At 61.0% G+C, this 57671-nt stretch carries 38 protein-coding genes (2 of these 38 running past the window's edge); 19 read left to right on the top strand and 19 right to left on the bottom strand.

Going from position 1 to position 57671, the window contains the following annotated elements; genetic code table 11:
• A protein-coding gene (locus ACEN2T_RS22040) for a serine/threonine-protein kinase (RefSeq protein WP_339481668.1) crosses the window boundary here: on the top strand, positions 1 to 736 show its 3' portion. It extends 107 nt beyond the left edge of the window; the window shows 736 of its 843 coding nt (coding positions 108-843); its start codon lies beyond the left edge, outside the window; the stop codon is at positions 734 to 736.
• 8 nt (positions 737 to 744) lie between these two features.
• Here the strand turns inward: ACEN2T_RS22040 and ACEN2T_RS22035 are convergent, their stop codons facing one another.
• Positions 745 to 1074, bottom strand: coding sequence for a DUF6388 family protein (locus tag ACEN2T_RS22035; RefSeq protein ID WP_032886512.1), 330 nt, complete (start codon positions 1072 to 1074; stop codon positions 745 to 747).
• Between the two features lie 286 nt (positions 1075 to 1360).
• On the opposite strand from ACEN2T_RS22035, the gene ACEN2T_RS22030 reads away from it, so the two are divergent.
• A complete protein-coding gene (locus ACEN2T_RS22030) occupies positions 1361 to 3436 on the top strand; it encodes a PTS sugar transporter subunit IIC/EAL domain-containing protein (RefSeq protein ID WP_442117534.1) in 2076 nt (691 codons plus the stop codon).
• Here ACEN2T_RS22030 and ACEN2T_RS22025 read toward each other — a convergent pair.
• From ACEN2T_RS22025 to ACEN2T_RS22015, 3 genes are read right to left on the bottom strand one after another with little or no spacing between them, the layout of a single operon-like run.
• Positions 3433 to 4266, bottom strand: coding sequence for a metal-dependent hydrolase (locus ACEN2T_RS22025; protein WP_099602284.1), 834 nt, complete (start codon positions 4264 to 4266; stop codon positions 3433 to 3435). The genes ACEN2T_RS22030 and ACEN2T_RS22025 overlap by 4 nt on opposite strands.
• A gap of 15 nt (positions 4267 to 4281) precedes the next feature.
• Positions 4282 to 5172, bottom strand: coding sequence for an SDR family NAD(P)-dependent oxidoreductase (locus tag ACEN2T_RS22020; RefSeq protein ID WP_032886509.1), 891 nt, complete (start codon positions 5170 to 5172; stop codon positions 4282 to 4284).
• A complete protein-coding gene (locus ACEN2T_RS22015) occupies positions 5169 to 6707 on the bottom strand; it encodes a flavin-containing monooxygenase (RefSeq protein ID WP_442117533.1) in 1539 nt (512 codons plus the stop codon). The genes ACEN2T_RS22020 and ACEN2T_RS22015 overlap by 4 nt, the downstream gene beginning before the upstream one ends.
• 276 nt (positions 6708 to 6983) lie before the next feature.
• Here ACEN2T_RS22015 and ACEN2T_RS22010 point away from each other — a divergent pair, with 276 nt between their 5' ends.
• The 11 genes from ACEN2T_RS22010 to ACEN2T_RS21960 all read left to right on the top strand — a co-directional run bounded on the left by ACEN2T_RS22010 (position 6984) and on the right by ACEN2T_RS21960 (position 21292).
• Entirely contained in the window at positions 6984 to 7973 is a 990-nt protein-coding gene (locus ACEN2T_RS22010; protein WP_442117532.1) for an alpha/beta fold hydrolase, read from the top strand.
• 294 nt (positions 7974 to 8267) lie between these two features.
• A complete protein-coding gene (locus tag ACEN2T_RS22005) occupies positions 8268 to 9548 on the top strand; it encodes an alkane 1-monooxygenase (protein WP_095184567.1) in 1281 nt (426 codons plus the stop codon).
• Between the two features lie 113 nt (positions 9549 to 9661).
• Positions 9662 to 10156, top strand: coding sequence for an alkane oxidation protein activator PraA (gene praA, locus ACEN2T_RS22000; protein WP_032886505.1), 495 nt, complete (start codon positions 9662 to 9664; stop codon positions 10154 to 10156).
• A gap of 133 nt (positions 10157 to 10289) precedes the next feature.
• Entirely contained in the window at positions 10290 to 10793 is a 504-nt protein-coding gene (praB, locus tag ACEN2T_RS21995) for an alkane oxidation protein activator PraB (protein WP_081797686.1), read from the top strand.
• 222 nt (positions 10794 to 11015) lie between these two features.
• Positions 11016 to 11519, top strand: a complete 504-nt coding sequence (praB, locus tag ACEN2T_RS21990; RefSeq protein WP_277419709.1) for an alkane oxidation protein activator PraB — start codon at positions 11016 to 11018, stop codon at positions 11517 to 11519.
• Between the two features lie 127 nt (positions 11520 to 11646).
• Entirely contained in the window at positions 11647 to 13062 is a 1416-nt protein-coding gene (locus tag ACEN2T_RS21985; RefSeq protein WP_099602287.1) for an outer membrane protein transport protein, read from the top strand.
• Positions 13063 to 13350: 288 nt separating this feature from the next.
• Positions 13351 to 15876, top strand: a complete 2526-nt coding sequence (locus ACEN2T_RS21980) for an acyl-CoA dehydrogenase (RefSeq protein WP_122756541.1) — start codon at positions 13351 to 13353, stop codon at positions 15874 to 15876.
• 148 nt (positions 15877 to 16024) lie between these two features.
• On the top strand, positions 16025 to 17368 hold the full coding sequence (locus tag ACEN2T_RS21975; RefSeq protein WP_095184571.1) for a 3-oxoacyl-ACP reductase: 1344 nt from the start codon (positions 16025 to 16027) through the stop codon (positions 17366 to 17368).
• Positions 17369 to 17371: 3 nt separating this feature from the next.
• Positions 17372 to 18262, top strand: coding sequence for a MaoC/PaaZ C-terminal domain-containing protein (locus ACEN2T_RS21970; protein WP_032886501.1), 891 nt, complete (start codon positions 17372 to 17374; stop codon positions 18260 to 18262).
• A complete protein-coding gene (locus ACEN2T_RS21965) occupies positions 18259 to 19557 on the top strand; it encodes an acetyl-CoA C-acetyltransferase (RefSeq protein ID WP_032886499.1) in 1299 nt (432 codons plus the stop codon). Before ACEN2T_RS21970 ends, ACEN2T_RS21965 begins: the two co-directional genes overlap by 4 nt.
• A 31-nt stretch (positions 19558 to 19588) precedes the next feature.
• Complete coding sequence (locus ACEN2T_RS21960) at positions 19589 to 21292, top strand: AMP-binding protein (protein WP_099602292.1); 1704 nt, start codon at positions 19589 to 19591, stop codon at positions 21290 to 21292.
• A gap of 117 nt (positions 21293 to 21409) precedes the next feature.
• Here the strand turns inward: ACEN2T_RS21960 and ACEN2T_RS21955 are convergent, their stop codons facing one another.
• Entirely contained in the window at positions 21410 to 22525 is a 1116-nt protein-coding gene (locus ACEN2T_RS21955; protein ID WP_442117531.1) for a Gfo/Idh/MocA family protein, read from the bottom strand.
• Positions 22526 to 22832: 307 nt separating this feature from the next.
• Here ACEN2T_RS21955 and ACEN2T_RS21950 point away from each other — a divergent pair, with 307 nt between their 5' ends.
• Positions 22833 to 23873 carry a WD40/YVTN/BNR-like repeat-containing protein gene (locus ACEN2T_RS21950; RefSeq protein ID WP_181640667.1) on the top strand — a complete coding sequence of 347 codons (1041 nt, stop codon included), beginning with the start codon at positions 22833 to 22835 and terminating at the stop codon, positions 23871 to 23873.
• A gap of 15 nt (positions 23874 to 23888) precedes the next feature.
• Positions 23889 to 26264 carry an efflux RND transporter permease subunit gene (locus ACEN2T_RS21945; protein ID WP_032886494.1) on the top strand — a complete coding sequence of 792 codons (2376 nt, stop codon included), beginning with the start codon at positions 23889 to 23891 and terminating at the stop codon, positions 26262 to 26264.
• Positions 26265 to 26314: 50 nt separating this feature from the next.
• Here the strand turns inward: ACEN2T_RS21945 and ACEN2T_RS21940 are convergent, their stop codons facing one another.
• Positions 26315 to 31207: a hypothetical protein gene (locus ACEN2T_RS21940; protein WP_442117530.1), complete on the bottom strand. Its 4893-nt coding sequence runs from the start codon at positions 31205 to 31207 to the stop codon at positions 26315 to 26317.
• Positions 31208 to 31321: 114 nt separating this feature from the next.
• Positions 31322 to 35941: a hypothetical protein gene (locus ACEN2T_RS21935; RefSeq protein WP_442117529.1), complete on the bottom strand. Its 4620-nt coding sequence runs from the start codon at positions 35939 to 35941 to the stop codon at positions 31322 to 31324.
• Between the two features lie 208 nt (positions 35942 to 36149).
• Here ACEN2T_RS21935 and ACEN2T_RS21930 point away from each other — a divergent pair, with 208 nt between their 5' ends.
• The 3 genes from ACEN2T_RS21930 (at position 36150) to ACEN2T_RS21920 (ending at position 37938) form a co-directional block, all read left to right on the top strand.
• The gene (locus ACEN2T_RS21930) at positions 36150 to 36440 is read left to right on the top strand and encodes a DUF5629 family protein (protein WP_442117528.1); all 291 of its coding nucleotides are present in this window, start codon (positions 36150 to 36152) and stop codon (positions 36438 to 36440) included.
• Positions 36427 to 37602, top strand: coding sequence for a lactonase family protein (locus ACEN2T_RS21925; RefSeq protein WP_032887222.1), 1176 nt, complete (start codon positions 36427 to 36429; stop codon positions 37600 to 37602). Before ACEN2T_RS21930 ends, ACEN2T_RS21925 begins: the two co-directional genes overlap by 14 nt.
• A 156-nt stretch (positions 37603 to 37758) precedes the next feature.
• Positions 37759 to 37938: a hypothetical protein gene (locus ACEN2T_RS21920; protein ID WP_442117527.1), complete on the top strand. Its 180-nt coding sequence runs from the start codon at positions 37759 to 37761 to the stop codon at positions 37936 to 37938.
• Between the two features lie 33 nt (positions 37939 to 37971).
• Here ACEN2T_RS21920 and ACEN2T_RS21915 read toward each other — a convergent pair whose 3' ends face one another.
• The 12 genes from ACEN2T_RS21915 to ACEN2T_RS21860 all read right to left on the bottom strand — a co-directional run bounded on the left by ACEN2T_RS21915 (position 37972) and on the right by ACEN2T_RS21860 (position 54417).
• Positions 37972 to 38565, bottom strand: a complete 594-nt coding sequence (locus tag ACEN2T_RS21915) for a glutathione S-transferase (protein WP_442117526.1) — start codon at positions 38563 to 38565, stop codon at positions 37972 to 37974.
• A complete protein-coding gene (locus tag ACEN2T_RS21910) occupies positions 38562 to 42200 on the bottom strand; it encodes an AAA family ATPase (protein WP_442117525.1) in 3639 nt (1212 codons plus the stop codon). Before ACEN2T_RS21910 ends, ACEN2T_RS21915 begins: the two co-directional genes overlap by 4 nt.
• A complete protein-coding gene (locus ACEN2T_RS21905; protein ID WP_032887216.1) occupies positions 42197 to 43438 on the bottom strand; it encodes an exonuclease SbcCD subunit D C-terminal domain-containing protein in 1242 nt (413 codons plus the stop codon). Before ACEN2T_RS21905 ends, ACEN2T_RS21910 begins: the two co-directional genes overlap by 4 nt.
• 167 nt (positions 43439 to 43605) lie before the next feature.
• Positions 43606 to 44142 carry a hypothetical protein gene (locus tag ACEN2T_RS21900; RefSeq protein ID WP_032887214.1) on the bottom strand — a complete coding sequence of 179 codons (537 nt, stop codon included), beginning with the start codon at positions 44140 to 44142 and terminating at the stop codon, positions 43606 to 43608.
• A 181-nt stretch (positions 44143 to 44323) separates the two neighbouring features.
• Positions 44324 to 45964: a BatD family protein gene (locus ACEN2T_RS21895; RefSeq protein ID WP_032887212.1), complete on the bottom strand. Its 1641-nt coding sequence runs from the start codon at positions 45962 to 45964 to the stop codon at positions 44324 to 44326.
• The gene (locus ACEN2T_RS21890; protein ID WP_032887211.1) at positions 45961 to 47700 is read right to left on the bottom strand and encodes a tetratricopeptide repeat protein; all 1740 of its coding nucleotides are present in this window, start codon (positions 47698 to 47700) and stop codon (positions 45961 to 45963) included. Before ACEN2T_RS21890 ends, ACEN2T_RS21895 begins: the two co-directional genes overlap by 4 nt.
• Positions 47697 to 48785, bottom strand: coding sequence for a vWA domain-containing protein (locus tag ACEN2T_RS21885; protein ID WP_032887209.1), 1089 nt, complete (start codon positions 48783 to 48785; stop codon positions 47697 to 47699). The genes ACEN2T_RS21890 and ACEN2T_RS21885 overlap by 4 nt, the downstream gene beginning before the upstream one ends.
• The gene (locus tag ACEN2T_RS21880; protein ID WP_442117524.1) at positions 48778 to 49272 is read right to left on the bottom strand and encodes a DUF4381 domain-containing protein; all 495 of its coding nucleotides are present in this window, start codon (positions 49270 to 49272) and stop codon (positions 48778 to 48780) included. The genes ACEN2T_RS21885 and ACEN2T_RS21880 overlap by 8 nt, the downstream gene beginning before the upstream one ends.
• Positions 49269 to 50201: a DUF58 domain-containing protein gene (locus ACEN2T_RS21875; protein WP_442117523.1), complete on the bottom strand. Its 933-nt coding sequence runs from the start codon at positions 50199 to 50201 to the stop codon at positions 49269 to 49271. The genes ACEN2T_RS21880 and ACEN2T_RS21875 overlap by 4 nt, the downstream gene beginning before the upstream one ends.
• A gap of 5 nt (positions 50202 to 50206) precedes the next feature.
• A complete protein-coding gene (locus ACEN2T_RS21870; protein WP_017739127.1) occupies positions 50207 to 51166 on the bottom strand; it encodes an AAA family ATPase in 960 nt (319 codons plus the stop codon).
• Between the two features lie 186 nt (positions 51167 to 51352).
• Positions 51353 to 53926 (bottom strand): S8 family serine peptidase, encoded by a 2574-nt coding sequence (locus tag ACEN2T_RS21865; protein WP_442117522.1) that lies wholly within the window; start codon positions 53924 to 53926, stop codon positions 51353 to 51355.
• 137 nt (positions 53927 to 54063) lie between these two features.
• Positions 54064 to 54417, bottom strand: a complete 354-nt coding sequence (locus tag ACEN2T_RS21860) for a hypothetical protein (protein ID WP_032887204.1) — start codon at positions 54415 to 54417, stop codon at positions 54064 to 54066.
• A gap of 501 nt (positions 54418 to 54918) precedes the next feature.
• Between ACEN2T_RS21860 and ACEN2T_RS21855 the strand changes: the two genes are divergently transcribed.
• A protein-coding gene (locus tag ACEN2T_RS21855; RefSeq protein WP_032887202.1) for an NAD-glutamate dehydrogenase crosses the window boundary here: on the top strand, positions 54919 to 57671 show its 5' portion. It continues 2116 nt past the right edge of the window; the window shows 2753 of its 4869 coding nt (coding positions 1-2753); the start codon lies at positions 54919 to 54921; the stop codon falls past the right edge of the window.

Genomic DNA, 57671 nt, shown 5'->3' with positions numbered 1-57671 from the left:
GCACGAGGCGTTCGGCGAGCCCAACGCATGGGTGGCGCTGAAGCTGCTGGGCGATACGCTCGCCGAATCCCCCGACGGCCATGTATTGCTGTACAGCGAGTTCGCCCTGACCCGAAGCCTGCGCCACGATCATGTGGTCAGAACGTTTTCCTTCGAGGTTGACACCCCGCGCCAGGTTGCATTCTTCACCATGGAGTTGCTCACCGGTATGACCCTGGACCGGCTGCTCAAGGAGTGCCCTGATGGATTGCCATGGAGGGAGCTGAAACCCATCGCAATGCAACTCTTGGATGCGCTGGCGTATGCCCACCAGCAGGGCGTTCTGCATGGCGACGTGAAGCCCGCCAATATCATGGTGGGCGAGCAGGGTGTGCAGTTGTTTGATTTTGGTTTGGGGCATGGCGAGGCACAGCAGGCCGCAGGTTTGCCTGGCTTGAGTCGCAGCCGCTTAAACGCCTGGACGCCGGCGTATGCGGCACCGGAATTGATGGCGGGCGGGCGCCTGTCTCCCAGGGCCGATCTGTATGGCGCGGCCTGTGTGATCTATGAACTCGCCCAGGGAAACCGCCCCGGCAAGGGGCAGTTGAATAAGCCATTGCCGAGGCCACGACAACTGCCCCGCCAGTGCTGGTCCGCGTTGCGTTCTGCGTTGGAGGTGGACCCTGAACGACGCACCCTTTCGGCCGAAGAATTGTGCGAAGCGATAAATGGACGGCGACGCCACTGGTTGTTTTAGTGGGCGTATCAGCCGTTCAAATCGTGCAGTTGGCAGTATTCGACCCAACTCAGTCCGGCCATCTGCGCCACTTCCTTGTGCACTTCCAGGCGCAGGGCCTCGAAGTCCTCGGAGGAGTCGGTGGTCAGTTTGAGCGTCAACTCCCATGCAAAGAGACCCTGGCGTTCGGCTTCTGCCTCAAACGCTTCATGCAGCCGTTCGGCGCGGTACTGTGCCAGGGTTTCGCCCTTGGCCTGGGCGGCCAGCGGGTTCAGGGTGTTCAGTTCTGCGGCCACATCGGGGTGTTCGTTCAAGAATCGGTCCAGCGCGAGCTGGTGGTTATCGCCAGGTGGTGACAAGGGTGTGCTCCAAATCAGATGGAATCAGGCTTCAGTTTTTGGCCCGAGACGAGCCATATGCGCATTAAGCGCAGACAACAGGTATTGAAGCAGATTCCAGGATTGGCCCAGGTCACAACATTCAACAATTGAAAAAAAAACCGGCGTTGCCTGCTATTCATTGCTGAAATTTCCGCCCTGAACATGGCAAAAGGCTTTCGCTCCCGGTGTCAGGACGTGTAGCGTTAGCCCCGGTATTTTGGGCACTGCCTTCCATGGGCAGAGGGCGATGGGCAGAGGGTGGGTCATGGCGCAAACGCTGTTCAAACTGTTCTTCACCCAGCGTCTGGCTGCCTTGGCCAGTACCGAGTCGTTGCGTGCGATCCGCGAAGGGCTGCTGTGGATCCTGCCGTGCCTGCTGGTGTCAGCGGGTTTTCTGATCCTGTCCGAATGTGCGCGGGTACTGGGGTTCGATCCGCAAGTGGTAGCGCTCCTCGCAGGGTTGCACAACCAGATCAGTTCAGTGATTCCGCTGCTGGTGGCGGCTTCCATCGGTTACATGCTGGCGATCCAGTACCGCCTGCCGCAGCTACCGGTGGCGTTTCTGTGCCTGGCCCATGTAGTGGTCGCGACCTTTATCCTGCGCGAATACCCCCGCGCGTCTGCCACGTTCGTCCTGTTTATCGCCATTGCCTCACCGCTGCTGAATGTGCCGGCCATGGCCTGGCTGTACCGCTACCGCTGGACCCGCCTGGTCAATGAAGACCTGGTAGGGCACAACCTGCGGGGTACGATCAATATGGTGGTGCCCGGTGCCATCACCGCTCTGGCGCTGGTGGTGGCGCTGTCTTTGTTGCTGCAGATTCCTTACGTGGCGCAGTTGCAGGGGCCCCAGGTGATTGAAGCCCTGGAGTCGCCCTATGGCAGCGGTTTGTTTGTCACGTTGATGAACTCGCTGTTGTGGTTTTTCGGGATCCACGGCGTGTACGCCATGCAACCGCTGTTCGACGTACTGGATCAGGCGGTGGTGCTCAACGGCGCCGCGCTGGCAGCAGGTGAGCCGATCAAATATGTACTCAACAGCGGCCTATTGGGCAGTTTTGCCTTTATCGGCGGCTCGGGCGGTGCATTGTGCTTGCTGGTGGCAATCCTGCTGTTTTCCAAGAGTCAGTCGATGCGCCTGCTGGCCGTGGCGAGCTTGCCGCTCTCGCTGTTCAACGTCAGTGAAGTCCTGCTGTTCGGCCTGCCGATCATCCTCAACCCACGCCTGTTCATTCCGTTTCTGGTAGTCCCTGCCCTGAACGCAATGGTGGCGTTGACCGTGGTGGAGTTGGGGTGGGTATCTCCCGCGGTGGCCAGCGTGCCGTTCACTTCCCCGGTATTGCTCAATGCCTACCTGAGCACCCACGGCGATCTGGCCGCAGTCGCGCTGCAAGTAACGCTATTGGCCCTGGGCACCCTGGTGTACGCGCCGTATGTACGTGCAATCCATCGCCAGGCCGCTGAAGGTGGCACGGTGTACCTGAAATCCCTCGACATGACCTTCCGAGGCCTCGAAGAGAAAGGCCGGCTGCGCGAGCTGGACCCGGTGCTGGCGTCCCACAGGACCTTCGCGCGCCAAGCCAATGAACTGAGCCACATCCAGCAGATCAGCGACTACGAGTTCTACCTTGAATTCCAGCCGCAGGTCTCGACACGCACCGGCCTGTGTACTGGCTGCGAAGCGCTGATGCGCGCCCGCGATGCCAAGGGCACCGTGCACTCGCCGTGGGAATTCCTGCAATGGTTGGCGCAGGCGCGGCTGATGCCGGACGTGGATGTGTGGGTGGCGTCCCAGGCGATTCGTCAGTATCAGAAGTGGCAAAAGCTCGGTTTTGCGCTGCCCATGACCATCAACATTTCCAGCGCGACCCTGACCGACGCGGCCTATGGCGAACGCCTCGTGGAAATCCTCGCTCAGGCCCATGGCCAGGTGTCGGTGGAAATCACCGAAGACGCGCTGATCAGCGACATCCCGGCCACGCGCCAGACCATCCGCAAATTGCAGGACATCGGCGCCAAGGTCTATATCGATGACTTCGGCACCGGGTTTTCGGCCCTGAGCTATCTGCACCAATTCCCGGTGGACTTCATCAAAATCGATCGCAGTTTCGTGGTGGCCCAACACGATCCCAAAGGCGCCCAAGTGCTGACCGGCATGCTGCGTTTCTGCGAAGCGCTGAACCTGGGCGTGGTGGTGGAGGGTGTGGAGACCGCCGAGCAGTTGGCCTTCCTGAACACCGGCCCTGAGTTGATTATCCAGGGCTGGTATTTCAGCAAGGCACTGCCGGGCGATCAGTTGGAAGGCTTTGTGCGCGAGCGTGAAGCCTTGGCGCAAGCCTAGTAGCCGCGCTGAGTCTGTTCGATGTCTTCGATCAGGCTGTCGATGCCCTCCAGGCGCGCCCGGTTATCGTGGTCCCATGGATGAAAGCCGGGTTTGAAGTAGTGCAGCCAAGGCCGCAGCATCCGTGGGAAAACTCCCTTGGGCCCATACAGAAACTTCAGCATGCGCCAGAAGCCTTTGAGGTGCCCGCCGGCCTTACGGTCTGCGATCAAGAGGCGTACGTGGAAATCCAGTACGACCAGCCAGAAGAACACCGTGGTGGTCAGCATGGCGCCGGTGCGCAGCAGATAGCGCTTGGGGCCGGGCTTGATCACCGTATTCCACACGTCGAAGGCCACAGCCTTGTGTTCGGTTTCCTCCAGAGCGTGCCAGTACCACATCTGCTGGTAGCCCTTGAGTGAGTCGCCAAAGCGGGACGGATCACTGAGCAGGATTTCCGCAAGCATCGCTGTGTAGTGCTCAAGGGCAATGGTGATTGCCAGGTTGAAGGCGGGCGGAAAGTGTTTTTTCTGCAGGTCCAGGACGAACTTGAGACGACGGTCCAGGGTGTGTGCCGGCAGCCCTGCCGCTTGCATCAGGTCGTTGTAGGCCACGTGTTCACGGCTGTGCATCGCCTCCTGACCGATAAAGCCCTGGATCTCTTTTTTCAGCGCAGGGTCCTCCACGCGCTGGCGGTAGTGGCGCACGCTGTCCATGAAAAACAGCTCGCCCTGGGGAAACAGCAGGGACAGGGCATTGAAAAAATGCGTGATGAACGGGCCCTGTTCGTGCCAGTTGGTGATGCGCTCGGCGGGCAGGACAAAACGGACGTCGCGGCGGATAGGCAGCATAGTGCGTGCTCCTGTTCAGAGACGGGGTTCGTCATTGGTTTCAAATACTGGCCTGCGTTGCTTGGGCGCCATGCGTTTGCTGGCGAACACCACCAACGCTTGATAGGCCGCGGGCAGGCAACGGGCGAGCAGGTCGAGGAAATACGCATCGCGGCCGATCAGCACGCGGCGTTTGTTTTTGCGGATGCCTTGGAGGATCACTTTGGCGGCCTGGTCGGCATCGGTGATGAAGAGTTTTTCGAAATCGGCGCGGGCTTGCTGTTCGCTGTGGATCAAGAAGCCGGTCATGTTCGCGTCGATGCGGCTGCTGCGGCAGATGTCGGTCCGAATGCCACCGGGGTGAACGCAGGTGGCCGATACGCCGCAGCGTTGCAGATCCAGTTCCTGGCGCAGTGCTTCGGTGAAGCCGCGCACGGCGAATTTAGTGGCGTTGTAGCCGCTCATTCCCGGTTGGGCAAACAGGCCAAACACGCTGGAGGTGTTGATTACATGACCTTCGCCGCTGGCTTTGAGATAGGGCAGGAACGCCTTGGTGCCGTGGACTACTCCCCAGAAGTTGATGCCGACAATCCATTCCAGGTCGGCATAGTCCACGCCCTCCACGGTGCTGGAGAGGGCCACCCCGGCATTGTTGAACACCAGGTTGACCTGGCCGTGCTCAGCCATGCAACGCGCGGCCCATTCTTCCATGGCCTGGCGATCGGACACGTCCAGCACCTGGGTGGTGATCATCACGGGTGACAGGGTGGAGGTCTTGATCAGCGTCAGGGTTTGCTCCAGGCCTGAGGCGTTTTTGTCCGCCAGCGCCAGATGGCAACCTTCCCGCGCGAGTGCCAGAGCCAACGCGCGACCCATGCCGGATGCCGCGCCAGTGATGGCCGCCACGCGACCGTTGAATGACTTCATGACAGGCTGCCTTCTGCGGTGGAATGGGCGGCCGCCGCGCGACGGGCGAGCGTATTGAGCGGTAACCGATCGACTTCATAGTCCTTGAGCGCAAACTGTCGCGTGACCTGCTTGAAGCGCCACGTGGAGCCGGGCCACAGGGTGGTGTTTTTGCCGGTGCGCGGGTCGAGGTACCAGCTCTGGCAACCGCCGGTGTTCCAGATGGTGCGCTTGAGTTGGTCCTGCAGTTGGCGGTTGTACGCTTGTTCTACCGCCGGCTTGACGTCCACTGTGGCGATGCGCTGGCGCTGCATCTGCTTGAGTGCGTCGAGGATGTAGGTCACCTGCGCCTCGATCATCAGGATCATCGAGTTATGCCCCAGACCGGTATTGGGCCCGACGATCAAAAACAGGTTGGGATAACCCGGTACCGTCGTACCCTTGTAGGCATGGGCGCCGTCGTGCCAGGCGTCCATCAGGTCCACACCGTCGCGCCCGATGATGCAGTCGCGGGGCACGGGGTCGGTAGCTTGGAAGCCGGTGCCGAAGATCAGGCAATCGGCCGGGTGCTTGATGCCGTCGGCGGTGATCACGCCGTCTGCTTCTATGCGCAGCACGCGGTCGGTGACCACCTCGACATTGCTGCGCGACAGCGCCGGGTAGTAGTCATTGGAGATCAGCACGCGCTTGCAGCCGATGGTGTAGTCCGGCGTCAGGGTCTTGCGCAGGGACGGGCGGGCCACTTGCTTGTGCAGATGGCGTTGGGCGATTTTCTGCACCATCTTCATCAGCCTCGGGTGCAGGGCAAAGCCCACTACGCGACCTTCCAGCGCCCAGTAAAAGGCGCCGCGCACCAGGCGCTGGGTAAAAGGCAGGTGCTTGAACAGCCAGCGTTCGACGGGCGAAATTGCCCGGTCAGGCTTGGGCATGATCCACGGTGGCGTGCGCTGGAACAGGTCCAGGTGGGCCACCTGCGGCGCAATCTGCGGCACGAACTGGATGGCACTGGCGCCGGTGCCGATCACCGCCACGCGTTTGCCTTTCAAGGAATAGTCATGGTCCCACTGCTGGGAGTGGAAGCGCTTGCCCTTGAAGTTCTCCAGGCCTGGAATCTCCGGCAGCGCCGGGCGCGACAGGCCGCCCATACCCGATACCAGCACCCGTGCGCTCACGTGCCGGCCATCGCTGAAGCTCAATTGCCAGCGTTGCTGCTGCTCATCGAATACTGCGCGTTCAAGGCCCTTGTTGAAACGCAGGTAAGGCGCCAGGCCGAAGCGCACAGCGCATTGCTCCAAGTAGGCGCGTATTTCCGCTTGGCGCGCGAACTGTCGCGTCCAGTTCGGGTTGGGCGCAAAGGAAAACGAATACACATGGGACTGCACATCGCAGGCGCAGCCTGGGTAGTGGTTGTCCCGCCAAGTACCGCCGAGGGTCTCGGCCTGTTCGGCGATAAAGAAGTCGGTGAACCCGGCCTCTTTGAGTTTGATGGCCATGCACAGGCCGGCGAAGCCTGAACCGATGATGGCGATGTCGATGGATTCACTGTGGGCATTCATAGGCTGTCCTTAATGGGCATCGGATGTGCTCCTGTTTTTGTTTTGTCTTTTAGATAAAACACCATTGCAAAGAAAAATTGAATTAATTATTTTAAAAAAGATTTTAAATAATCTACCTGAAAATATCGCCTACGCTAGGACCATGTTTGGTATGCACCACTTGTCCGACGGACGAGCACGGTCCGCATGAGGTCAAAGTCCAGGGGGCGGGCGATGGCTGAGGCCTTGACCAATTCCGGTCGGGTCGCCAGCAGCAGGGAAGCAGAGGACCGAGCTATGGCTGTGGAGTGGGTTGCCGCTGCGGCGGGCGCAAGTGCGGTGTTATGGGGCTTCAGCGCCTGGATGACACGGCGCATTGAAGCCGCTGTCCCCATCAATGGGCGCTTGGTGGAGGTCGATGGCGAGCGCTTTCATTATGTAGAAGAGGGCAAAGGCCCACCCCTGGTGATGATTCACGGGCTGATGGGCAGCAGTCGCAACCTGACCTATGCCTTGTCCGGCCAGTTGCGTGAGCATTTTCGGGTGATCACCCTCGACCGTCCCGGGTCGGGTTATTCCACGCGTCATAAAGGCACGGCAGCGGACCTGCCGGCCCAGGCGCGGCAGGTCGCAGCGTTTATGCGAGCACTGGGCCTGGAAAAGCCCCTGGTGTTGGGGCATTCCCTGGGCGGAGCGATATCCCTGGCCCTGGCCCTCGACCACCCCGAGGCCGTATCCGGCCTGGTGCTGGTGGCGCCGCTGACCCATCCCCAACCCACCTTGCCGTTGGTGTTCTGGTCGCTGGCGGTGCGACCGGCCTGGTTACGGCGCTGGGTCGCCCATACCCTCACCGTGCCCATTGGCCTGTTGACCCGGCGTTCGGTGGTCAAGGGCGTATTCGCCCCGGACACCGCTCCCGAAGATTTCGCCACCCAGGGCGGCGGGCTGCTGGGCATGCGCCCCGACAACTTTTATGCAGCCTCCAGCGAGATCGCACAGGTCAACGACTTCCTGCCGGACATGGTCAAGCGCTACTCGCAACTGACGCTGCCCATCGGCCTGATCTATGGCGCGCGAGACCAGGTGCTGGACTTTCGCAAACACGGCCAGGCCCTCGCCGACAAAGTGCCAGGCCTCAAGCTGCAAGTGGTGGAAGGGCGCGGCCATATGCTGCCGATCACCGCCACGGCGCGAGTGGTTGAGGCGGTGTTGCAGGTGGCCAAGCGCGCGCGTCCGGCGCAAACGGCCACAGTCCTGCATCCGCCCTTTGCCCTGGCGAACAAATAATCGTGGTCCTCATTGCGGGTTCGAACGGCGCAAATGCTTGCCCTAGAGACCTGACCAAACGGCTGAAAAAGAGACTGCTCGGTCACGTAAAAAAGGCTTCGAAAAAGTAGTTGACGACCTAACGATTCCGCGTTATTTATTTAAAAAAATATTTCAATGTTTGTTTTGAAATGATTTTTGAAATGCCTAAGAGCGAATAAAAATGAAAAAAACGTCTTTTATCGCATGGTTGATTTCCCGGAGCCTTCTTCGCTCCCTGAACCTGTTTTCCACCTCCCTGCCAAGGAGGCTGCCATGAACCAGACTTTGGCAGCGCCAAGCGTGTGGACCGATGGCAAGCGCCACCTGTGGTGGTTGGGCATCATGCCGTTGGCCACACCCCTGTTGTCCGGCTCCCTTGCCATTTTCACCGGCGTCCAGCAGTTATGGTGGGTCGGCGTGCTGGTGATCTTCGGGCTGATCCCACTGATTGACGGCCTGCTCGGCGAAGACGTGAGCAACCCGCCCGAGTCGGCGGTCAGCCATCTGGAAACCCAACGCTACTACCGCTGGATCGTCTACACCGGCGTGCTGTTCGTCATCTCGTCAGTGATCATTACCGGCTGGCTGGCTGCCGGCGGCATCGAATGGATCATCCAAGGTGGTCTGTTGCACGCCACCGCTCACCTTGATCCTTCCAACTGGCTGGTCCACGCCGCCAGTTACATCACCGATCGCACGCAACTGCATGGCGCACCGAGCTGGTTCACCTACTTGGGCATGGCCATGTCGACCGGCGCCGCCACCGGCATTGCCATCAACACTGCCCATGAACTGGGGCACAAACCCAACGCCTTGGAAGTGTTCCTGGCCAAGGTCACATTGGCACCGACCTTCTACGGGCACTTCTACACCGAGCACAACCGTGGTCACCATGTGCGTGTCGCCACGCCAGAAGACCCGGCCAGCTCGCGCCTGGGCGAAAGTTTCTGGGCCTTCCTGCCGCGCTCGGTGTGGTTCAGTGCGCACTCAGCGTGGAACCTGGAGCGTGAACGCTTGCGCAAACTCGGCCTGCCGGCCTGGCACTGGAAGAACGGTGTACTCAGTGCCTGGATGTACAGCGTAGTGCTGTGGGGCGCGATGATTGCCTGGCTGGGGGCGGCGGTGATTCCCTTCTTGATTATCCAGGGCATCTACGGGTTCTCGTTGCTGGAAGTCGTGAACTATGTCGAACACTACGGCCTGAAACGCCAGAAGTTACCCAATGGTCGTTATGAACGCTGCTCGCCTCGGCACTCCTGGAACAGTAATCGGATTGTCACCAATATCTTTCTGTTCCAGTTGCAGCGGCACTCCGACCACCACGCCAACCCCACGCGCAGTTATCAGTCGCTGCGCCACTTTGATGAATCGCCGCAACTGCCCTATGGGTACGCGAGCATGATTGTATGGGCCTATGTACCTTACTTATGGCGCCGGCGCATGGACCATCGGGTGCTTAATCATTACGCCGGGGATATCAGCCTGACCAATCTTCAGCCCTCACAACGATTGAAGTATCTGGAGAAGTACAGCAACAGCGCCAAGCCGTTCTGACATGAAGTAATACCCAGTTGTGTACTCGGGGCCTTAAATGCCGCGCAGGATTTTATCGCCCCGAGGAAGTGGTTTGACCCGAACAACAATAATTAAAGGGAAGGACGTACACCATGCAATCACCTGCCAAGTTCACTACCCATATTCTATTGGCTGCACTGGGCCTGATCGTTTATCACCAGGCCCAGGCCGCCCGTATCGAACCGGCCGGCAGTGCGTTCACCGCCCAAGGCCCCATCAGTTTTTCCAAGGGGGCGCTGATCAGCGCCGACTGCACCATTAAGGTCGCGGGCAAAGTTGCGGCCGATGGTTCATCCGTGAATGTCGACAAAGTTGAGTTCGATGGCGGCCTCAAGTGCAGCCGGGTCGAAGCCACCAACTTGCCGTGGGTGCTGGTGGCCAAAGACACCAAAAGCGGTTCCATGTCGAATATCAGCGTGGATGTGCACGCCTTCGGACTGGGCGGCAAGTGCGGGCCTTCTACCGCTGATGGCACGTGGGACAACGCCACCGGAAAGTTGGAAGCGGCCAATGTCCCCATTGGCGAAGACTGCAAGATCAAGACGGTGTCGATCAAGATGCCGCCCACCTTCAAAGTTGTTGAATAACGCCGTCCACGTTTAGAGCGGTAATTGAATTGAGATTTGGCTGGAAAGGGAAGTTCTGCAGTTTCACCGTGACCTCTCGTTCATGGCCATTACCCCCTGGCGAATGACTCGCCATTACATGTGAGGAAAAACAATGAAAAGTTTGAAAACCCTCGTTTGTGCAACTTCTTTTGCTCTGTGCTTTGGTGCCGTTTCGATGGCAAACGCCGCGACCATTGCACCTGCTGGTGCCGCTTTTACCACCTCGGGCTCTATCACCGTTAAGTCGCCGGCGTCCCTGAATATCCCGGTCACTTGCAACATTATCTTCACCGGTACCGTGGCGAGTGGTGGTGCTGGAGCTTCGATTACCGGCGCCACGGTCAGCGGTTCCAACCCGCTGTGCGGCGTTCCAGTGTTGAGCAACCTGCCATGGCCGCTGACGGTCGCTGGTACCGGGCCTGACGCGTTCACCGGCACTGTTTCGGGTGTGAAATTCAAAATCGCCTCTGACTGCAGCGCTACGCCGGTGACCATCGCGGTCAACTGGAAGAACTCCACCAACACGCTGGGTATTTCTACGCCTCAAACCGTGGGCTCTTGCACAATTACCGCCCTTACCGCTGTTCCAAGTCCAGCGTTCACCGTTAGCCCATAAGTACCCTGAGTACTTGACGTGATGATCACACGTTGAAACTGGCAAGTGCCTCGTAAGAGGCACTTGTTTGAAAAAGTTTGCAAGGGTGGAATACAACAATAAGGAGTGGCGCATGAGTATTAAGAGAACAGCCGCACGCAGTCTATTGGGCTTTAGCATTTCATCTGATCAGTGGCGCTACGCATAGGCGAAGTGACTCGCCAGACCCTGTGAGGAATAACAATGAAAAGCTTGAAAACGTTCGGTTGTGTAACACTCTTTGCTCTTTGCGGTGGGGCCATATCGACGGCCAGTGCGGCCACTATTGCCCCTGCCGGTAGCGCATTTACCACGGCGGGCACTATTACTATAAAGTCTCCCCTTAGTCTTAATGTACCAGTGACTTGCAACTTCGCGATGGCCGGTTCGGTTGCATCTGATGGATCAGTTGCAGCGATTACCAGTGCCGTGTTCAGCGGTTCAAACCCCATATGCTCAATTCCTGTCGCGAGTAATTTTGTGTGGCGTTTGAAGCTGACAGGTAGCGGCCCCGACGTGTTCCCCGGAACGCTTGGTGCGTTGAAGTTAAAGGTTGCATCGGACTGCAGCAGTTCTCCAGTGAACATCAGTGTTATCTGGAAAAACTCTACTAACACCCTGAGCATCACAAGCCCTCAAACAGTGGGTGCTTGCACGATCACAGGTCTCACTGCTTCACCCAGTCCGGCGTTTACTGTTTCTCCGTAAATGGCCTGGGTGCTGGATGGGACGGTCATGAATTGCAGTGAGCAAGTGCCTGGCAAGAGGCACTTGTTGAAGTAAACCGGGTTCGGAAAAACCGATATCGGTGCTTAACAACTATAAGGAGTCGGGCATGAATAATAAGAAAGCACACGCACGCACGTTAATAAACCTGGCCGTTATCGGCGGCCTGATGGTTATAACCGGCAGTGCGCAAGCCGGTGGGTTCTCTACTCCGACGTTCGGGGCGGAAGGCTGGGGCCGCGCGTTCGGTGGTGGTTCGATGTTTAAGGATGATCCGTCATCGGCTTACAACAACCCGGCGGCGATGGCGTTCATTGATCACAATATCTCGCAGTTCAACGTTGACTACGCGCGTATCAATATTCACTACAAAGGTACCGCCAAAGACTACGCAGGCAATCCGACCTCCACCACGACTGTTAACCCCGATACCTTTGAGTTCAATTCCGTGCCCCGCGATGGTGATGGAGGGCAGGGCGGTTTTACCGCCTGGGTGCCGACCGGATTCATGGTCATGCCGATCGGTGACCGTTTCGCTTTCGGTCTCAGCCAAGTGGTGCCCATGGGCGCACGTACCACCTGGGACAATGACTGGAAGGGCCGGGATTTTGCGGTTGACACGCGCATCGAAACCGTCGGGTTGACGGGGTCGCTTTCGTTCAAGGTCAACGATGAGTTTTCCATCGGCGGTGGCGCGATTGTTCAGCACACCAAAGGCTTCGTCAGCCAGAACGTTGACCTCTATGCCGCCGCTGCACTTGCTCCGAATTCGATCCCATTCCCGGCGGGCATTGGCTACTCGCTCATGCGAGTCAAAGTCGACAATACCTCGGTGGGCTGGTTTGCCGGCCTGGCCTGGAAGCCAACCCCACAAGACACGCTGGGTTTGAACTACCACGCCAAGATCAAGAACAAGCTTGAAGGCAAATACAACATCTACGCTGACGAAGGCTCCCAGGGCCTGATCGACGCCGGGTTGCCGGGCATTTTGTATCCAGGTCTCAACCTTCAAATGAACGGTAAAGCCTCCACCCAATTGGACGTTCCTGCCAGCGCAGCGATTGATTGGGTTCACCAGTTCAATGATCGTTTTACCCTCGGTGCCAGTGTCTTGTGGACCCAATGGTCGTCATTCAAAAACCTGACCCTGAAGTCTGAGGGGTCGACCATCGTTGCCATCCCTTACAACTACAAGGACGCCTGGATGGTGTCTCTCGGCGGCGACTATAAGCTCACCGATGATTTCACGTTGCGCGCCGGTGTTGCGACGGACCAGACACCTACCCGTAACTCCACCCGCGACCCGCGTATCCCGGATGGCGACCGGATCTTCACCTCGCTGGGCTTCGGTTACAAAATCAGAGCGATTCCAGGCCTGGGCATCGACGGCTCCTACTCCCACCAGTTCGTGGAAAAAGCCAAGTTGAAAACCCAGAACCAGGATCGTCTCGGGGGGGCAACCCTGGACGGCAAGGCCGAAGCCTATGGCGATGTCGTGAGCCTGGGGGTCACTTACAACTTCTGATCCTGTGTTACGCCGTGCCGGTGCGAAGCCCGCAGTCAGCGCATCTTTCTGCAGGTTTTTCACCGGTAATGCAACGAAGGGGTCGCCCACGCGACCCGTTCCGATTTCGTCCAATTCGCGTTGATTCGGCTGACAGGTTCAGTCGCTATTTTTTTGCTCAAGCATTAAATAAAAATTTCAAAACAAAATTTGAAATTAGCTTTCCAAGTTTGTAGTGTGGCTTTAAGCCGCAGGTCAATTCGACCTTGCGCACGTAAACCACGCCCTGAATCGAGTAGAGGTATCCCCATGGTTATCTGGTTATTGGTGGGTTTCGCAGCCGCGATTGCCCTGGCGTATCGACAAGCTGCCGCGACCCTGTGGTTAGGGGCCGGCTTGATCTGGTTGGCACTGGGTTACGTGTTCAACGTGGTGGCAGGTTTTGGGGCCAGCGTCGCGGCGCTGCTGGTGATCGCGCCCGCGTTGCTGATGACGATCAAACCCCTGCGTCGCACCTTGCTCACCAGCAAGGCCCTCGGCCTCTTTCGCACGATCATGCCGGCAATGTCCGACACCGAGCGTGCGGCTATCGAGTCCGGTACCGTGTGGTGGGACGCCGAGTTGTTCAGCGGCAAACCCGATTGGCAGCGCCTGTTGCAAGCCGCGCCGGCCAGCCTCAGCGCCGAGGAGCAAGCCTTCCTCGACAATGAAGTGGAAACCTTGTGCGACATCGCCAACGACTGGGAAACCACCCAGGTCTGGCAGGACATGTCCCCCGAAGGCTGGCAGTACACCAAGGATGCCGGTTTCCTCGGCATGATCATTCCCAAGCAGTACGGCGGCAAAGGCTTCTCCCACTATGCCCATTCGCAAGTGGTGATGAAGCTGTCGACGCGCTGCTCGGCGGCGGCGATTTCGGTGATGGTGCCCAACTCCCTCGGCCCGGCCGAGCTGTTGCTGCACTACGGCACCGACGCCCAACGTAATTACTACCTGCCGCGCCTGGCTCGGGGTGAAGACATCCCGTGCTTTGCCCTGACCAGCCCGTATGCGGGCTCGGATGCCGGGGCCATTCCAGACTTGGGTATTGTCTGTAAGGGCATGCACGAGGGCGAAGAGGTGCTGGGTTTCAAAGTGACCTGGGACAAGCGCTATATCACCCTCGGCCCCATCGCCACCGTGCTGGGCCTGGCGTTTCGCGCTGAAGACCCGGACGGCTTGCTGGGCCCGAAAGGTTCGCTCGGCATCACCTGCGCACTGATCCCCACGTCCCACCCCGGCGTAAACAGCGGTCGCCGCCATTGGCCACTTAACGCCGTATTCCAGAACGGCCCAACCACCGGCAAGGACGTCTTCATCCCGTTGGAATGGGTGATCGGCGGCCGTGAACAAGTCGGTAATGGCTGGCGCATGCTGATGGAGTGCCTAGCAGCGGGCCGTGCCATTTCGTTGCCGTCGGCCAACGTCGGCCTGGCCAAGGTTGCGGTGCGTGGCACTACGGCTTATGCCGCGATGCGCAAGCAGTTCGGCCTGCCCATCGGCAAGTTCGAAGGGGTGCAGGCACCTCTGGCGCGCATGGCCGGGCATTTGTATGCCTGCGATGCGGTGCGCAAGGTATCGGTAGCGTCCCTGGATGCCGGCGAGAAACCTTCGGTGATCTCCGCCATTGCGAAGTACCACGTCACCGAGCGTGCGCGAATCATCGTCAACGACGGCATGGACATCGTCGCCGGCAAGGGCATTTGCATGGGCCCGAATAACTTCCTGGCCCGTGCGTATCAGCAAAGCCCCATCGCCATCACGGTGGAAGGCGCGAATATCATGACGCGCTGCCTCATCATCTTTGGCCAAGGCCTGATCCGTTGCCATCCCTATGTGTTCCGTGAGATGGAAGCGGCGCGCAACCCGGACCGGCGTAAGGCGCTGGAAGACTTTGACAGCGCGATGTTCGGCCACGTGAGTTTCGTGCTGGCCAACACCGTACGTGCGGCGGTGCATTCGCTGACAGGCGGTCGTCTGATTTCTGCACCTGCCAAGACCGACCCCGCGCTGGCGTCCTACTACCGCCAGGCCAATCGTCTGTCGGTGGTGCTGGCGCTGATCTCGGACATTTCCATGGGTGTGCTGGGCGGTGCCCTCAAGCGCAAGGAAAGTATCACCGGGCGTCTGGGGGATATTCTGTCGCAGCTGTACATTTTGTCCTGCGTGCTCAAGCGTTTCGAGGATGACGGCCGGCCTCAGTCAGACCTGCCGCTGGTGCACTGGTCGGCTCAGGATGCGCTAGTGCGTGCTCATGAAGCCCTTGCCGAAGTGCTGGAAAACTACCCCTCCAAAGCCGCCGCCGCCGTGGTGCGCGGCCTGACGTTCCCGTTCGGCATTCCGCTGCGCAAACCGTCGGATCGCCTACTGGCCCAGGTGGCCGATGTGGTGCAGACACCGGGCGAGACCCGTGACCGGTTGTTGGCCAATTCCTACATTCCACGTCCCGAAATCGACAAGTTGGCGTATGGCGAGTTGGGCTTCCGTCTGCTGCCACAAGTGGAGCTGATCGACGCCCGGCTCAAGCCTGCCATCAAGCAAGGCGTGCTCGAACCGATGCCTATTTCCGCCACGGCTTTCACCACCTGGCGCGTCAAGGCCAGGGCGCTGGACTTGATCAGCGACGACGAAGACGCCTTGCTCGCGCGCTATGTGGAATACGCCGATCACGGTATCCAGGTGGATGACTTCCCGCAGGACTTTGGTTTGCTGGAAGCATTGCAGCAGCGCAAGCAGGCGTTGGAACCGGCCACCAAGCGGCGCAGCAGCCAAAGCGAAAACGCCTCGGTCAACTAGGACAAACGCGGCCAGTGTGGGAGGGCGCTTGCACCCGATAGCAATCCATCAGTCACCGACTCATTGGCTGACCACCGCTATCGGGGGCATGCCCCTCCCACATGGACCGGGTTTACAAGGTCAGAATGTGTTGTGAGTGAATGCTGATATGAGTGACAGCTACCTATCGTTCGTCAATTCCCCCTGGGGCCGTCGCCTGGCCCAGGCAGTGGGCTTGCCCCAGCCCGTGCCGTTGCAACGCCATCGCAGCGGTCAGCCGGGCCTGGCTAATCCGGTGATTGTCGCCGGGGCAGGGCGCCTGGCCTCCCAGGTGCACCAGGTCTTCAGCGCCACCGACACGGTCGCGGCTACCCCGGCAACGCTCAAGGCGCCGTCCACGGTCAAGGCCCAGGGCGCGGTGTATGACGCCAGCGCGGTGGTCGACCTTAAACAGTTGGATGAGCTGTACGTATTCTTCCACGCCAACGCCAAGCGCCTGGGCCAACACGCACGGGTGGTGGTGCTCGGCACTGCACCGGAGCATTGCGCGGACTTGCCCCACGCCGTCGCCCAACGCGCCCTCGAAGGGCTGGTGCGTTCGCTGGCCAAGGAGCTGCGTCGGGCGATCACCGTCCAGTTGCTTTATGTTGCGCCGGGTGCCGAAGACGGGTTGGACAGCAGCCTGCGTTTCTTCCTGTCGCGGCGTTCGGCCTATGTGTCGGGGCAAGTGGTGCGATTGGAAAAACCGGTAGATGGCAACCCTAGTGTCAACTGGGACAAGCCTTTCGCTGGCCGACGTGCGCTGGTCACTGGCGCTTCCCGTGGCATCGGTTTGGCCATCGCCCAAGTCTTGGCGCGTGAAGGGGCGCACGTGGTGTGTGTGGACGTGCCCCAGGCCCAGCAATCGTTGGAACAGGCCGCCGCCAGCGTCGATGGTTCAGCGTTGCCCCTGGACATCACCGCGCCGGACGCAGCCTCGTCGTTGCTGGCCCACGTCAGCCAATACGGCGCGTTCGATGTGGTGGTGCACAACGCCGGCATCACCCGCGACAAGACCATCGCAAAAATGCCCGAAGCGGCCTGGCGCGATGTGCTGGCGGTCAACCTCGAAGCACCGTTGCACCTGAGCACCGCATTGATGGAAAACCAGGGGCTTAATCCCGGTGGGCGCATTGTGTGTGTGTCATCGATTTCCGGTATTGCCGGCAACCTCGGCCAAAGCAACTACGCCACCTCCAAGGCTGGCGTGATCGGCCTGGTGCAAGGCCTCGCGACACGCGCCGCCACGCAGCAGGTGACGGTGAATGCCGTAGCGCCGGGGTTTATCGAGACCCAGATGACAGCAAAGATCCCCCTGATGATTCGCGAAGCAGGGCGGCGCATGAACTCTATGAGCCAGGGCGGGCAGCCCATCGATGTGGCCGAGACCATCGCCTGGTTGGCGCATCCCGCGTCGGGTGGCGTCAATGGCCAAGTCGTTCGTGTGTGCGGCCAAAGTCTGCTGGGAGCCTGAGCCATGGACTACGTGACCCAGATTATTGACCCGCCGCCCTCGCGCACCCAGTTGTTGCTGGATGGCGTACGCGCCCTGCGTAAGCCCAAGTTCGACGGCGCGCCGGTACTGCCCAAGGAGCGGCTGGTGCGCTCGGCGGTGGGGTTATCCGCCGCAGGCATCGCCGCCTATGGCCGTGCCTGCGGGTTCCGGCGCGAGCAGGGTGTGCCGCTGTCCTATCCCCATGTGCTGGCGTTCCCGCTGCACTTGATGCTGTTGACCCGGCCAAGCTTCCCGTACCCGGCCAGCGGCATGGTGCACTTGGCCAATCGCATTCGTCAGCACCAGCGCCTGCACGAAGGTCAGGCCTTGCGCCTGGAGGTGTATGCCGAGCGCTGGGTCGCCCATCCCAAGGGCCAGGCGCTGAGCATCGCCACACGCGCTTACAGCGCCGGCACCCTGGCGTGGGAAAGCGACAGCCTCTACCTGCGCCGCGACGTAAAAGACCCGATCGGCGAGCCCTGGGGCGACGCGTTGCCATTGCAGGAACACGGCCTGCTGCGCACCCAGCGCTGGGTTTTACCCGCCGACCTGGGCCGGCGCTTCGCCAAGGTTTCGGGGGATTTCAACCCGATCCACACCTCGGTGATCGGCGCAAAACTCTTCGGTTTCCGCCGCGCCATCGCCCACGGCATGTGGACGCTTGGCCGCGCCTTGGCCGCCCAGCAACCGCCCGGTGGATTGGATCAGGCCGAAGCCCATTGCGACTTCAAGTTGCCGATCTTTTTGCCCGGCCAAGTTGCCCTGTGGCAACACCCTGTGACCGGCCCGCGTCGCGAATTCGAAGTGCGCAATTTCGCCGGCGACAAACCCCATATGCGCGGGCTATTTGTCTGGAATGAGAGCCATACATGAGTGACTACAGCTTCAATCCGGCCCCGACCCGCCGCGTGGCGATTATCGGCGGCAACCGTATCCCTTTTGCCCGTTCCAACACGGTGTATGCCCACGACAGCAACCAGGATTTGCTGGTAGCGGCGCTGCAAGGCTTGGTCGACCGTTACAACCTGCACGGCCAGCGCCTGGGCGAGTTTGCTGCCGGCGCGGTGATCAAGCATTCGCGGGATTTCAACCTCGCACGTGAGTCCCTGCTATCAACCACCTTGTCCCCCGAGACCCCGGCCTACGATCTGCAACAAGCCTGCGGCACGGGCCTGGAAGCGGCATTGCTGGTGGCGAATAAAATCGCCCTGGGCCAGATCGAAGTAGGCATTGCCGGTGGCGCCGATACCACCTCCGACGCCCCCATCGGCATCAACGAATCCTTGCGCCATACCTTGCTCGCAGCCAACCGCGCCAAGGGCTTGGGCGACAAGCTCAAGGCTCTGCTGAAGGCGCGGCCGTCGATGTTTTTCAAACCGCTGCTGCCACGCAACGGCGAGCCGCGCACCGGTTTGTCCATGGGCGAGCACTGCGAAGAAATGGCCAAGCGCTGGCAGATCAAGCGCCTGGCCCAAGATGAGCTGACCCTCACTAGCCACCAACGCCTGGATGCCGCGTACAAACGCGGTTTCTTCGAGGACCTGATCAGCCCCCACCGCGGCCTGACCCGTGACAACAATCTGCGGGCCGACGCCAGCCTGGAAAAACTCGCCGGTCTATCTCCAGCCTACGACCGCCAGAACGGCACGCTCACAGCGGGCAACTCCACGCCTCTGACCGATGGCGCCTCGGTGGTGCTGCTTGCCAGCGAAGAGTGGGCGGCCGCCAACGGCTGGCCGGTGCTGGCTTACCTACGCACCGGCGAAACCGCCGCGGTGAATTTTGTCGACGGCACCGAAGGTCTGCTGATGGCCCCGGCCTATGCCGTGCCGCGCATGCTCAAGCGCGAAGGCCTGAGCTTTGCCGACTTCGATTTTTTCGAAATCCACGAAGCCTTTGCCGCTCAGGTGTTGTGCACCCTCAAGGCCTGGGAAGACGCCGACTATTGCCGCGAACGCCTGGGCCTCGACGCGCCGCTGGGCGTCATCGACCGCGCCAAAATGAACGTCAACGGCGGTTCCCTCGGCTGCGGTCATCCGTTTGCCGCCACCGGTGGCCGGCAATTGGCGGCGTTGGCCAAGGCCATCCACGAGCGCGGCGGCGGGCGCGGTTTGATCTCGATCTGTGCAGCGGGCGGGCTGGGCATTACCGCCATTGTCGAAAAGTAGCGCTACCCAAAATAACAATAAGGAGACTGCCATGAACGCTATCAGCCAGGAACACACCGAACGCGTGTGGTTGAACGCTTATCTGCCCGGCGTCCCGGCAGACATTGATGCCGCGATTGAGGAATACCCATCGCTGCGGGAAGTATTCCTGGAGCACCTGGAAAAATTCCGTGAGCGCGTGGCTTACGTCAGCATCGGCACTGAAATGACCTACGCCGACTGGCAGGTCCAAGGCATTGCGTTTGCCGCCTGGCTCCAGGGCCAGGGCGTACAGCCGGGCGACCGTGTGGCGCTGATGATGCCCAATTGCTTGCAGTACCCGATCTGCCTGCTCGGCACCATCCTGGCTGGCGCGGTGGTGGTCAACGTCAACCCGCTGTACACCGCCCACGAACTCAAACACTTGCTCAAGGACAGCGGCGCCGAGACGGTGGTGATCTTCGAAAACTTCGCCCACACCCTGGAGAAGGTTGTGGCTGGCAGCAGCGTCAAGCGCGTGGTAATCGCGGCCATCGGCGACTTGCTCGGCACCTTCAAGGGCGCGGCAATGAACTTCATCCTGCGCAGCGTGCAGAAGCAGGTACCCGCGTTCAAGCTGCCGGGGGCGGTACGTTTCAATCGGGTGTTGAAACAGGGGCGGGCCCTCAACCACTTTCCGGTGAGCATGGCCCTGGATGACCTGGCCTTCCTGCAATACACCGGCGGCACCACTGGCGACGCCAAAGGCGTGATGCTCAGCCACCGCAATATCATCGCCAACCTGCTGCAGGCCAAGGCGTGGGTCGGCGATCAACTGGACCAACACAAGCAGGAAACCAACGTCACGTTGCTGCCGCTTTACCACATCTTTTCCCTGACGGTGAACTGCCTGATGTTCATGTGCCTGGGCGGGCGCAACATCCTCATCGCCAACCCACGGGACGTGAAACGGGTGCAGATGATCCTGCGCAAGGAGCGCTTCAACGGCATTGCCGGGGTCAACACACTGTTTAACGGCTTGCTGGAAAACAAGGAGTTCTGCGCGCGGGACTTTTCCGATCTGCGCATGGTGATCGCCGGCGGCATGGCCACCCATACGGCGGTGGCCAAGCGCTGGAAGGAAGTCACTGGGCTGCCGATCATCGAAGGTTATGGCCTGACCGAGTGCTCGCCGGTAGTGAGCATCAGCCCGATCAACATTGCGCGCATGCGCGAGATGGAATTCACCGGCAGCATCGGTGTGCCGTTGCCGTCCACCTGGGTGCGCTTTATGCGTGAGGACGGTGAACTCGCCGACATTGGCGAGCAGGGCGAACTGCAAGTGCGTGGCCCGCAGGTGATGCAGGGCTACTGGAAACGCCCCGAGGCAACCGCCGAGGTGCTGGATGCGCAGGGCTGGTTGTCCACCGGCGATATTGGCGTGATGGACGAGCGCGGCTATATCCGCCTGGTGGACCGCAAGAAGGACATGATCCTGGTCTCGGGCTTCAACGTGTATCCGAATGAAATCGAAGACGTGGTGGCGATGCACCCCGGCGTAGGCGAAGTAGCCGCGATTGGCGTGGAGGACGGCGTCACGGGCGAGAAAGTGAAGATCATCGTGGTGCGCAAGGACCCGAACCTGACCCAGGAACAGATCCTCGCCCATTGCCGGGAATACCTGACGGGTTACAAGGTGCCCAGGTATGTGGAGTTTCGCACCACCGAGTTGCCTAAAACCACCGTGGGTAAAGTGCTGCGCCGAGCCTTGCGCTGATTTAAATGTGTGTAGGCGATCTAAATGTGGGAGGGGGCTTGCCCCCGATGGCGGTGGCCCAGTTGGAACATCTTCGTCTGACACACCGCCATCGGGAGCAAGCCCCCTCCCACATGTTCAAACCGAGTTCACGTTGACCCAACGTTCTTCCTGGGCAGCCACACGAATCGCCGTCGCCAACCGCTCCACTTCCCACGCGGCTTCAAAGTCGGTGCCATCGGTCCCCTGGCCTGCGACGGCCATGATCAATTCTTGCACTTCCAGGGTCTTTAACTCGTTGTAGCCAAGTTGGTGTCCCGCTGCCGGGCTGAACGCCGCATAACCGGGCAGGGAAGGGCCGGCCAGCAAGCGTTGGAAGCCGTCCTGGCCGACACGGCACAGGCGAAGCTCATTCAAGCGCTCCTGATCGAACGCCAAGGTGCCTTTGGTGCCGCTGATCTCGAAGCTCAAGTGGTTCTTGTAGCCATGTTTCAGCCAACTGCTGCTCACCGTGCCGCGCGCGCCATTGGCGAAACGCAGCAGGGCGTGTACCTGGTCATCCACGGCGATAGGTTTGAGTTCGTTGCTGCCTTTGACAGCCGGGCGTTGAACGTGGACGGTCTGGGTATCGGCGCAGACGCTGACCACATCCCCGACCAGATAGCGCGCCATCGACAGCAAGTGGCTGCCCAAGTCCGCCAGTGCGCCGCCGGCTTGTTCCACTTCGCAGCGCCAGGACCAGGGTGATGTTGGGTCAGCCATAAAGTCTTCGCTGAACTCGCCCTGGAAGCTGATGAGGTCACCCAACTCGCCACTGGCGATCAATTGCCGCGCCAAGGTGATCATCGGGTTGTGTTGATAGTTGTAGCCCACCCGGGTTACCACCCCGGCGGCACTGGCGGCGCGGCGCATGGCGTCGGCCTGTTCCAGGCTCACGGCCAGGGGTTTTTCGCAATACACCGCTTTGCCGGCGGCAATCGCGGCCATCGCCATGGGGTAGTGCAGGTGGTTGGGGGTGGTGATGGCCACGATATCGACCTTGGGGTCGTTGATCAGCGCCTGCCAGTCGCCATGGGCGTGATCGAACCCCCAGGACGAGGCGCAGTGCTGGGCGCGTTCGGTGTCGGCATCGGCCAGGGCGGCCAGCTTCAGGGTGACTGGCAGTTCAAACACCGCCCGGGCATTGTTGAACGCCAAGGCGTGGGCGCGGCCCATGAAGCCTGTGCCGATCAAGCCGATTCCGAGTTCACGCATAGCCGTGGTCCTTTGGATTATTGTTTTCAGGATGTGCATTAATGGAATAAAAATTCCCACATTTCAATAGATGGAATAAAAATTCATTAACGCCTCGGTAATCACCTTGGCGAATGCAGCTATATTCACCAAGTGGCCAAAAGCCGCCAGTTAACAAAAGATAACGTAGCGCCGATTGTCAGACGATTCCAAAGCCCGATAGGATGGCCCCTGCTTCCTTCAGGCGCTCTAGATTGCAGGTTTCAGAGCCCGGGAAGGCAAGACCTAACAATAATAAATGGGAGAAAGGTCTATGAGTGAGCCTGTCATGGGTTGGGTTGTTTGCCGCCCACGCGCCGCACGCAGGGTTGCGTTGCTGGCCACAGCGCTCTCGTTGCTGGCCGGTGCTGCGTTGACGACACCGGTGCTGGCAGCCAGCGATACCCCCGCAACGCCAGCGTTTGCGATTGAGTCCCCCAAGGCCGCCAAAGGCCTGATGATCGACGTGGTGCATGCCGGCAAGCGCCTGGTAGCCGTCGGTGATCGCGGGCATATCCTCTATTCCGATGACCAGGGCTCTACCTGGACCCAAGCCAAAGTCCCCACCCGCCAATTGCTCACGGCAGTGTTTTTCGTCGACGACAAACATGGCTGGGCGGTAGGCCACGATGCGCAAATTCTCGCCAGCACCGACGGCGGCGCCACCTGGGCCCAGCAATACCAGGACCTCAAGCGTGAAGCGCCGCTGCTCGATGTGTGGTTCAAAGACGCCAATCACGGCCTGGCCGTCGGCGCCTACGGTGCATTGATCGAAACTACCGATGGCGGCAAGAGCTGGAACGACGTCAGCGACCGCCTCGACAACGAAGACCAGTTCCACCTCAACGCCATCGCCCAGATCAAAGACGCCGGCCTGTTTATCGTCGGCGAGCAGGGCAGCATGTTCCGCTCCAGTGACGACGGGCAGACCTGGGAAAAACTCGAAGGCCCTTATGAAGGTTCGCTGTTCGGTGTAATCAGCACCGCGCAACCGCAAACCCTGCTGGCCTTCGGCCTGCGCGGCAACCTGTACCGTTCCACCGATTTCGGCAGTACCTGGGAGCAGGTTGAGTTGAACGCTACCCGTGGCGCCTTGGAGTTTGGTTTGTCGGGCGCGACCTTGCTGGATGACGGCGCAATCGTGGTGGTCGGCAACGGTGGCAGCGTGGTGGTCAGCCACGACGATGGCCAGACCTTCAGCGTGTTCAACCGCCCTGACCGTATTTCACTGTCGTCGGTGACGGCGGCGGGCAATGGCAACTTGATTCTGGCCGGGCAGGGTGGCGTTCGCGTATCGACGCCGACTGGCGCTGAGCTCGTAAAACAATAAGAAGGCGGGGACAGAATGAGCAGTCATCACAACGATAAAGCGACCTTTCTTGAGCGCCTGATTTTCAATAATCGCCCGGCAGTGATCGTCATCTGCCTGCTGGTGAGCGTGTTCCTGTTCTGGCAGGCGACGCTGATTCGCCCGTCCACCAGCTTTGAAAAGATGATCCCCCTCAAGCACCCCTTCATCGAAAAGATGATGGAACACCGCAACGACTTGGCCAACCTGGGCAACACCGTGCGCATCTCGGTGGAGGCCAAGGACGGTGACATCTTCACGAAGGAGTACATGGAGACCCTGAGGCAGATCAACGACGAGGTGTTCTACATCTCCGGCGTCGACCGCTCGGGCCTCAAGTCGCTATGGAGTCCTAGCGTGCGCTGGACCGAAGTGACCGAAGAGGGCTTCGCCGGCGGTGAGGTGATCCCCCAAAGCTACAACGGCTCGGCGCAAAGCCTCGATCAACTGCGCAATAACGTACTCAAGTCCGGCCAGGTCGGGCGCTTGGTCGCCAACGATTTCAAGTCGAGCATCGTGGATATCCCGCTGCTGGAGTCCTATCCGGACCCGCAGGATCAGGGCAAGTTGCTGGCCCTGGACTATCGCAAGTTCTCCCATGAACTCGAAGACAAGATCCGCGACAAGTTCGAAGCCCAGAACCCCAACGTCAAGATCCACATCGTGGGCTTTGCCAAGAAGGTCGGCGACCTGATCGACGGCCTGGTAATGGTGGTGCTGTTCTTCGGCATCGCATTCGTCATCACCCTGATTCTGCTGCTGTGGTTCACCAACTGCCTGCGCAGCACCATCGCGGTGTTGAGCACCACCCTGGTGGCGGTGGTCTGGCAACTGGGGTTGATGCACTTCTTCGGCTTCGGGCTGGACCCGTATTCGATGCTGGTGCCGTTCCTGATTTTCGCCATCGGTATTTCCCATGGCGTGCAGAAGATCAACGGTATCGCCCTGCAATCCAGCGAGGCCGACAACGCGTTGACGGCTGCACGGCGGACCTTTCGTCAACTGTTCCTGCCGGGGATGATCGCGATCCTGGCGGATGCGGTCGGGTTCATTACGCTGTTGATCATCGACATCGGCGTGATTCGTGAGCTGGCCATCGGCGCGTCCATCGGCGTGGCGGTGATCGTGTTCACCAACTTGATCCTGCTGCCGGTGGCGATTTCCTATGTCGGCATCAGCAAGCGCGCCATCGCCAAGAGCAAGAAAGACGCAAACCGCGAGCATCCGTTCTGGCGCCTGCTGTCCAAATTCGCCAGCGCCAAAGTCGCGCCAGTGTCGGTCCTGCTGGCCCTGGTCGCCTTTGGCGGCGGCCTCTGGTACAGCCAGAACCTCAAGATCGGCGACTTGGACCAAGGTGCACCGGAACTGCGCCCGGACTCGCGCTACAACAAAGACAACAACTTCATCATCAGCAATTACTCCACCAGCTCCGACGTGCTGGTGGTGATGGTCAAGACCAAGGCCGAAGGCTGCTCGCGGTATGAAGCCATGGCGCCCATCGATCAGTTGATGTGGAAGATGCAGAACACCGAGGGCGTGCAGTCGGCGATCTCACTGGTGACCGTGTCCAAGCAGATGATTAAGGGCATGAACGAGGGCAACCTGAAATGGGAAACCCTGTCGCGTAACCCGGACGTGCTGAACAACTCCATTGCCCGCGCCGACGGCCTGTACAACAACAACTGCTCACTGGCGCCGGTGCTGGTGTTCCTCAACGACCACAAGGCCGAAACCCTCGACCGCGCCGTGCATGCGGTGCAGGACTTCGCCAAGGAAAACAACAAGGACGGCCTGGAGTTCATCCTCGCCGCCGGTAACGCCGGGATCGAAGCTGCCACCAACGAGGTCATCAAGGAGTCGGAACTGACCATCCTGATCCTGGTGTACCTGTGCGTGGCGACCATGTGCATGATCACCTTCCGCTCGTGGGCCGCGACCCTGTGCATCGTGCTGCCACTGGTGCTCACCTCGGTACTGGGCAATGCGCTGATGGCGTTCATGGGCATCGGCGTCAAGGTCGCGACCTTGCCGGTGGTGGCGTTGGGCGTGGGGATTGGCGTGGACTACGGCATCTACATCTACAGCCGCCTGGAAAGTTTCCTGCGTGCCGGGTTGCCGTTGCAGGAAGCCTATTACCAGACGCTCAAATCCACCGGTAAAGCCGTGCTGTTTACCGGCCTGTGCCTGGCCATCGGCGTGTGCACCTGGATCTTCTCGGCCATCAAGTTCCAGGCCGACATGGGCTTGATGCTCACCTTCATGCTGCTGTGGAACATGTTCGGCGCACTGTGGCTGCTGCCGGCACTGGCGCGCTTCCTGATCAAACCCGAGAAGCTGGCGGGTCAGAAGGGCAATTCGCTGTTTGCCCACTGAGCCCAAGGCGGTGCACAACGTCCGGCGTCAGCGACGCCGGACGTTGAGGGTCAATTGATGGTTGGCGCGATAGCCAGGAAGAGCTGGTCCTGGGGCGGCGCGATCAATACGTACAGGATTCTTTCCACCGGGTCGGCCCCTGCCGCCTGCTCAGTGCGCAATTTCGCCTGGACATGTTCCTTGAGCAAATCCTTTTGCGTGTATTTGCGCTGGCTCGCCAGTTTCAAGTGGGCTCGCGTGTAGCGCTCAGGCGGCGCGTCGGCGGTGGCGTAGTGAAAGTGGGCATACCACAGCACACTGGGCGGCTTTTGCGCTTTGTCGTACACCGCGTATTCGGTGAAGAAATCCCCACTGAGGGTTGGCCGCTGCGGGTCTGCCAGGCTGGTCAGGTTGATATCGATTTCCTTGTGTCGCCAGAGGTAATCGAGGCTTTCCAGGGTCGGCCACTGGCGTTTGTAGGCGTCGCTGCACAGTCGTGTGGCCATGCGCTGCATGTCCCTGGCGTTGGCGCGGTAGCGATCGATGGCGTCCTGCGCCCTGGGCTGGTCGCTGTGATCCCGTGCGATTTCATCCGCAAGTGCGTTGAGTCTATCGGCCTGTCCGGTGAGCAACTCATCCCAGTCGGCCGGGTTGACGTCTTGCCGGGTGAGGGCGGACTCCAGCTTCTTCTGTTGGGCACTGATCAGCCGTTCGATCTCGGGGCGTTGCCGCAGCACTTTTTCGCCCTGGTCTTTGAGCATTGCCAGGGTAGAGGCCGGCGCCGCCGGTTCGGGGGCGGCCATGGGTTGCTGGGGCGTTTCCACCCAACTGCCGGCATCATCCGCGTCGAAGGTGGTCAGGGGTTCACCGGTCAGGCTATTGGTAATGGTGAGCCGTTCGCGAGGGTGTAGACCATCGACAGGTTTCAGCTCGCCGATCCAGTACGTGCGCGTACGGGTTTTGAAGATACGTTTGGCCGGCTCTTTCGGCCTGAGCAACGTGGCGGCGGATGCTTCGACCTCCAGTGCTTCCTGGCTGCGCACCACACTTTCCAGCTCGTTTTCAGCCAGCGTCCGCGCCCGACTCAGCCCGGCCAGCAGGCGTTCGGCCACGGGGTGTACGCGTTGCGGATTGATGAACGTGAGCGCCTCGATGGCCTGCTCGTAGCTGCGGTACTTGTCCAGGATTGTGCCGTACAGCAATCGTTGCTCATCCAGCGGATAACCGCTGCTGCTGCGCACTTCGGTATGTGACAGCAAGGCCTGGCCCAGGCTCGAATTGTTTAGATGGTCGATGTACAGCGCCTCCAGCGGCGACGCCTCCAGCGCCGACAATTTCACGACCACCCACGAGAGCGGGATCAGCGCATGCATCTCCAAATTCTGCGCAAAAAAGTGCTGGAACGTCGTAATTTTGGACAACGCTTGCGTGCGCAACACACGTCCGGCCACGGAGTCCTGTTCCAGCAACTCAAGGGTGGTTTCCATCTCGCGCGAGCGGGCCGCCATGCGTTGAACGACGTCCGCCAGTTCAATCGAGCGGGTCACATGTTCGTTATACGCCCAGGGGCGACCTTCGCGCAGTTCCTCGCGCATCCGGCTGGCCAGGTGGCTCATGGGCTCGCCACGCTCAGTGAACATAAAGGTGTCGGCCCATTTCTGCAGGTGGACATGCGTGCGCATTTGCTCGTCCCAAAGCGTTTTGAGCGTGATGGCCTGGTCCTGGACATGGGGGCCGGCACCCGCGTATTTCTGCAGGTCCTGACCTACCTTGTACAGCTCGATGCGCTTTGGCAGTACCTTGGCGTAACTCTGCTCGAGTTTATCCAGGACCACCTCATAGTCGGTGCGCGCCTTCGAATAGGCCGCTATCTCCTGCTGATGCCGTGCTTCGATCGCGGGTCTCTGCGCATCGGTGGCTTTTTGCAGCAGGTTCCACACCAGTTTCAACGTAGTGGTCTGCTTGATCAGGACCGCGCGGTTATTGTTAAGGCGGGTCAACCAATCTCTGAACTCGGCCATGTCCGGGGAAATCTGCGCATTGAGCGTGTCCATCCGGTCCTTCAATTGCACCGCCTGGCGACGATTCTCCTCGCGCAGCGTTGCCAGGCGCTTGGGCCCGCCGCCCGCCAGCTTGAGCCCGCGGTCTAGGGTCCAGTGGCCCTTGCCATCGGTGCGCAGCTTGATGCCGGGGTGATCGGGTTTGTTCGGGTCAATGATGAATACGTCGTCCACGTCCGGGGTAATGTTGACGCGAAACAACAGGCCGCCCACCGTGGCGTGCCAGCGCTGGCCGATCTTGAACAACCCGCGATAAGGGCCGAGCGCGACGGGGTCCGGGGCGTGTTCAGGCCAGGGCACATTGACCTCCAGCAGTTTCCTTAACAAACGTGTCGCGGCCCTGTCGCTGGCCAGGGAGCGGTCGATATCCAACAGGGTGCGGCCGCCGCCGGGCGGTTCGGCAGGCAAGCCGATAATGCCCCGTTGCACCACGGCCGGGGTCGAGATGGCCTGGCCCTGCGGGTGTTGCAATGGCAACCGTGGGATCTCCGCTTGCGCAGGGGCCTGCGCTACGTGGTCGCGTATCCCCAGGTGAATCAGAACCATGCTGGTGTTGAGCAGCAGGTCGACCCACGCCAGTTCACGGGCAATCGGGTCTTGGCTTTCCAGGGCTGGTACGTCCTGCTTGAGGCTCAGGGCCAACTGCATGAACCAGCCCACCGCTGCCAAGGGCCCACGCACCAGCATCAGCAAGGTGTTGAAGCCCAGTTGCACGCCTTCGAGAATCAGCGCCCAGCGGCTTTCGGTGTTGGACGTCGAGTCGCGGTCGGCTTGCTCCTGCAGTTGCCGCGCTTCGCACTCGTACAGGTAGTCCATCAGTTGGTTGTTGCCCAGCGCCTGGAGGATTTGATCGCTGCTTTCATCACTCGGTGGGGCCAGCGTCGCGGGGCGTGGAATGGACGGCAAGGGGTCGAACTCGGAACCTATGCCGCTGACACGCACGTAATGGGGTTCCCGGAACCCGCCGTTGCTGTACACCGCTCTGGCAGGGTCTTCCATCCAGGCCAGGACGCTGTCCTGCAGCTCACCGGGCTCGGCGATGGCGGCCAGCAGACTGGCGCGGTCGGTGAATTCCAACAGCGAATCCCGATACGCCGGGCGATACAACAAGCGCGGGCCTGGCTGCCCGTTGCGCGGCTCGATGATGAACATATTCTGCACCCCGTCCGCCTTGGCGCCGGGCTTACGTTGAAAGGCGAGCACACGCATGACCACTTCATCCATGCCCGCCCAGCGCTCGGTACTGTGGGTGCCCAGCACTGCTTCGACATAGCGCAGCCCTCGTGACGTAAGCCCGGCCTGGCCTTTGATCTTGTATTCCAGGGCCTGGGTTTTCAGGTCGATGGGACGCTGCACAAGGAACAGCCGCTTGCGCTCTTGCGCCTGGGCGTCCTCGCCGAGTAGTGACTGGTGAAGGTAAGCCGGGTAGTTGCGCCCGACATCGATGCGCTGCACCAGCGCGAGCAGGTACTCCGGGGTCAGGCTGCTGTCGACCGGCTGGCCATCCGCATGGCGCACCGTCATGCGGCCGGCAGGTTTACCTGAAAGGTTCTTGAGCGCCAGGTCGACCAGGCTCATTGACACGCGGTCGATGTAGCCACTTTGCAGGGTGCCCACCGGCACTTCGAAGGTCAGTTGCAGTGCGTCGGCCCGGTAGGCGCCCTGGGCAAGTTCCTTGCAGCTGCGTTCGCCGTGTTCGGTGGCGTTGCGGTCCAGGCACAGTTGGTGATCCAGATGGCTGGCGGCATAGCTGCGAATATCCTCGAGATCATCGAGGTAGTGTTTGCCTTGATTCAGACGCCGAAGGCTGGCCTGTTCGAGCAGGCACTGAGAAAACGCGAAACGATCGGCCGCCGAGGCGTTTTGCAGCCAGCCGGGCAGGGCCGTCTCGATCGACGGCGCGGGATGGCTGGCGATGGCGGGTGAGTCAGTGAACAGGCTGGCCAGGTCGGTGATTGCCGCAAACTGCTGTTCCAACGCCTTGACGCTGGTGCCCGCCGGCAGGCGCAGATTGGCCAGGTTCTCCAGTTGCCGATCCAATACCAGCGCCGCCTGCACTTCGAAAATATCGCCATCGGGCTCGTACAGGCGCCAAGTGATGGTGTCGGCCATCTCCTCTGCCTGGATGCGTTTACCCCATGCCTCGCCGAATGCATCCAGGCTGGCGTAGGAATCGATCCAGCCGGACAAACCGCACAGCAGAACGCGCGTGCCGCTGACCAGCAGAATATCGCTGGCCTGCTGCGTCAGTGATGTCCTGCCTTGTACTAGCTGGGTTTCCAGGGTGTAGGCGTGGATCGCATTGGCAGGCCATGGCTGCTCGGTCCTGGTTTCTCGGCTGGGATAGTCGGCCAGGGTGCTCAGTATCTGCAGTTGCTGGGTGTCGTCCCCCGATTGACGGACGGCGCTGGCCCTGAATGCGCCGCGCAGCACTTCGGCCAACCATTGCCAGCGACTGACGCCGGTATCGCTGTCCTGTTCCCAATACGCGGCCAGCGCCTCTTGGGCCCCGATAAACAGGATCAAGGGCAGTTCCCGTATCGCGTTTTCGAAGACGTTCAGGTCGTAGCTGCGCTCGCCATCGGCCTGAAACGTGAGTCGGCTGCCGGTGGCGTCGCTCAGGTAGGCGTCCAGCCCGTAACTCAATGAAAGGTCGGGAAAATGGCCGTCGGCAAGGAATTGCAGCGCCACATCCAGCAGCGGCCGCAGTGCCCGGCCGCCCCACTCACGGGGGAGCGCCATGTACAGATCCGAAGGGGCGATGGACAGGGGCGAGTAGTGTTCTTTCAGGGTGCGGGCCAGCATTTCTGCAACTACCGACCGCAGGGCGGGGCGCGTTGAAAACTGCCCCTTTATCACGGTTTTCAGCAGGTTTTCCGCCGGGATCGGCGTGACGATTGGCATGGAAGGTATTCCTTTACGTTGGATAAGCGAATGCCCGCCTAACCTAACGCCAACGCCACGCCTGATGCGGTAGCCCGATAGTGCACACGTGCGCGAACGGCTCGGGCCGGTTTATTACGGGAACGATAAGAACCAGCGCTGCGCCAGCGCCTTGCCAATCAAGCCTCGGTGTACGTCGACCACTGCCTGCGGGCCCTGCGCCTTGGCGAGCAACGAGTAATAGCTTTGCTTGCGCTGTTCGCGGGTTTTCACGTGCGCGGCGGTGTAGTCGGCCCCTGCGGTGTCTGCGGTGGGGTAGTGAAAATGCGCATACCACACCGGGTAGCCTTTGGGATCATTGATCGCGTACTCCTGGATGAAGTCCTGGCGCTCACCCTTCAATCGGGTCCGCCCGCCCAACTTGGCCACGTTGACCTGGCGCTGGTTGAGCAGGTATTCCAGATTGCCGTGGGTGGGCGGCAGTTCCAGGCTCAGTTGGTGCCGCAATGTCTGGCCCAAGGCACTCAAGCGTTCACCGGCCTTACGCATGTCGCTGGCCAGTGCCTGGTCAGCGGTAGTCCTGGCACTCTCGGGCTGAGCGGCGATGGCCTGGTCCAACTCGGTGGCGAGTTTGTCATAGCGAGCCGCTTCGTAATCCAGGACCTCCTGGACCTCCTGGGGGTGCCTGCTGCTTTTTTTGTAGTGCTCGGCCCTGCGCAGATGATCATCCAGCATGGCCAGCAACTTGCGCGCTTCACCCTTGACCTGGCTCAGACTGCGCGGTGGGACGGGCGCCTGGGGCGGCGTCTGCACCACATACTCGACCCATACATCGCCCTGCTGTGAATAGCTCTCGACCACTTGCCGGGTGTTCTCGTTGCGTACTTCGACCACTTCAACGTTGTGCACCCGCTGCACGTCGCCGATCAGCGTGCCCCTGCGCCGGGTCTTGATTACCCGTTTCGCCGATGTGGCCGCCGGGGCCTGAGCCGGCACAGGCCTGGGCGGCTGGCTGCTGGTGTGTGCAATCGGTCTGACCTCCTTGGACAGACGTTGTGTTACCTCGTCGTAGAGCCCGCGGACCAGGTTCAGCAACCGGCCGCTGAACGTCGCATCCAGGCCCTCGACGTCGACAATTTCCAACCCGAGCAACCCATCCAGCGCACGGCCGTAATGCTCCACCAGACTTTCCAACACACTCAGCCGATCACTGGGCGACAGCACCAGGCCGTTGAGTTCGGCGTGGGTGCGTACCTGCTGCTGCAGCGGGCTGACAATGTTATCCATCGCCTTGAACAGCGGGTGCCCGAAATCCTTCACGCTCAGGTATTTCAAGGTGCGCAGTTGCAAGTCCTTGATGGACAGCGCGCTGATCTCGTTCACCCGATTGGCAGTCATCTCGTTGAATCGTTTGGCGCCGCTGGAGCCCATTGACTGCATGTGTTCAAGGTGTCGCGCCTGGCGTTCAAGCCAGCGGATACTGCGCTCGTTGATGTCTGCCAGCTGGGACGTGAACTGGCGATAGCGGTTGCGTTCAAGCACGACTGCCACATTGAAACCGGGACCTTCACGCCGGAACTGCGGGTGGGCGCGGTACAGGTCTTCTCTGTCGAGCTCGGCAATGGCCACATGTTTACGGGCATTGAGAACGGCGTCGTGCAACAGGTCCAGGGTTTTTGTCAGCGATAAGGGAACGTTTAAGGCTTCACGCTCCTTGAGGCTGTCCAGGATCTGCTGCTGGTGCTGGCTTTGTTTCTCAAGGGCGGCATCGTACTGCTGACGCGCCTCTGCCAGTGGCTTGCCGCTTAAACCGGTCTGCCGGGCTTCTGCCTTGTCGACCTCGGGCTGAGTTTGCAAGTAGGCCTGAAGGTCATCCTCCAATGCCTTGACGCGGTTGGCCTTGCGCTCGCGCTCGGCAGCAATGCGCTTTGGCGGCATGCCACCGCGCAGGCGCAGCCGGGAGTCCACTGACCAGATGCCCTTGCCGTCGTCGCGCAGGTAAGGGCCAGGCCGTTGGGCATCGGTGGGGTCGGTAATTCGCACGCTGCCATCGTCCTCCAGGTTGACGCGGAACAGGTCGCTGTCGACCTGCGCATGCCAGCGGTTATCGATGAGGTACAAGCCCTTGCGCGGGCCATTCAAGACCGGCTGTGGCAGGTCACCCGGCATCGGCACCTTGAGTGACGCGAGGTTGGCGCGCTGGCTTGGCGTAAGGCGATAACGGGCCTGGGCGTAGCTGAAATCCACGGCGGTGTGCAAGCCTTGTGGCTGCACGCCGGGCAATGCAACGGTGCCTTGGCGAATCCGTGCAGGTGCGGGCGCCGGCCATGTCTGCGGGCGTCGCTGCGGCACGCGTAGCGCCACGGCTGGGGGCGGGGCAGTGGGGGCCAGCGGGGATTCCAGCAGCAGTGTTGCGACAGTGAGCAACAGGTCGATCGCGCCTTGCTCGCGAGACGTGGCGGATGAACTGTCGAGCAACTGAATGTCCTGGCTGAGGCTGCTGTACAGCGCCAACAACCACCCCACTATCATTGACGGGCCTGAAAGAAGTGGTTGAAGCAAGCTGCCGAACAACAAACTCCCGCCCTCCATCAGCACCTGCCAGCGACTTTCACTGTTGGACGTGGACTCGCGCTCGGCCTGTTCAATCAAGGCCCGGCTGTGGTCGCTGAACAGGTAAGTCATCAGCCGCCCGGTGACCAGGCACTGGTGCAGTTCGTCGTTGGCGCCGTCGCTGGCGAATGTCGCCGGTGGCGGCGTGCGGCGCGGCGCGAACTCATCGCCCTGGCCAAAACGCAGATAATGGGGCTCCTGAAAACCGCCGTGGTCGTAAATCGGTCGGGCGGTATCGGATAACCAGGTCAGGACACTGGTTTGCAATTCACCCGGTTGCGCAATGGCCTGGAACAGCGCCGCCCGGCTGGAGAACTCCTGCAATGCCTGGGCATACAAGGGCCGGTAAAGCAGATGCGGGCCGCGTTCACTGTCCTGGAACTCGATCAAGTACATGGCGCTGACCTTGTCGGCCTTTGCGCCGGGGCTGCGCAAAAAGGACAGGTGACGGATCACCACCGGCTTGCCGTCGACCTTCTGTTCAGCGCTGCTCCCTTGCATCAACGCCGCCACCATACGGGCGCCTTGTGGCGTGATGCCGGCTTCGCCCTTGAGGCTCAGTTCCAGCGCCAGCATGCACAGTTGCATCGGCTGCTGAGCGGCGAACAGTGTTTCCCGCTCACGCGCCTGAGGGGTGTCGCTCAACAGCGCTTGCTTGAGCAACTCGGGGTAGTGCTTGCCGATGTCGACGCGCTTGATCAATCCGTTGCCGCCAATCACCGTTTCGCGGGTCAACCAGGCCGGTAATGGTGTGCCCTGGCGATGGGCGATGGATAACTCGCCGCTGGGCAGGCCTGCCAAGTTTTTGAGCGCCAGTTCCGTCAGGCTCATGTGGACACGTTCGACAATACCCACGGTGCCTGGGTAGCCCGCGGCAACGACGAACGTCAGTTGCAGGTCATCAGGGTGCAGGGTCGCTTGCCCGGTGGTGTCACCGGCAGCGCTCGCCTCATGGTCAAGTGCTTGCTGCAGGGCATGCACGGTGTAGGTGTGGATATCGTCGATGCCGGTGAGAAAAGAGCGCCCACCCGCCCGCTGTTTGGCGGTGGCCAGGGCCAGGCTGTATTGCCGGTATCGCTCGCGGTATCCGGGGGCCGCATCGCGCAAGGCATCCGGCAACCGAGCGCGCACGGCATCGAGGGTGCGGACGGCGCCGTCTTGCGCATCCAGGAAAAACTCGCCGGGGTCGGTGAGCCGCAGGTACAGCGCCTGCAGGGTTTCCTGGCGTTGTTCCAGGGGCAGTTTCAGAGCGGCCAGGCGTTCCATTTGCAGGTTAAACAGCGTCGTGGCCTGGTAATCAAAGATCGAGCCCTCGGGCTCGTAACGATTGCAGGTGATCGTCTCTGCCTCGTACTGGGCAGCGGCGCGCTCGCCCCAGGCAAGGGTGAAGGCATCCATGGACGAGAACCCCTCGACACGCCCGCCGGGGGAACACAGCAGCGCCGGCGCTTTGCCGTTGATGGCACGCGTCAGTAGCAACTGCTCTGACAACACGCGCGTGGTTTGGCCTGCGTTATCCAGTTGTGTCTCCAGGCTGTAGGCGTATACCGCGTGCTCACCATATCGCGCGATCCGCTGTTCGCGGTCCGGGGTGCCAATGAGTTGGTCAAGGGTCTGCCGCACGTCCGCATCCAGGTCGGTCTGACGCAAGGCGCTGGCTTGCAGGGTGGTCATGAGCATGTCGCTGAGCCAACGCCAGCGGCTGCCGCCCGTGCCCGAGGGCTCATTCCAGTAATGGGCCAATGCGTCCTGTGCGGCAATGGGCAGTGTCGAACACAGATCCTGGATCAGCGATTGGACCACCGTCATCTCCAGCTTTTCGCGGGTCAGGCCCGGCAGTTTCAGACGTTTGGGCGGTACGTCCGAGAGGTAGTGATCGATACCGTACGCCTCACCGAGATCCAATGGCCCGATACCGGCGAGGTAATTGAAGATGACGTCCATCAATGGCTGAAACGTCCAGCCCTTAGTCGCTTGCGGGATTGCCAGGTGCGTAAGGGCCAGGTTAATGCTCAACGAGGGGTAGCGTTCGCGCAGGGCATTGCCGAGCAGGGTCTGGACCAAGGGCATGAGGCTCGGGCGGGTGGCGAACTGGCGGCTGACGGCCTGGACGGTTAGGGGAGGGGACGATAACGGTTGCATAGGGATGAAAATCCTTTTCGTGCGGATGCGGGCTTCAATCGCAGTGGCCGGGGTGCTGGTCGGTGGGCCATGCGCCACGGATGTGGACCAAGAATGGCAAGTCGGCGCACGCGCTGGCGGTATCCGGATATCGTTGGGCAACGCGATGGGGGAAGGGCGTGAGGAATTGGCTTATCATCACGCTCTTTTCTTTGCGTGAACGATCCCGATGACTGCCGCTAGCCTCCTTACTGAACTTGCCAACACCGATATGCTCGAAGTCGATGGGTTGCACGCCTTTGATTTCACCCTCGACGATCAGGCGCTGGTGATCACCTGCATCGACGGACGCGCTCAAAAGCGCTGGTCCTTCAGCGTGGCGCAAGTACAGGCCGCGACCTTTGATGAGACGTTGCAAAGCTGGACCCTCACCGGTGACTCGGGCGAGCACCGTCTCGTGTGCATGAGTGCTTTCACCGGCAACAATAACGACGAGGAAGACGAGCATGATGATGCGTAAATTCTGGCCCCTGTTGATGGCGGGCAGTGTCGGTGCAATGTCGGTACAGGCCGCGCCGGCCGAGACCTATGAACTGTTGGTAGGCAGCTACACCGCCGGCAGCAGCGAAGGGATTTACCGCCTGCAATTCGACAGCCGCACAGGCCGGTTTCAGGGCCAGCCGGTGTTGGCGGCCAAGGCGGACAATCCGTCGTGGCTGACCCTTTCCAAGGACCAGACCCATCTGTTCGTGGTCAATGAAAACGGCCCAGGCCAGAAAGACCCGGTCGGCCGTGTGAGCAGCTATCGCATCGACCCGAAGAATCAGCAACTGACCCTGATCAACCAGGTGCAGAGCCTGGGTAATGAGCCGACTCACTCCAGCATTGCCGCCGATGGACGTTACTTGTTTGTCGCCAACTATTCAGTGAAGGAGGATCCGGGCGGCAGCCTGGCGGTGCTGCCGGTCGATGCCGAGGGCAAGCTGTCGGCACCGGTGCAGTTGAGCGGACACCCCGCCAGCCGGGTCAACCCCGAGCGTCAGGCTTCCAACCATGTGCACTCGGTGGTGTCGGCGCCGGATGGCAAGTACGTGTTCGTGCAGGACCTGGGGGCAGACAAGGTGTTTGCTTACCGCTATGACCCCAAGGCCAACCACGAGCAACCTCTGACGCCGGCTTCCCCCGCCTCGGTGCAACTGCCTCCGGGCAGCGGGCCGCGTCACTTGCTGTTCAGCGCCGATGGCAAGCACGCCTGGCTGACGACCGAAATGAGCGCCCAGGTCGCGGTGTTCGACTACCACGACGGCACACTTACGCAGACCCAGTTGGTAGATTTCGCCGCCGGGCAACCGGTGTCGGACAAGGCCGGCGCAGCGTTGCACGCATCCAGCGACGGCAAATTCCTGTACCTGAGCAACCGCGGCACGGCCAATCAGTTGCTGGTGTTCAGCATCGACCCGGCGACCGGGCACCTCAAGGAACTGCAGCGCCGTTCCGTAGAAGGCGACCATCCGCGCGAATTCAGTCTGGACCCGAGCGGCAGGTTCCTACTGTTCGCCAACCAGAAAAGCAATGAAATCGTGGTCGTCGAACGCGACCCCAAGACCGGCCTGCTGGGTAAAACCGTGCAGAAATTGCCGATCGATGCGCCCAGCGACCTCAAGTTCCTGGTGCGTCAATAAGCCACAGGCCCCGCAGTGCGGGGCCTGAGCCTTTGTATTAATTGCATTAATAGCGGCTAATGTTTCAAAGCATTTCTAAGGTTTAACCCTCGGGCGTAAGTTGGGTTCCAAGGCCTTCCCAGGCCACTCAACCAAACGAATACAAGGGCTACCGACATGAACTTAAATCTCTTCTCGATCATCGCCGCTTCCGCCGTTTCCGCCACCGTTGCCTTGCCTGCCGCCGCCAGCGTGGAAGTCAGCGGCAAACAGTCCGGCACCACCGCGTACACCCAGAAATACCTGCAACAAAGTGCCAACTTCTATGCGGTGCTGGATCACAAAACCCAGCACTGAGCGACAGGTGCGTGAGATCTGATGTGGTAGGGCTCAGGATTTGGCCATCACCGCGATAAACAACGGTGATTCCAGAAAGCGTTGCAGCCAGGCCTGAAGCCGGTGATACGGCGTCCCCGCAAACCATTCCCGATCCACATGGGCAAACTGGCGCACAAACGGCGCCAGTGCCACATCGGCAAGGCTCAGGTGATCGGCCAGCAAGTAATCTCGCTGCGCCAGCAATCCTTCCAGCTTTTGCAAGAACATCTCACCCTCGGCCCGATAATGTTCCATCGGCTGCTCGGGGTAGCGTTCGGGGTACTTGTATCGATTCAAGTGCTGTTTGAACCCCAGATCATTCTCGGCGATCAGTGCCAGCGTGGCCGGGTTGCCCTGTAGCAACCAATCGTCAGGATCGTGCTGCGCCAGGGCCCATTGCATGATCGCCAGGCTCTCGTCGATGACCACGCCATCCACCACCAGCACCGGCACCGTACCCTTGGGCGACAGCGCCAGCATCTCGGCCGGCTTGGCCTTGAGGCTCACCTCGACAATACGCATCGACACCCCCGAGTAGCGCAGCGCCAGACGAGCGCGCATGGCGTACGGGCAGCGCCGAAACGAATACAGCAACACTTCGCTCACTTGACCTCCAGCGTGCTCAAACCATTGCCCTGGCGCATGACCTGGATCTGCACCGGGATGCGCTCGTGCATTTCCTGTACGTGGGAAATCACCGCCACCTTGCGACCTTGGGCCTGCAAACCGTCCAGTGCATCCATCGCCAATTGCAATGACTCGGGGTCCAGGCTGCCGAAACCTTCGTCGATAAACAGCGACTCGATCTTCAATGTGCTCGACGCCATCGATGCCAGGCCCAGGGCCAATGCCAGCGACACCAGGAACGTCTCGCCGCCGGACAACGAGTGCACCGAGCGAAGTTCATCACCCATTTCCGTGTCCATCACCAGCAACCCCAACATGCTGCCGCCGCGCTTGAGGCGATAGCGGCGCACCAGTTGGCGCAATTGCACGTTGGCGTGATGCACCAGCAGGTCGAGGTTGTAAGCCTGGGCGAGCTTGCGGAATTTGTCGCCGCTGGCCGAGCCGATCAGCGATTCGAGACGTGCCCAACGCTGCCATTCCTCATAGGCGTTGGCGGTGGTCAGCGCCAGCGCCGCGTTGGCTTCTTGGCGCCGCTGGTCTTCGGACTGGCGCGCGCGTAATTCAGCGACCTGTTTTTCGCCCTCGGCCAATTGCTGGTTGAGGGCGGCGAGGGTGCTGTCCAGTTGTTCGGCGTCGAGGTTGCCGTTGTGCAGGGCCTGGTGCTCGGCAAGGCGTTGTTCGCGCTCCAGCAGCAACACCTTGGCTTGTTCGACGGCCTTTTCGCTGGCCTGCAGATGCTGGCGCAGGGCGTTGACCTGAGCGTCGTCGAAGGCCAGCAGGCGGGTGAGGCCAGTGTCGTCGAGTTCCGGGTGCTGGGCACGCCATTCGCTGATGCGCTTGGCAAGGGCCTGCTGTTCCGCCTGCAACGCCTGTTGGCGCTCCTGCTTGGCCTTGAGGTCCGCCGCCAGTTGCACCAGCGCATTGCGGGTTTCCTGCAGTTGTTGGCTGGCGTCGGTTTCGCTCGCGCGCGACTGCGCCACTGCGTGGTCCAGTTGCTGCTGCCAGTGCTCGGCGCTGGGGTTTGTGCCAAGCAGTGCGGTGAGGTTTTCCTGAGCGGTCTGTTGCTGAGTGGTCACATCCGTCAGGTGTTGTTGAGCGGCTTCCAGCTGTTGTTGCCGATGCTGTTGACGGTCCTGCTCTTTTTCAATGGCTTGCTGACGTTGCTGCTGTTCGGCCAGCTCATCGCGTTGGTGTGCCAGTTGTTCCAGGCGCTGGCTGACCTGCTGATCCAACAGCAGGAAGGTCGCCGTCGGTTCATGGCGCAGGCCATCCAGGATGTCGGCAGGCAACAGGCTGGCAAAAGTCGCGAACTCTTCATCGAGGCGCTTGCGGTCGGCCGACAACTCACGTTGCTGCGTCGCCAGCAATTGGGTGGCCTGCTGGCTCGCTTCCTGGGCAGCTTGAAGTTGCTGCTGCAAACGGCCGGCGTTCTGCTGCAGGCTAAGCAGCGCGCCCTGGCGTTGTTCGTCCTGCGCGATGCTTTGGGTGAGTTGGCTGAGTTGCTGGGTCAACCAGCCGCTGCGCTGGGCGGTGGTTTGATTGAGCAGTGAAGCGCCCAGTGCATGGGCTTGCAGATTGGAATTCGACGTTCGCTGGCGCGTGGCCAAGTCTTCCTGCTGGCTCAGGAATTCCTTGATTTGCCCATTGACCCCACCCAATTCGCCGCGCAACTCAACCAGTGTTTGATTGAGTGCATCGACCGCCTTTTGCGCGTTTTCCTGCTCGCTCTCATCATGCCGTCCAAGGCTTTGCAGCAAGGCTTCCGGACGGTGATAAGGGTGTTCGTGGCTGCCGCAGACCGGGCAGGGCTGATCGTCCTGAAGTTTGGCGCGCAATTCCTCAACGCTTTCACTGCGTGCAGTACGTTGACGTTCCAGCAGTTGCTTGGTGATGGTCAGCGTATGTTCGGCAGTGGTCAGTTGCGTCTTGGCTTGCTGGCCCAATTGAATCAGGTTTTCCCGTTGCTGCTGGGCATCGGCGAGCCTCTGCGTCAGATGGGCGGCCTGTTGATCCAACTGCTGTTCGTTGTCCCACAGCCGTGCCAGGTCTTCGAAGGCGCGCTGTTGTTTGCGGTTGTCTTGCAGCAGGCTGGCGAGCAATTGAATCTGCTCGGCCACGGCGTGAGGTTCTGCGCCGGCTTCCTGATACAACAGGTTCAGCGCTTCACGCTCCTCGGCATAGTGTTCGGCGGCCGCAGTGGCGCGCTGTTCGAGCAAGGGCAGCTCGGTGCTGCCTTTGTTGAGTCGGCTACCGGTTTGCATCAACTGTTGCAGGCTTGGGCGATAACCCTCCCACGCGGCGCTCAAAGGCGCCAGGGCGACACTGCTCTCCAGCTCGGCCTGCAATTGCTGAAGCCGTTTGACCGCCTGTTGGTGCCTTTCATGCAAGTGAGCCAGTGCAGACTGGCCTTCAGCACAGGCATTTTCTTTGAGCTGTTTGTCCTCGATGCGCTTGCCGAGCTCGTTGGTCACGTGGGTCAACGTTGTCTGTTCAGCGAAGGCGCGCTGCAGTAAAGGTCCCGCGTCGCCCTGTTGCTTGATAGCCTCGACCAGTGCCGTTTGCGCGGTCGCTTGCTGTTGCTGGGCGTGCTCTTGGCGTGCGTGCAACGCGATTTGTTGTTCGGTGTGCAGCTGAATCTGCGCTGCCAGTGGCGTCAACAATGCGCCGAGTTCGGCCAGGCGCGCGAAGTGGTGACGTTGCGGGGCGAATTGGTCGAGGTGGCTCAGGTCCTGGCGGTGTGGGTCCTGGCTGGCCCAATCGGTTTGTGCTCGTTGTAGATCTTGGGCGGCGCTGAGTTGCCGATCCTGCCACTCACGCAACTCCTTAAGCCAGGTGTGCTGCAACTCCAGTTGCTTGAGCTGGGCCTGCTGGGCCTTGAGGTGTTGCTGGGCGTCGGTCAGTTGCTGATCCAGTTCGGCGCGCGCTTCAGCGGCCAGGGGCACCACTCCGGTGGCCTGGTCCTGCAACTGTTTGTGCGCGTCCTTGGCCTCCTTGGCCTTGTCGAAGGCGCGACGGCCGAGTTGGGTGTACAGCGCGGTATCGGTGAGCTTTTCCAGCAGTTCGCTGCGCTCGTTGTCGTTGGCCTTGAGAAACGCGCTGAACTCACTTTGCGCCAGCAGCACGGCGCGGGTGAACTGCTCGAAATTCAGGCCCAGGGCCAGTTCCAGCTGGGTCTTGTATTCGGTTTTCTGGCTGGCCAGCAGTTGGTCGCTGTCCAGGTCAATCAGGCTTTGACGGCTGTTTTGCAGTTTGCCACTGGCTTTGTCGCGGGCACGATTGGCTTCCCAGCGCGCGCGATAGCGACGGCCGCTGACACCGACAAAATCCACTTCGGCATAACCTCCGCCGGTGCCGCGACGGATCAGGGTGCGCGGGTCGCCGATGGAAATATCGCTGTCGGCATCCGGCATTTTCGCCTGGCCGGTATCGCCCAGCCGTGGCACGGCGCCGAATAGCGCCAGGCACAGCGCATCGAGCAGGGTACTTTTACCGGCGCCGGTGGGCCCGGTGATTGCGAACAAGCCCGCGCTGGCCAGGGGCTCGGCGGTAAAGTCGATCTCGAAGGGGCCGGCCAGGGAGGCGAGGTTCTTCAGGCGGATGGCGAGAATTTTCATGGCTGTTCCTCCTGCTGTTGCACTTCCTGGAGCAGCACGGCGAAGTCCTTTAAGGTCTGTTCATCCACTTCGCTGCCGTAGCTGTCCTGCCAGGCGCGGCTGAACAGCTCTTGCGGCGTGAGTTGGTCGAGTTCGATCAAGCGTTCTTCGTCAGTGGCATCGCTGCCGCGTTTGCCTGCGTATTCGGCGGCGATGCGTACCAGGCGCACGGCCTTGCCTTGCAGGGCGCTTTCGATTTGCTGGCGCAGGTCAGGCTGCGGCTCGTCAAGGCGCACACGTACTTCGAGCCAGGGGTGGCGCTGGGTTTCTGCGAGCAGGTCGACATCGGGCAAGTCCGCCAACGCTTTGAGGATGTCGGCCAGGGGCGCGGCCTCCAGCCGTTGCAGGTTGACCGAGCGCGGGATCAGGAGCGGTTCGACGCTGACCAGTCGTTCGCCCTGGAACGTCACGTCGAGAATCTGGTGTTTGTAGCCGATCTCGGAAAACGACAGCGGGATCGGCGAGCCACTGTACCGAATGCGTTCTTCGCCGTTCACCTTTTGCGGCTTGTGCAAGTGGCCGAGGGCAACATAGCCGACACTTTTGTCGAACAGGTTGGCGGGCAGCGCCTCGGCATTGCCGATGATCAGGCTGCGCTCGGAGTCTTCCGACACTGAACCACCGGCCATATGGGCGTGGCTGATGGCAATCAGCGCCTGGCCTCTTTTGCGTTTGGCGTTGGCGGCGGCGATCAACCATTCATGTACCTGGCCGATACCGCGCAGGTAGTCGTCACCCAGGTGCGCGCCGGTCACTTCCGCCGGGCGCAAGAAGGGCAATGCCAGGCACCACGCGGCGATCTTGCCTTTGGCATCCGGCAGTGGAATCAGCAGGCGTTCGGCGTCCAATTGGCCGTCATCGAGCCACAGCACGCGCCCGAGAGCATGGGCGCGCAAACGGCGCATCAACGGTGCAGGCAACTCGATGCGCGAACCGGAATCGTGGTTGCCGGCGATCATCACAATGGTCAGCTTGGGGTTTTGCTCGTGGGCGCTGATGATGAAGTCATACAGCCGCTCCTGTGCCTTGAGCGGCGGGTTGACCGTGTCGAAGATATCGCCGGCGATCAGCAGCACATCGGGATGTTGGGCGCCGATCTGGCGCAGCAGCCATTCCAGGAAACAAGCGTGTTCGTAGTCGCGTTCCTGGCCGTGGAGGTTTTGGCCAAGGTGCCAGTCGGAGGTGTGGAACAAACGCAAGGCGAACTCCGTGAAAAAAATAGAGATGTGAATGGCCGCCGTATACAGAGAATGGCGGTGAAAAGGAGGGGAGTTTACCTTACAGAGCAGTGAACCTACTCAGCCAACGACGCAACTTTGTCGACTGAGTGAGGTGTCTGGCGGGGGCGGGCAGCTTGCTGGCTGGCTTACGCCGGAGTGAAGGGGGAAAACGGCAAACTTTCATTCAGGACATCCTTGCCTGTTCGCGTTCCTACAATGTATTGCGCGGGAATCGCCGTCAGGAAGGTGGCCTCCCGGGTATGTACCGGATGACAAAGCGCGATAATCGTTGCCGTCTCATAGGTGTTGCCGTTGTGAATGATGCAGTATTTGCGGGTGGTACCGACGTTCGACAACGGTATCTGTCGTTCTCGATCGCCCTTGTTGGTCAGTTCCCACGCCATCAGCTCACGGTCGGGGATTGAAATCTTGTAGAAATAGCTTTTCGCGAATGCGCCCTCCTGCGTTTGAGCGGTGGCCACCAGCCCGCCAGGGGTTTGTTCGCGCCACGTCATGCCCACGTCATGGCATGAAAGACGCATGTTTCCTTTCATGAATTGTTGAGCGAGATATAGACGTGCCTGGTTGCCGTTCATGGTCGGGATAGGCGGTTTTGCGGTGAACCCTTGTTTACGAATCACGCTGTCCGCTGGGTTGCGGTCGTCACCTCGGTAAAAGTCCATCCAATAAATCCTCTGATTTCAAGCGCACGGCAGGTATTGCCGACCGCTGCAGAAGTTTGACTGGCGGGGAGGTATTTGCTGAATCGGACTAATCTGCTGGTTCAGAAAGCGTCAACTCCCGTGTAGGAAATTGACTGGCGTGCGGGCTCTCAATCGCGAGGGTTTTTTGCTGGGCAATGGGCTACTTGGGATAGAGCGGCGGCAGGCTGGTGGTATCGGTCGTTGAGTCCAGCTCGCGTTCGGCGATTGGGATGGCTTTTATCGCGCGCCATAGGTCTTCGCCCAGCCAGTATTGGCCGCTCTCGCTGTACAGCGCGCCGTTGAGCCCATCCAACGCGTCCGACAACGGCACAAAGCGCGCCGCCATGTCGGCCAGGGTTTCCGGTTGTTGGCGTGCCCAGGCGTCGAGCGCCTGGCGGGTGGCCTGGGGGTCGTTGGCCTGGGTCGCGCGTTTGAGGTCGTCGAGCAAGGTGCGCGGGCTCGGGCCGGTTTGTGCGGCGCGCAGTACCGCCGGTTGCCGGCGCGCACGCCACCACAGGCCGAAGCCCAGCAGCGTGGTGCAGGCCAGGATCAGCGTACTCAGTTGCCACAGCCACAAACGGCTGTCGTCCGGCGCGGTGATGATGGTCGGCGTGGCGGGGGTGTCCACCACCAGGCTGGGGTTGTTGGCCACTTGCAGCGTGCGGGCGGGCAGGCTGGTGCGTTCGAGGTGGTCTTCGTGGGTGTTCCACCACACCACTTCCACGGACGGCAGTTCCAGCGGGCCGACCCGGTTGGGCACCAGGGCTTCGCGGTCTTCGCGGCTGCCGATCAGGCCACGGTCGCTGGTCTGGTTGCCGAGCACCGGTTGGTCGGGATAGCGGCGCAGGCCATTGATGTCGGTGCTGGGCAAGGCTGGCAGTTGGGCACTGGACAGGCCCTCGGCCTTGACCGTGAGGCTGCGGGTCAAGGAGTCGCCGACTTGCACATGTTCAGGTTCTGGGTTCCAGGCCTCAGTCAGCGTCAGGCTGCGCGCCGGCAACCAGGGCGTGTCGGCGGGATACAACTCGGGCTTGGGTTTGACCTGCAACGTCAGCGGCGCCGAGCTCACGTGGATCAGCTTGCCGGGCTTGGTGCCCTGAAGGGTGTTTTCCTGAGGCGGGCGCGATTCCACCAGCGTGGCGCTGAAGGTCTGCGTCGGCAGTTCCAGGGCGCCGCTGTGTTGTGGGTAGATCGCATAGCGGGTTTCGATCACGCCATGGCGGATGCTGTTGATGACTTTTTCGTACGTGCGCGACTCGCCCAGTTGCTCCACGCGGGCATCCGGAATCTGCAACGGCGTGAGGCTGCTGTCGTCATACAGCGACACCGAGTGGTAAACACGTACGGTCAGCAGCGCCTGGGCCTGCACGTACACGCTGGTCTGGTCGAGGTTGGCTTCGATAAAGACGGGTGCCAATTCGGCATTGCTGTTCTGGCTGGCGGTTTCCACCACTTGCAGGCTGATGGGTTGGGTCGTGTAGTCGCCCACTTGCAAGGGGGGGATTACCACCGTGCCGTTTTCCTTGGGCAGCAGGGTAATGATCCAGCGCGTGGTGGCGTGGTTATCGCCGCCCAGGGTGGTGAGCTGGTTGAGCTGGCGGGTGCCGCTGACTTCAAACTGCGCGTCCAGGGGCGAAAGGTCGGGCTTGCCGAACTGGGTGACGTCACTCGATTCCACCGTCAGTTCCACCGTTTCCCCGGAATTGAGGCGGCTGCGGTCGACGCTGGCGACCAGGTTCGCCGCCTGGGCGTGGCCTGCCGTCAACGCGAGCAGAAGCAGAAGGGTGGTGCGGCGGCTCATCGAGTCTTGTCCTGATGTTGTTGCTGTTCGTACCAGAATTTGCGTCGCAGCAGTTCGCCGGGGTTGTCCGGGATCTCCTGCAGCCATTGTTCCAGGGCTTGGCGACGTTCACCGTCGAGGCTTGCGTCGTTAGGGCGCAGCGGCGGGGTGGTGGTTTGCTCGTCGCCCAGTTCGCTGCCCGGCACTTCGTTGCCGCCGGTTTGCGGTGTGGCGCCAGTCTGGGTATCACCGGTGCCTGCTTCGCCTTGGCCCTGGGACGACTGCTCGCCGCCAGTGGCATTCTGCCCGCTGGCGCCCGGTTGCGCAGTTTGGCCGGGTTGGGTGGATTCGTCATCCTCGTTTTTTGCCGGCTGTTCTGGCTCGGGCTTTGCCTGTTCCTGCATCAGGGATTCCACCAGAGCCTTGTTTTTCAGGGCCGGTTGCAGGTCAGGTTGGGCTTCCAGGGCTTGTTCGTAGGCGTCGATAGCCGCTTCCAGTTCGCCGGATTTGGCCAACGCGTTACCGCGATTGTAGTGAGCGTAGGCGTCATTGCCTTCGGCAAACCGCTTGATGGCTTCGGCATAGTTGCCAGCTTCGTACAGGGCAACGCCTTGCCATTGCACGTCCTGAAAGTGTTCGGCGGCTTCGGCGGGGCGTTTTTTCTTCAGCAGGTATTGGCCTTGCTGGTCGGGACGCAGCCACAAATCCTGGAGTTCAAAGGCGTAGCTGGGCTGCGGCGCTGCCATTAGCAGCAAGGGCAGGCAGAACAACCAGCCACGGCGCCCGGCGCAAGCGGCGAGCAGCAGCAACGGGAGGAGCAGCCAGTAACCCTGGTCGGCCCAGGTGTCGAGGTGCAGCAACTGGCCGTCATTGCGCAGGGCTTGCGGCGGGTCGAGTACGCCGAGCTGGCGCAGGTCTTTATCGTCGAGGCGTGCGGCACGGTAACGCCCGCCCATTTCGCTGGCGAAGGCTTTGAGCGTGGGGCTGTCGAGGCGTGGTACCAGAATCGCACCGTGTTCGTCCTTGAGAAATTCGCCGCTTTCCTGGGTGACCGGCGTGCCTTCGCGGCTGCCGATGCCGAGGATCGACAGGGGTGGCGACTGGTTACTTTGCAGCAGCAGGCGAATGCCTTGGCGCTCCTGCTTGGACAGGGATGAACCGATCAGTAGCAGGCGCCCTTGGCCGAGACCGCTGTGCTTGAGCAGGTCGAGGGCTTTCTGTACTGCCAGGTCGGCGCGGTGACCGGGTTCGGGCATGATCGAGGGGCGCAACGCTTCGAGCAGGTTGCGGCTGGTGCCCAGATCGTCCGAGAGGGGCACCAGGGTGTGTGCGCTGCCGGCATACACAACGATGGCGGTTTGCGCGTCAGTGCGCGCTTGCAACAAGTCATACAGCTTGCGGCGTGCCTGTTCCAGGCGGTTGGGCGGGCTGTCGGTGGCGAGCATTTCCGGGGTCAGTTCCAGCAGTACCACCAACGGGTCGGACGGCTTCTGACTGGTCTGTTCAACCCGTTGCCAACTGGGGCCAAGCAATGCCAGCACGGCCAACAGCCAGGCGATACCGAGCACCACCCACGGCGATTTACTTTCGCGGCCGTTGCCACCGCTGAGCAGCACGGCGTGGAAGGCCGGCGGCAGGATCATCTGCCAGCGCCCGGCGCGTTTTTGGCGGTGCCACAGTTGCCACAGCAACCAGCCGAGCAACGGCAACAGCAACAGCCACCAGGGGCGGAACCAGTGCGGCCAGAGGTCGATCATCGACGCCTCCGCAAACGCAGGCGTTTAAGGCGCTGGCGCCATTCAGGGCTTTGTTGCAGGAAGATCCCCTTGCTCGACAATTTGCTGAACCAGCGTTGCAGGGCGTTGTTCGGCCAGCGTTCCTGGATCACCAGCAACATGCTCAGGAGCAGCGCCAGGGCCAGCGGGCCGCTGTACAACGCCAGCGCCGGGCGGGCTTGGGTTGGTTGCTGTTCGACGGGCTCCAGTTGGTCGAGGGTTTCCTTGATGGTTTGCAGTTCTTCGCCGTCGCGGGCACGGAAATATTGCCCGCCGGTGGCGTTGGCAATGGCCTTAAGCGCCGGTTCGTCGAGGTCCAGGCTTGGGTTGACGCCGAGAATGCCCAGGGATCCAGTTTGCTCAGGGTCAGCGCCGATACCGATCGGGTAGATCTTCACGCCTTCTTCGGCAGCCAGGCGCGCGGCGGTCAGTGGATCGATTTGACCCGCGTTGTTGGCGCCGTCCGTGATCAGAATCAGCACACGGCTTTGCGCCGGGCGCTGGCGCAGGCGCTTGAGGGCCAGGCCAATGGCATCGCCAATGGCGGTATTTTTGCCGGCGATGCCGATGCGCGCTTCATCCAGCCAGGTGCGCACGGTGCGGCGGTCAAACGTCAGCGGCGCTTGCAGGTAGGCTTGGCTGCCGAACAGGATCAGGCCGACACGGTCGCCGTCGCGATGCTCAAGGAAGTCACCGAGGAGGTTCTTGACCAGGGTTAAGCGGCTCACGTCCTCGTCCCGCCAATGCATATCGGGGAAATCCATGGAACCGGACACGTCGACCGCCACCAGCAGGTCGCGACCACTGGCGGCAATCGGCAGTGGTTCGCCGAGCCACTCAGGACGTGCGGCGGCGGTCAACAGCAGCAGCCACAGCACCACAAAAGGGGCTTGTTGGCGCCAGCCCGGCAAGTTGACGCGGGCGCGGCGCTTGGCCAGGCCTTCGAGATCACTGAGGTAGCTGACTTTCAGTGCCGGCTCGCCGCTGTCGGCCACAGGCAGGATAAGCCGCATCAACCAGGGCAACGGCAACAGGACGAAGATCCACGGCCAGGCGAACTCAAACATGTTTGCGAATCCAGGTGTCGACGGCTTGGGTCAGGCCGGCGATGGCCTTGTCGTCGAGTTTGCATTCGGGTTTATAGGCGCCTTCCACCAGTACCATCCAGCGGGTGAGGCCGGCAGCCGGGCAGCGGTTGTCGAGGAACGCCAGCCATTTGCGCCCATTGAGGGTGTGGCTCTGGCTGTAAGGGTAGTCGTTGCGGCACAGGCGCTTGAGCAGGCCATTGAGTTGTTGCAGCCAGGCACCGGCGGGCGCGCCGTCATAGGGTTTGGGCATGAGGGCCAGTTCTGCCAGTGCGGCGATGCGCAGCGGGTCCAAGGGTTGTTCGGCGCGTGCCACGGGGCGTCGCGCAGGGAGGAAGCGGCGCAAGGACCAAAGACACCAACCCAGCAACGGGATCACCAGCAGCAACAGCCACCAACCCGGTGCAGGCGGCCAGAAGCCGATGCTTGGCGGGGCGATCAGCGGTTGCAGTTGGTCAAGGCTGCTCATTGTTTTTTGGCCGGGCGTTGCGGGTTGAGGTATTCGCGCAGTTGCTCGACCATTTCGCTCTGGGTGCTCAAGGGCATCAGCAGTATTCGCAGTTTTTGCGCGAGCAGTTCCCAGCGGGCGATGCGTGCTTCAGCTTGGGCCTTGTAGGCCTGCCGCAAGTCGTAATTCAGCGTGTCCAGTTCCAGTTGCGCCCCTCTTTGCGCAAAACGCAGCAGCCCCGCGGCGGGCAGGGCGTGGTCCAGCGGGTCGGAAATCGGCAACAGCAGCAGGTCGCAATGGCGTGACAGTAGGCTCAACTGTTGCTCGGCGCCTTCAGTGAGGGCGCGTTCATCGCAGATCACAATCACCAGGCTGCCAGGGCGCAGCACTTCGCGACCACGGCGCAGGGCCATGCCCAAGGCGTCGGCTTCGGGGCGGCTTTCGGTGTCCAGGCTCTGGTTGACGCGCACCAGGCGGTTGAGCAGTTGCAGTAGGCATTGCTTGCTGCGCCGGGGTTTGATTTCGTAGTGCTCATTGTCTCCAAACACTAGCCCGCCGACCCGGTCGTTATGCCCCAGCGCGGCCCAGCCGATCAGGCTCGCCGCCTGGGCCGCGAGCACGGATTTGAACATCTGGCCCGAGCCGAAAAACAGCCGGCAGCTTTGCTCGACCATGATAAAAATCGGTCGCTCGCGCTCTTCGTGGAACAGTTTGGTGTGCGGTTCCTGGGTGCGGGCAGTCACGCGCCAATCGATGGTGCGCACATCGTCGCCAGCCTGGTATACGCGCACCTGGTCGAAGTCGACTCCGCGCCCGCGCAGTTTGGAGTGGTGCAAGCCGATCAGCGGGCTGCGCTGGCTCGGCGTGGAAAACAGCTGCACTTCGCGCACGCGGTGGCGCATCTCAATCAACTCGCTGAGCGTGACGCGGATTCCATCGCTGGCATTCATCGAGTTCAAGCGACGGCAACGACGTCGAGGATGCGTTGCACCACACGGTCCTGGTCGATGCCAGCCGCTTCGGCTTCGAACGACAGGATGATGCGATGGCGCAGTACGTCGAACAACACCGCCTGGATATCTTCCGGGCTCACGAAGTCCCGTCCGGCCAGCCAGGCATGGGCGCGGGCGCAGCGGTCGAGGGCGATGGAACCGCGGGGGCTGGCGCCGTAGGCGATCCACTCGGCCATCTCTGGGTCGAACTTGGCCGGGGTGCGTGTGGCCATGACCAATTGCACCAGGTATTCCTCCACCGCATCGGCCATGTACAGGCCGAGGATTTCTTTGCGCGCGGCAAAAATCGCCTGCTGGCTGACGCGGCGTTCGGGCTTGGTTTCACCATTGAGGGCTTCGCCACGGGCTTGTTGCAGGATGCGCCGCTCCACGGCGGCGTCCGGGAAGCCGATCTTGACGTGCATCAGGAAGCGGTCGAGCTGGGCTTCGGGCAGCGGGTAGGTGCCTTCCTGCTCGATGGGGTTTTGCGTGGCCATCACCAAAAACAGCGGCGACAGCTCGTAGGTGCTGCGTCCTACGCTGACTTGGCGCTCAGCCATGGCTTCGAGCAAAGCCGATTGCACTTTGGCCGGCGCCCGGTTGATTTCGTCGGCCAGCACCAGATTGTGGAAGATAGGCCCTTGTTGGAACACGAAGCTGCCGGTTTCCGGGCGATAGATCTCGGTGCCGGTGATGTCGGCGGGCAGCAGGTCTGGGGTGAACTGGATACGATGGAACTGCGCTTCGATACCTTCGGCCAGCTCTTTGATGGCCTTGGTCTTGGCCAAGCCTGGCGCGCCTTCGACCAGCATATGGCCGTCGGCGAGCAGGGCGATCAGCAGGCGATCAATGAGTTTTTCCTGGCCGAGAATCTGCGTAGAAAGAAAGGTTCGCAGCGCGAGCAGCGCTTCACGATGTTCCATCGATGACGGTTCCTGGAGAGATGAGCCTCTACGTCATGCAGCAAACGTCGGGCTGGGGCGCCTACTTTAATGCATGGCGGGGGGTGGCGACTAACGGCGCGCGGGGTATTTTCAGGAAAACTTGTAGGAATTTTGTTTAGGAAGCAGGAATGGGGTGAGCGGGCTTGTCCGCTCACCCCGGATGCTTCAAGGGCATGGCACCCCGATTTTCCATTCTTTGCCCCATTGTGCGGAGTAAAGGTCTGGCGGCTTGTTCTGGCTATAGAAGTTATGTTCGTAGACCTTGTCTTTGTACAAGACTTTCTCCCAGGCGGTCTGGTAGGTCTTGGTCGGCGACCACGCCGGGGTGTTTCTGCAGTCATCGGAGTCCGATGCTGCTTTGACGGTGATCGGCCGGTCCAGCCTTAGCGTACCTCCGCGCCCGTCACTGACCGCCACGCTGATGGTCGCGCGGGTGTCGCTGCTGACCGGGCGGGCAGTCACGCTGATGGTGCGGGTATTGAGGGCGGTGGCGGTGAGGACGGTTGGGAGCGTCCAAGCGTATGTCATGGGGTCGCCATCCGGGTCGCTAGTGTTAGCGGTGAAATTCACGGTTTTGCCCGATTCGACCGTCTCATCGCCCTGCAGGCTGCCCACCGGCGGCCGGTTGACGGGGGCGCTGGCGTTCACTTTGACAGTGTGGCTGGCACTGGCGCTGGCGCCGCGTGCGTCGGTGACGGTCAATGTGATGCTGCGCGTACCGTCCGTGTTTGGCGCGACGAGCGTAGCGGTCGGCTGCGTCGACGTTGACGGGGTAAAGCCCGATGCGGTCCATGCATAGCGCAGGTCCTGGCCGGTGGACGAAACGCCCGACACTTGCAGCTGCTTGCCGGCTTCAACCGTGGATGGCGCGGTGATCCTGGCGACAACGGGTGATTCGCCACCGCAGGTGCCCAGGCGACGCCAGGGTTTGGCGGCGCCGGTTTCAACAAAATTCAGGTCCGGGCGTGCGCCCTGGGACCAGTGCGCGACCTGATAGTTGTAACCGCTGTAGGAGACTTTTTCGCTGACATTGGAATACGCCTTGGTGGCGACCCACGCGGCGACGCAGTCACCGACCGGTGGCGTTTCGGTGGCTTTGATCGTGAGGTTTTCGACCAGCGTGATGCTGCGTGTGCCATCGGACACCAGCACTGATATCGACGTGCGCGTGTCGACGGGCATCACGGGTGCCGCCAGCGCAATGGTCGGCCCCTCACCGGTCGCGGGCGTGAAACCCGTGGCAGTCCAGCGATACGTCAGCGGTTTGTTAGTGGGTGATTCGGCGTAGACCTGCCCGGTGAATGCCGCGCCCGACTTTACCTCTTCGGGCAGGGCCAGGCGGCCGGTGGGCGGCTGGCCTGCGCCGTCGGCGAGCAGTTTCTTGATCGCTAAATCCAGGTCGGGCTGCACGCCGATCTCGGTGCGATTGCCGTTGGCCTGTGGGTAGCCGGTTTCGACGAGGATTCTGCGCAGTTCCTTGGGCGGGATGTTGCCCAGCCCGTTGGCTCGCGCCACGCCTTGTAACGACGCCATCACCCCGGCAATGATCGGGTTGGCTGACGAGGTGCCGCTGTACGTGTGGCTATAGCCGGTGGTGGGGTTGGAAGCACTCCACGTGGTCGTGGTCACGGAACCGCCCCAGCTGAACACGTCCACCCGGCTGCCGTATTGAGAGAAATACGACCTCAATCCGGTCTTCGGCTCGACGGCGCCGGCATAGACACTGCCGGAGTCGAATATGTTGCGATCGAACCAGCCGTTGAAGTAGGGGTGATCAAGATTGATGTTGCCGTTCGCCGCCGCCAATACCACGTGCAAACCTTTTTCCTCTGTCATGAAGGTGATGATGTCACGGACGGCCTTGCTGTACTCAAGGGGCATGAAGCAATCGGCGGCGCAGCCTACGCCGGGCAATGTCGCATATTTGAAGTGCACGCCTAACTGTACGACGTCGCCTGGACGGGAGCCCTCGGCCAGTTGCAGCAGTCGTGAGTCGCCATATTGGGTGTAGCCCAACTGCGTCTCGGGGACGATGCCGGTGGTTCCGAATCCATTTTCCCTGGAGGCGATGGTGCCGACGCTGGCCGTGTCATGGGCGCCAACGACGGCACCCTGGCTGATTTCCAGAAAAGGCTTAGGCAAGTCCAGATGGTTGTAGGACCAATGACTGATTTCCGAAGAAACTACTCGCATGTTTTCGCCCTTGCCGCCAGGAATTTTCCAGGCTTGCGTAGCATTTACACCGCCTATTCTGTAGGGCGCTAGCGCAGTCCTGTCATACAGATAGCCTTGGCGAGCAGTGTGGTCCGGGATGTCACTACGCAGGCTTTCCATCGCCGGCGTGCCGTTATCGTTTTCCATTCCATCGACCTGCGGCTCGAAGTCGACGTCTTCAATCGCCGGGTCCTGCTTGAGCTTCGCAGCCAGTGCCTGGGCCTGGTCAGGTGTCAGGTGCTGGGTGTCGATAATGTAATAGCGGTCAAGTCGATGCCGCTGCAAGGCCTGAAATCCCTCCAGCGTACGCGTCTTGGAAGGCGGCACCAGCGCCTTGATGTTGGGTACATGGGTCTGGAAGGTACTGGACGGGTCGTAGGTGTCCTGGAAATGCCTCGACGTCGAGCCATCGTCCTTGAGCAGCAGGACCAGATGTGAATAACCAGCGTTGGCAGGCGCTGCCGACAACGCCGAGGAAGCCGCGCCCAAAAGGACGATGGCGAGAAGCTTGCTGATGGATTTCATCGGAGCACCTGTGCAGTCACCGTGATTTCAATCAGCTAAGGCGCAAAACCGAAGGCGGGATACTGTTAGAAATAACAGTCACGACAAACGGTCAAGGCCCTCGATCTTGACTGCGCAGGGGGTTGAAGGCCCCGGTTTCAGGCGCGAACGTAGGTGCCAGTGCCCTTGAGGATGTTCTGCAGGGTTGCTTCCACTTCTGCCATATCTGCCACTGCTGTGGCGTGGCTGATCTCCAATTTATCCTTGCCACCGAGGGCGTCGGCATCGCCGGCGGCCAGTTCCACGGTCAGGGTCGTGTCGCTCAGGGTGATTTTCAGGCCATCGAGGGTTGAAGGCCCGTAGTCCCAGGTGAGTTCCACTTCGTCTTCATCGGGGTAGCGGGTCAACATGAACATTTCGCCGTTCTTGCCGTGGCAGCAGAGCATGGCCATGTTGTCTTCTTCGTCGTCGCACGGTGTGGCCATCAGGGCGTCGGTTTTGATTTGCAGCATGGGGAATCCTGTCTGGGGGAGGGCATCGCGTGGGCAATTGTGCCATTGCCGCGAATTTTGTGCTTCTTCCTGTGTCAGACTCAGGGCATGACCTGGCATGGAGAATCAGTCATTTTCGACACTCACCCCCGAACAAACAGGCGGTTTTTTCACCCGAAATCACGGGTTGCCCAAGTTGCAACCGCGAGCCTGCTTACCGATGACCGAATATGTCGCAGCTTCGCAAGCAGCGCGCTTCCCTCAGTCGTTAAGCTGCGCAACGGATGCATCTCTCGTTCCACAGCCTGCCAGGCGTCTGACCTGCCCGTCGTACCGTCACCCGGCAGGGTGCGCATCTTATGGAAGTTGTATGTGACCTCATTGTCTTGTCCAGCTTCACCCTCCTGTCATCCTGATTCGTCTATGGTGCTTTAGTTACCGGCGAACAGAGCTGACGGTCTCCCCGCAAGGGGATAACACGCGACGCTTCCATCAATAACAAGCCCAAGCGGAGTACCACAGATGGCGTTCTTCACCGCAGCCAGCAAGGCCGACTTCCAGCATCAACTGCAAGCGGCACTGGCGCAGCACATCAGCGAACAGGCACTGCCACAAGTGGCGCTGTTCGCTGAACAATTCTTCGGCATCATTTCCCTGGACGAACTGACCCAGCGTCGCCTTTCCGACCTGGCCGGTTGCACCCTGTCTGCCTGGCGCCTGCTTGAGCGCTTTGATCACACCCAGCCACAAGTGCGGGTCTACAACCCCGATTACGAACGTCATGGCTGGCAGTCGACCCATACCGCGGTCGAAGTGCTGCACCATGACCTGCCGTTCCTGGTGGACTCGGTACGTACCGAGCTGAACCGTCGCGGCTACAGCATTCACACCCTGCAAACCACCGTGTTGAGTGTGCGTCGTGGCAGCAAAGGCGAGTTGCTGGAAATCCTGCCGAAAGGCACGCAGGGCGACGACATCCAGCAAGAATCGCTGATGTACCTGGAAATCGACCGCTGCGCCAACGCCGCCGAACTGAACGTGCTGAGCAAAGAGCTTGAGCAGGTTCTGGGTGAAGTGCGCGTGGCCGTGGCCGATTTTGAACCGATGAAAGCCAAGGTCCAGGACCTGCTGGCCGGTATCGACGCCAGCCAGTTCGGCATCGACGGCGAAGAAAAAGCCGAGATCAAGAACTTCCTGGAGTGGCTGGTGGGCAACCACTTCACCTTCCTGGGCTATGAAGAATTCGTGGTACGTGACGAGGCGGACGGTGGTCATATTCAATATGACGCCAGTTCCTTCCTCGGTCTGACCAAGCTGCTGCGTGCTGGCCTCACCGCCGATGACCTGCGCATCGAAGACTACGCTGTGTCTTACCTGCGTGAACCGACCGTGCTTTCGTTCGCCAAGGCTGCGCACCCAAGCCGTGTTCACCGCCCGGCCTACCCGGACTACGTGTCGATCCGTGAGATCGATGCCGACGGCAAGGTCATCAAGGAACATCGCTTCATGGGCTTGTACACCTCGTCGGTGTATGGCGAAAGCGTGCGAGTCATTCCGTACATTCGTCGCAAAGTGGCCGAAATCGAACGCCGTTCGGGCTTCCAGGCCAAGGCGCACTTGGGCAAGGAGCTTGCCCAGGTCGTTGAAGTACTGCCCCGTGACGACCTGTTCCAGACCCCGGTCGACGAGCTGTTCAGCACTGTGATGTCGATTGTGCAGATTCAGGAACGCAACAAGATCCGTGTGTTCCTGCGCAAAGACCCGTACGGTCGTTTCTGCTACTGCCTGGCCTATGTGCCGCGCGACATCTATTCCACCGAAGTGCGCCAGAAGATCCAGCAAGTGCTGATGGATCGCCTGAAAGCCTCGGACTGCGAGTTCTGGACCTTCTTCTCCGAGTCCGTACTGGCCCGTGTCCAGTTGATTCTGCGGGTAGACCCCAAGAACCGCCTCGACATCGACCCGCTGCAACTGGAAAAAGAAGTGGTGCAGGCCTGCCGCAGCTGGCAGGACGACTACTCCAGCCTGGTGGTGGAAAGCTTCGGCGAAGCCCAGGGTACCAATGTGCTGGCGGACTTCCCGAAAGGCTTCCCGGCCGGCTACCGCGAGCGTTTTGCCGCGCATTCAGCCGTCGTCGACATGCAGCACCTCAACAGCCTGACCGAAGCCAACCCGCTGGTGATGAGCTTCTATCAGCCACTGGGCCAGGTCTCCGGCCAACGTGAGCTGCATTGCAAGCTCTACCACGCCGACACCCCGCTGGCGCTGTCCGACGTACTGCCGATCCTGGAAAACCTCGGCCTGCGCGTGTTGGGTGAATTCCCTTACCGACTGCGCCACGCCAATGGCCGTGAGTTCTGGATCCATGATTTTGCGTTCATCGCCGCCGAAGGCGTGAACCTGGATATCCAGCAGCTCAACGACACCCTGCAAGATGCGTTCGTGCACATCGTCCACGGCGATGCCGAGAACGATGCGTTCAACCGTCTGGTGCTGACCGCCGGCCTGCCATGGCGCGACGTCGCGCTGCTGCGTGCCTACGCCCGTTACTTGAAGCAGATCCGCCTGGGCTTCGACTTGGGTTATATCGCCAGCACCCTGAACAACCACACCGACATCGCCCGCGAGTTGACCCGGTTGTTCAAAACCCGCTTCTACCTGGCGCGCAAGCTCACCGCCGATGATCTTGAAGACAAGCAGCAACGGTTGGAGCAAGCGATCCTCACGGCCCTGGACGACGTTCAGGTACTCAACGAAGACCGCATCCTGCGTCGCTACCTGGACCTGATCAAGGCCACCCTGCGTACCAACTTCTACCAGACCGACGCCAACGGCCAGAACAAGTCGTACTTCAGCTTCAAGTTCGACCCGCGCGCCATTCCCGAGCTGCCTAAGCCGGTGCCGAAGTTTGAAATCTTCGTGTACTCGCCACGGGTCGAAGGCGTGCACCTGCGCTTTGGTAACGTCGCTCGCGGCGGCCTGCGCTGGTCCGACCGTGAAGAAGACTTCCGCACCGAAGTGCTCGGCCTGGTAAAAGCCCAGCAAGTGAAGAACTCGGTGATCGTACCGGTGGGCGCCAAGGGCGGCTTCCTGCCGCGTCGCTTGCCACTGGGCGGCACGCGGGATGAAATCGCGGCCGAGGGTATTGCCTGCTACCGCATCTTCATTTCGGGCCTGTTGGACATTACCGACAACCTCAAGGACGGCGCCCTGGTGCCGCCGGCCAACGTCGTGCGTCATGACGACGATGACCCGTACCTCGTCGTCGCAGCGGA

Origin of the sequence: Pseudomonas sp. W22_MBD1_FP4, assembly GCF_052113765.1 — a bacterium.
GTDB lineage: Bacteria > Pseudomonadota > Gammaproteobacteria > Pseudomonadales > Pseudomonadaceae > Aquipseudomonas > Aquipseudomonas sivasensis.
The sequence above is the reverse complement of the archived record's forward strand: the minus strand, read 5'-3'. Positions and strand labels throughout refer to the sequence as shown.

Bases quoted from the DNA above. Each gene is read 5' to 3' on its own strand.
- ACEN2T_RS21925 (WP_032887222.1), top strand. From the start codon at position 36,427: ATGATGATGCGTAAATTCTGGCCCCTGTTGATGGCGGGCAGTGTCGGT.
- ACEN2T_RS22010 (WP_442117532.1), top strand. From the start codon at position 6,984: ATGGCTGTGGAGTGGGTTGCCGCTGCGGCGGGCGCAAGTGCGGTGTTA.
- ACEN2T_RS21975 (WP_095184571.1), top strand. From the start codon at position 16,025: ATGAGTGACAGCTACCTATCGTTCGTCAATTCCCCCTGGGGCCGTCGC.
- ACEN2T_RS22015 (WP_442117533.1), bottom strand. From the start codon at position 6,707: ATGAATGCCCACAGTGAATCCATCGACATCGCCATCATCGGTTCAGGC.
- ACEN2T_RS21865 (WP_442117522.1), bottom strand. From the start codon at position 53,926: ATGAAATCCATCAGCAAGCTTCTCGCCATCGTCCTTTTGGGCGCGGCT.
- praB (WP_277419709.1), top strand. From the start codon at position 11,016: ATGAAAAGCTTGAAAACGTTCGGTTGTGTAACACTCTTTGCTCTTTGC.
- ACEN2T_RS22005 (WP_095184567.1), top strand. From the start codon at position 8,268: ATGAACCAGACTTTGGCAGCGCCAAGCGTGTGGACCGATGGCAAGCGC.
- ACEN2T_RS21880 (WP_442117524.1), bottom strand. From the start codon at position 49,272: ATGAGCAGCCTTGACCAACTGCAACCGCTGATCGCCCCGCCAAGCATC.
- ACEN2T_RS21910 (WP_442117525.1), bottom strand. From the start codon at position 42,200: ATGAAAATTCTCGCCATCCGCCTGAAGAACCTCGCCTCCCTGGCCGGC.
- ACEN2T_RS21945 (WP_032886494.1), top strand. From the start codon at position 23,889: ATGAGCAGTCATCACAACGATAAAGCGACCTTTCTTGAGCGCCTGATT.
- ACEN2T_RS21870 (WP_017739127.1), bottom strand. From the start codon at position 51,166: ATGGAACATCGTGAAGCGCTGCTCGCGCTGCGAACCTTTCTTTCTACG.
- ACEN2T_RS21890 (WP_032887211.1), bottom strand. From the start codon at position 47,700: ATGATCGACCTCTGGCCGCACTGGTTCCGCCCCTGGTGGCTGTTGCTG.
- ACEN2T_RS21860 (WP_032887204.1), bottom strand. From the start codon at position 54,417: ATGCTGCAAATCAAAACCGACGCCCTGATGGCCACACCGTGCGACGAC.
- ACEN2T_RS21955 (WP_442117531.1), bottom strand. From the start codon at position 22,525: ATGCGTGAACTCGGAATCGGCTTGATCGGCACAGGCTTCATGGGCCGC.
- ACEN2T_RS21980 (WP_122756541.1), top strand. From the start codon at position 13,351: ATGGTTATCTGGTTATTGGTGGGTTTCGCAGCCGCGATTGCCCTGGCG.
- ACEN2T_RS21970 (WP_032886501.1), top strand. From the start codon at position 17,372: ATGGACTACGTGACCCAGATTATTGACCCGCCGCCCTCGCGCACCCAG.
- ACEN2T_RS21895 (WP_032887212.1), bottom strand. From the start codon at position 45,964: ATGAGCCGCCGCACCACCCTTCTGCTTCTGCTCGCGTTGACGGCAGGC.
- ACEN2T_RS22025 (WP_099602284.1), bottom strand. From the start codon at position 4,266: ATGCTGCCTATCCGCCGCGACGTCCGTTTTGTCCTGCCCGCCGAGCGC.
- ACEN2T_RS21940 (WP_442117530.1), bottom strand. From the start codon at position 31,207: ATGCCAATCGTCACGCCGATCCCGGCGGAAAACCTGCTGAAAACCGTG.
- ACEN2T_RS21920 (WP_442117527.1), top strand. From the start codon at position 37,759: ATGAACTTAAATCTCTTCTCGATCATCGCCGCTTCCGCCGTTTCCGCC.
- praB (WP_081797686.1), top strand. From the start codon at position 10,290: ATGAAAAGTTTGAAAACCCTCGTTTGTGCAACTTCTTTTGCTCTGTGC.
- ACEN2T_RS21965 (WP_032886499.1), top strand. From the start codon at position 18,259: ATGAGTGACTACAGCTTCAATCCGGCCCCGACCCGCCGCGTGGCGATT.
- ACEN2T_RS22030 (WP_442117534.1), top strand. From the start codon at position 1,361: ATGGCGCAAACGCTGTTCAAACTGTTCTTCACCCAGCGTCTGGCTGCC.
- praA (WP_032886505.1), top strand. From the start codon at position 9,662: ATGCAATCACCTGCCAAGTTCACTACCCATATTCTATTGGCTGCACTG.
- ACEN2T_RS22020 (WP_032886509.1), bottom strand. From the start codon at position 5,172: ATGAAGTCATTCAACGGTCGCGTGGCGGCCATCACTGGCGCGGCATCC.
- ACEN2T_RS21930 (WP_442117528.1), top strand. From the start codon at position 36,150: ATGACTGCCGCTAGCCTCCTTACTGAACTTGCCAACACCGATATGCTC.
- ACEN2T_RS21885 (WP_032887209.1), bottom strand. From the start codon at position 48,785: ATGTTTGAGTTCGCCTGGCCGTGGATCTTCGTCCTGTTGCCGTTGCCC.
- ACEN2T_RS21950 (WP_181640667.1), top strand. From the start codon at position 22,833: ATGGGTTGGGTTGTTTGCCGCCCACGCGCCGCACGCAGGGTTGCGTTG.
- ACEN2T_RS21875 (WP_442117523.1), bottom strand. From the start codon at position 50,201: ATGAATGCCAGCGATGGAATCCGCGTCACGCTCAGCGAGTTGATTGAG.
- ACEN2T_RS21960 (WP_099602292.1), top strand. From the start codon at position 19,589: ATGAACGCTATCAGCCAGGAACACACCGAACGCGTGTGGTTGAACGCT.
- ACEN2T_RS21935 (WP_442117529.1), bottom strand. From the start codon at position 35,941: ATGCAACCGTTATCGTCCCCTCCCCTAACCGTCCAGGCCGTCAGCCGC.
- ACEN2T_RS21985 (WP_099602287.1), top strand. From the start codon at position 11,647: ATGAATAATAAGAAAGCACACGCACGCACGTTAATAAACCTGGCCGTT.
- ACEN2T_RS21900 (WP_032887214.1), bottom strand. From the start codon at position 44,142: ATGGACTTTTACCGAGGTGACGACCGCAACCCAGCGGACAGCGTGATT.